This is a genomic window from Domibacillus antri (assembly GCF_001936625.1).
Lineage (GTDB): Bacteria > Bacillota > Bacilli > Bacillales > Domibacillaceae > Domibacillus > Domibacillus antri.
Map to the genome: position 1 here is coordinate 57672 of NZ_MSDU01000006.1, position 43010 is coordinate 100681.

The 43010-nt window shown below is 43.8% G+C and carries 43 protein-coding genes, 2 pseudogenes and 2 riboswitches (1 of these 47 only partly in view); of the genes and pseudogenes, 15 read left to right on the forward strand and 30 right to left on the reverse strand.

What is annotated here, in order from left to right:
- The 4 genes and pseudogenes from BTO30_RS03470 to BTO30_RS03490 all read right to left on the reverse strand — a co-directional run.
- On the reverse strand, positions 1–774 hold the 5' portion of the coding sequence (locus BTO30_RS03470) for a 5-oxoprolinase subunit C family protein (protein WP_075397326.1). The gene continues 234 nt to the left of window position 1, outside the view; the window shows 774 of its 1008 coding nt (coding positions 1–774); it begins with the start codon at positions 772–774; its stop codon lies off the left edge, out of view.
- Positions 771–1517 carry a 5-oxoprolinase subunit PxpB gene (pxpB, locus tag BTO30_RS03475; protein WP_075397327.1) on the reverse strand — a complete coding sequence of 249 codons (747 nt, stop codon included), beginning with the start codon at positions 1515–1517 and terminating at the stop codon, positions 771–773. The genes BTO30_RS03470 and pxpB overlap by 4 nt, the downstream gene beginning before the upstream one ends.
- 371 nt (positions 1518–1888) lie before the next feature.
- A pseudogene (locus tag BTO30_RS17580) lies at positions 1889–2050 on the reverse strand (MFS transporter); the annotation flags it as partial.
- Positions 2051–2227: 177 nt separating this feature from the next.
- On the reverse strand, positions 2228–2485 hold the full coding sequence (locus BTO30_RS03490) for a YciI family protein (protein WP_075397330.1): 258 nt from the start codon (positions 2483–2485) through the stop codon (positions 2228–2230).
- A gap of 420 nt (positions 2486–2905) precedes the next feature.
- Here BTO30_RS03490 and cidR point away from each other — a divergent pair, with 420 nt between their 5' ends.
- From cidR to BTO30_RS03510, 4 genes are all read left to right on the forward strand, one after another.
- On the forward strand, positions 2906–3802 hold the full coding sequence (gene cidR, locus BTO30_RS03495) for a cidABC operon transcriptional activator CidR (protein WP_075397331.1): 897 nt from the start codon (positions 2906–2908) through the stop codon (positions 3800–3802).
- Positions 3803–3953: 151 nt separating this feature from the next.
- Positions 3954–4484, forward strand: coding sequence for an acyl-CoA thioesterase (locus tag BTO30_RS03500; RefSeq protein ID WP_075397332.1), 531 nt, complete (start codon positions 3954–3956; stop codon positions 4482–4484).
- Between the two features lie 15 nt (positions 4485–4499).
- Positions 4500–4874, forward strand: a complete 375-nt coding sequence (locus tag BTO30_RS03505; protein WP_075397333.1) for a hypothetical protein — start codon at positions 4500–4502, stop codon at positions 4872–4874.
- A 231-nt stretch (positions 4875–5105) separates the two neighbouring features.
- A complete protein-coding gene (locus BTO30_RS03510) occupies positions 5106–6518 on the forward strand; it encodes an S-layer homology domain-containing protein (protein ID WP_075397334.1) in 1413 nt (470 codons plus the stop codon).
- A 95-nt stretch (positions 6519–6613) separates the two neighbouring features.
- Here BTO30_RS03510 and BTO30_RS03515 read toward each other — a convergent pair whose 3' ends face one another.
- The 15 genes from BTO30_RS03515 to BTO30_RS03585 all read right to left on the reverse strand — a co-directional run bounded on the left by BTO30_RS03515 (position 6614) and on the right by BTO30_RS03585 (position 22194).
- The gene (locus BTO30_RS03515) at positions 6614–7153 is read right to left on the reverse strand and encodes a DUF1836 domain-containing protein (RefSeq protein ID WP_075397335.1); all 540 of its coding nucleotides are present in this window, start codon (positions 7151–7153) and stop codon (positions 6614–6616) included.
- Between the two features lie 387 nt (positions 7154–7540).
- Positions 7541–7987 carry a DUF6376 family protein gene (locus BTO30_RS03520; protein WP_075397336.1) on the reverse strand — a complete coding sequence of 149 codons (447 nt, stop codon included), beginning with the start codon at positions 7985–7987 and terminating at the stop codon, positions 7541–7543.
- A gap of 123 nt (positions 7988–8110) precedes the next feature.
- On the reverse strand, positions 8111–10171 hold the full coding sequence (locus BTO30_RS03525) for a flagellar assembly protein A (RefSeq protein WP_075397337.1): 2061 nt from the start codon (positions 10169–10171) through the stop codon (positions 8111–8113).
- Positions 10149–12173: a sensor domain-containing protein gene (locus tag BTO30_RS03530; RefSeq protein WP_075397338.1), complete on the reverse strand. Its 2025-nt coding sequence runs from the start codon at positions 12171–12173 to the stop codon at positions 10149–10151. Before BTO30_RS03530 ends, BTO30_RS03525 begins: the two co-directional genes overlap by 23 nt.
- Positions 12174–12459: 286 nt before the next feature.
- Positions 12460–13047 (reverse strand): cob(I)yrinic acid a,c-diamide adenosyltransferase, encoded by a 588-nt coding sequence (locus BTO30_RS03535; RefSeq protein ID WP_075397339.1) that lies wholly within the window; start codon positions 13045–13047, stop codon positions 12460–12462.
- On the reverse strand, positions 13044–13469 hold the full coding sequence (locus BTO30_RS03540) for a bifunctional adenosylcobinamide kinase/adenosylcobinamide-phosphate guanylyltransferase (protein ID WP_075397340.1): 426 nt from the start codon (positions 13467–13469) through the stop codon (positions 13044–13046). Before BTO30_RS03540 ends, BTO30_RS03535 begins: the two co-directional genes overlap by 4 nt.
- Positions 13421–14035, reverse strand: a complete 615-nt coding sequence (locus tag BTO30_RS03545) for a histidine phosphatase family protein (RefSeq protein WP_075397341.1) — start codon at positions 14033–14035, stop codon at positions 13421–13423. Before BTO30_RS03545 ends, BTO30_RS03540 begins: the two co-directional genes overlap by 49 nt.
- Positions 13993–14769, reverse strand: a complete 777-nt coding sequence (cobS, locus tag BTO30_RS03550) for an adenosylcobinamide-GDP ribazoletransferase (protein WP_075397342.1) — start codon at positions 14767–14769, stop codon at positions 13993–13995. The genes BTO30_RS03545 and cobS overlap by 43 nt, the downstream gene beginning before the upstream one ends.
- Positions 14766–16223, reverse strand: a complete 1458-nt coding sequence (locus BTO30_RS03555; RefSeq protein ID WP_075397343.1) for a cobyric acid synthase — start codon at positions 16221–16223, stop codon at positions 14766–14768. Before BTO30_RS03555 ends, cobS begins: the two co-directional genes overlap by 4 nt.
- Positions 16211–16753 carry a bifunctional adenosylcobinamide kinase/adenosylcobinamide-phosphate guanylyltransferase gene (locus BTO30_RS03560; RefSeq protein WP_075397344.1) on the reverse strand — a complete coding sequence of 181 codons (543 nt, stop codon included), beginning with the start codon at positions 16751–16753 and terminating at the stop codon, positions 16211–16213. Before BTO30_RS03560 ends, BTO30_RS03555 begins: the two co-directional genes overlap by 13 nt.
- Positions 16747–17820 (reverse strand): threonine-phosphate decarboxylase CobD, encoded by a 1074-nt coding sequence (gene cobD, locus BTO30_RS03565; protein WP_075397345.1) that lies wholly within the window; start codon positions 17818–17820, stop codon positions 16747–16749. The genes BTO30_RS03560 and cobD overlap by 7 nt, the downstream gene beginning before the upstream one ends.
- Positions 17777–18757, reverse strand: a complete 981-nt coding sequence (gene cbiB, locus BTO30_RS03570; RefSeq protein WP_075397346.1) for an adenosylcobinamide-phosphate synthase CbiB — start codon at positions 18755–18757, stop codon at positions 17777–17779. Before cbiB ends, cobD begins: the two co-directional genes overlap by 44 nt.
- Positions 18754–20220 carry an adenosylcobinamide amidohydrolase gene (locus tag BTO30_RS03575; RefSeq protein ID WP_075397347.1) on the reverse strand — a complete coding sequence of 489 codons (1467 nt, stop codon included), beginning with the start codon at positions 20218–20220 and terminating at the stop codon, positions 18754–18756. The genes cbiB and BTO30_RS03575 overlap by 4 nt, the downstream gene beginning before the upstream one ends.
- On the reverse strand, positions 20220–21278 hold the full coding sequence (locus tag BTO30_RS03580; RefSeq protein WP_075397348.1) for a FecCD family ABC transporter permease: 1059 nt from the start codon (positions 21276–21278) through the stop codon (positions 20220–20222). The genes BTO30_RS03575 and BTO30_RS03580 overlap by 1 nt, the downstream gene beginning before the upstream one ends.
- Positions 21241–22194, reverse strand: a complete 954-nt coding sequence (locus BTO30_RS03585; RefSeq protein ID WP_075397349.1) for an ABC transporter substrate-binding protein — start codon at positions 22192–22194, stop codon at positions 21241–21243. Before BTO30_RS03585 ends, BTO30_RS03580 begins: the two co-directional genes overlap by 38 nt.
- 109 nt (positions 22195–22303) lie before the next feature.
- Positions 22304–22489: riboswitch (cobalamin riboswitch) on the reverse strand.
- A gap of 139 nt (positions 22490–22628) precedes the next feature.
- On the opposite strand from BTO30_RS03585, the gene BTO30_RS17180 reads away from it, so the two are divergent.
- On the forward strand, positions 22629–22805 hold the full coding sequence (locus BTO30_RS17180; RefSeq protein WP_158023560.1) for a hypothetical protein: 177 nt from the start codon (positions 22629–22631) through the stop codon (positions 22803–22805).
- Positions 22806–22837: 32 nt separating this feature from the next.
- Here BTO30_RS17180 and rraA read toward each other — a convergent pair whose 3' ends face one another.
- On the reverse strand, positions 22838–23314 hold the full coding sequence (gene rraA / locus BTO30_RS03590) for a ribonuclease E activity regulator RraA (RefSeq protein ID WP_075397350.1): 477 nt from the start codon (positions 23312–23314) through the stop codon (positions 22838–22840).
- 116 nt (positions 23315–23430) lie between these two features.
- Between rraA and BTO30_RS03595 the strand changes: the two genes are divergently transcribed.
- Complete coding sequence (locus tag BTO30_RS03595; protein WP_075397351.1) at positions 23431–23763, forward strand: YflT domain-containing protein; 333 nt, start codon at positions 23431–23433, stop codon at positions 23761–23763.
- Here BTO30_RS03595 and pabC read toward each other — a convergent pair.
- The 4 genes from pabC to BTO30_RS03615 form a co-directional block, all read right to left on the reverse strand.
- On the reverse strand, positions 23735–24571 hold the full coding sequence (gene pabC / locus BTO30_RS03600) for an aminodeoxychorismate lyase (protein WP_075397352.1): 837 nt from the start codon (positions 24569–24571) through the stop codon (positions 23735–23737). The genes BTO30_RS03595 and pabC overlap by 29 nt on opposite strands.
- Positions 24556–25146, reverse strand: coding sequence for an aminodeoxychorismate/anthranilate synthase component II (gene pabA / locus BTO30_RS03605; RefSeq protein WP_075397353.1), 591 nt, complete (start codon positions 25144–25146; stop codon positions 24556–24558). Before pabA ends, pabC begins: the two co-directional genes overlap by 16 nt.
- The gene (pabB, locus tag BTO30_RS03610) at positions 25143–26513 is read right to left on the reverse strand and encodes an aminodeoxychorismate synthase, component I (protein ID WP_425429441.1); all 1371 of its coding nucleotides are present in this window, start codon (positions 26511–26513) and stop codon (positions 25143–25145) included. Before pabB ends, pabA begins: the two co-directional genes overlap by 4 nt.
- A 63-nt stretch (positions 26514–26576) precedes the next feature.
- Positions 26577–27092, reverse strand: coding sequence for a class I SAM-dependent methyltransferase (locus tag BTO30_RS03615; protein WP_075397354.1), 516 nt, complete (start codon positions 27090–27092; stop codon positions 26577–26579).
- A gap of 71 nt (positions 27093–27163) precedes the next feature.
- Positions 27164–27265, reverse strand: a riboswitch (SAM riboswitch).
- 99 nt (positions 27266–27364) lie between these two features.
- On the opposite strand from BTO30_RS03615, the gene BTO30_RS03620 reads away from it, so the two are divergent.
- Positions 27365–28141, forward strand: a complete 777-nt coding sequence (locus BTO30_RS03620; protein WP_075397355.1) for a carbon-nitrogen family hydrolase — start codon at positions 27365–27367, stop codon at positions 28139–28141.
- A gap of 145 nt (positions 28142–28286) precedes the next feature.
- On the opposite strand, the gene metA is transcribed toward BTO30_RS03620, so the two are convergent.
- From metA to BTO30_RS03635, 3 genes and pseudogenes are all read right to left on the reverse strand, one after another.
- Positions 28287–29195, reverse strand: coding sequence for a homoserine O-acetyltransferase MetA (gene metA, locus BTO30_RS03625; RefSeq protein WP_075397356.1), 909 nt, complete (start codon positions 29193–29195; stop codon positions 28287–28289).
- Between the two features lie 143 nt (positions 29196–29338).
- A pseudogene (locus BTO30_RS17585) lies at positions 29339–29579 on the reverse strand (DNA topoisomerase III); the annotation flags it as partial.
- A gap of 135 nt (positions 29580–29714) precedes the next feature.
- Complete coding sequence (locus BTO30_RS03635) at positions 29715–30359, reverse strand: NAD(P)H-binding protein (RefSeq protein WP_075397358.1); 645 nt, start codon at positions 30357–30359, stop codon at positions 29715–29717.
- Positions 30360–30507: 148 nt separating this feature from the next.
- Between BTO30_RS03635 and BTO30_RS03640 the strand changes: the two genes are divergently transcribed.
- The 6 genes from BTO30_RS03640 (at position 30508) to BTO30_RS03665 (ending at position 37552) form a co-directional block, all read left to right on the forward strand.
- Positions 30508–31086 (forward strand): TetR/AcrR family transcriptional regulator, encoded by a 579-nt coding sequence (locus BTO30_RS03640; protein WP_075397359.1) that lies wholly within the window; start codon positions 30508–30510, stop codon positions 31084–31086.
- On the forward strand, positions 31083–31622 hold the full coding sequence (locus BTO30_RS03645) for a TetR/AcrR family transcriptional regulator (protein ID WP_075397360.1): 540 nt from the start codon (positions 31083–31085) through the stop codon (positions 31620–31622). Before BTO30_RS03640 ends, BTO30_RS03645 begins: the two co-directional genes overlap by 4 nt.
- A 113-nt stretch (positions 31623–31735) precedes the next feature.
- On the forward strand, positions 31736–34318 hold the full coding sequence (locus tag BTO30_RS03650) for an efflux RND transporter permease subunit (RefSeq protein ID WP_075397361.1): 2583 nt from the start codon (positions 31736–31738) through the stop codon (positions 34316–34318).
- Positions 34319–34517: 199 nt separating this feature from the next.
- On the forward strand, positions 34518–36707 hold the full coding sequence (locus BTO30_RS03655; protein WP_075397362.1) for a DNA topoisomerase III: 2190 nt from the start codon (positions 34518–34520) through the stop codon (positions 36705–36707).
- A gap of 65 nt (positions 36708–36772) precedes the next feature.
- Positions 36773–36943, forward strand: a complete 171-nt coding sequence (locus tag BTO30_RS16980) for a GDYXXLXY domain-containing protein (protein WP_143331901.1) — start codon at positions 36773–36775, stop codon at positions 36941–36943.
- A gap of 159 nt (positions 36944–37102) precedes the next feature.
- Positions 37103–37552, forward strand: a complete 450-nt coding sequence (locus BTO30_RS03665) for a C40 family peptidase (protein ID WP_075397363.1) — start codon at positions 37103–37105, stop codon at positions 37550–37552.
- 130 nt (positions 37553–37682) lie between these two features.
- On the opposite strand, the gene BTO30_RS03670 is transcribed toward BTO30_RS03665, so the two are convergent.
- Both BTO30_RS03670 and BTO30_RS03675 read right to left on the reverse strand, forming a co-directional pair.
- On the reverse strand, positions 37683–39008 hold the full coding sequence (locus tag BTO30_RS03670; RefSeq protein WP_075397371.1) for a hemolysin family protein: 1326 nt from the start codon (positions 39006–39008) through the stop codon (positions 37683–37685).
- 117 nt (positions 39009–39125) lie between these two features.
- Positions 39126–40157 (reverse strand): STAS domain-containing protein, encoded by a 1032-nt coding sequence (locus BTO30_RS03675; protein WP_075397364.1) that lies wholly within the window; start codon positions 40155–40157, stop codon positions 39126–39128.
- A gap of 132 nt (positions 40158–40289) precedes the next feature.
- Between BTO30_RS03675 and BTO30_RS03680 the strand changes: the two genes are divergently transcribed.
- A complete protein-coding gene (locus tag BTO30_RS03680; RefSeq protein ID WP_075397365.1) occupies positions 40290–41846 on the forward strand; it encodes an ABC-F family ATP-binding cassette domain-containing protein in 1557 nt (518 codons plus the stop codon).
- A 17-nt stretch (positions 41847–41863) separates the two neighbouring features.
- On the forward strand, positions 41864–42538 hold the full coding sequence (locus BTO30_RS03685) for a Dph6-related ATP pyrophosphatase (protein WP_075397366.1): 675 nt from the start codon (positions 41864–41866) through the stop codon (positions 42536–42538).
- 141 nt (positions 42539–42679) lie between these two features.
- Here the strand turns inward: BTO30_RS03685 and BTO30_RS17455 are convergent.
- Positions 42680–43010 (reverse strand): hypothetical protein (locus BTO30_RS17455; protein ID WP_211272815.1); only part of this gene is annotated, 331 nt, incomplete at its 5' end.

Below are 43010 nucleotides of genomic sequence, written 5' to 3' on the forward strand. Positions count from 1 at the left end.
CACTTGAATTGTCCCTTCCGCTACAGCTTCTGACAGAAGTTCAAACGACTGTTCCAGCTGCAGCTTCGGACCCGACAGCCGGTAGCCCATCCGGTCCGACTGATGTGTAATTTGAAACGATTGATCAAAAAAAGAGGCTTTGCTTGAAGAAGAAAATCGCTCGAACTCCGCTCCTTTTATCACACGAACAATCCGCTCGCCCGCATTCAAAAGATGGCCCGCCGGAACGTACCAGTCAACGGATTGAAAGGACCGTTCCCCCAATTCCTTTTTTAAATAATGAAACAAACGGGACGCTTCCCTCGTTTTATGTTGAATTGGCAGCACGTCTCCCGCCTGCAGGGCACGACCATCAAATCCGCCGATACCGCCCCGCAAATACGTGCTTTTGCTGTTCATTACTTCCGGTATCTCAAAACCGCCGGCTGCTGCCACATAAGCGCGGCAGCCTGATTGACAGGCGGTAAACTGTAGAATACTTCCTTTTTTAATAAAGACCGGTCTCCATAAAGGAACAGACGCTCCTTCGATCACCGGACCTAAATTTCCGCCGGTAATCGCAATCAATGAATCTTCCTCAAACTGTAAGGATGTTCCCATCATCGTCACTTCAATCGCGGCTTCTCCTTCTTGATTGCCGACTAATAAGTTAGCCATTCTCAATGAGAAAGAATCCATCGCACCGCTGACAATGACACCATATTTTTGATATCCGTATCTGCCCAAATCTTGAATGCTTGCAAGCAATCCAGGACGAATGACTTTTATACTCATCGCGTCGTCTCCTGATAATGTTCATATTCTTCTACTGTGATCGGTACAAATTTCACCACATCACCGGAAGCAAGAAGACTCGGGGGATTATGTTTTGGATGGAAAAGTGCTGCAGGGGTACGGCCGATCAATTGCCAGCCGCCAGGCGTTGAAATCGGGTACACACCGGTTTGGTTGCCTGCGATACCGACGCTGCCGACCGGTATCGATACACGTGGAGAAGAGCGGCGCGGCGCGGCAATTTTTTCTGAAAGCCCGCCCAAATAAGGAAAGCCCGGCGCAAATCCAATCATGTATACAAGATACTCTCCGCTTGAATGAATCTCGATCACTTCCTCGACTGACAGATTGTTCTCTTCCGCCACAAACGGCAAATCAGGTCCGTATTCCCCGCCGTAGCAAACAGGTATTTCCACGATGCGCGGTTTTTCTTCCTTTTCTTCAACGAGCTGCTTCATGATTTCTTCCATCATAAAACGCACAAGTTGAAAAGGAGATGAATTGTTTTCTGTATCATATGTGCGCTTTACAATGAGCGGATTGTAAAAAACCGTCACACTGGCAAATGCGGGTACACATTCTATAAACCCGGTGAAAGAATGCTTTTCACTCAATATGGTTAATGCTCTCACTTTTTTATGTACAGCCGTATTAATCTCCGTGCCCAATTGAATCACGAGCGCGGAGTCTCCGAGCGGTTTCATTTCAATCTTTTCTTTGTCCAATCCTATCCGTTGATTCATTCTTTCTCACCACCTAAAGTTCCGAATTTCGAAACCGTTATTCTTCATATCGGAATATAGAGTTATTGTAATTATCTGAAAAATAAAATGCAAGAAAAATTTCAATGGAAACAAAAAGAGCTGCCCTAAGTTGTTCACTTAATAGGCAGCCTTTTATACATTATGAATATGGTTAACTTTACAGCGCTTGACGCTTCGTTTATATACCTTTCTTTGTATTTACCACTTTCCCATAACGGTAATAAACAAATATTGCCGATACACACCCGATCACGGCAAGAAAAGCATCAAATATAAAGATAATGGCTATATTTCCACTTTCTTACAACAACCCAGTGACAAGCGGCATCACAATGGACGCAAGACCCGCAGCCGTTGCCGATTGCGGAAATAATATAACTGATCCCCGCTTTATCTGTCTCCCACTGCTCTGAGAGAGCCGCCATATTCGATGACAGCATAATATTCACCATACCGAGTAAAAAATAGTTCACATAAAGACCGGAAGCTGATTTTATGTATGGATTTCGAATAACAATGACCTCCTTTTTTCAAATATTTTTCCATTATAACAAAAAAGTCCTGCCCATTGTAAATGGACAGGTTCGTTTTCTGCAAATAAATTCACACCTGGTGTATGCCGGTTAAGTTCTTCAAGCAAACGCTCTTTTTCTTTTAAATTCCCACACTTAGAGGACAGCTCCACTTTATTAATTCTTTTTCCACTCTTTCAGTTCAAGACGACGCACGCTGTGAGTGACAATTGGATCGTTTTCCGCAAGTTCAAGCGCTTCTTCATAAGAGTCAGCGATATATATGACAAGTCCGCCTGAATCATCGCCAAACGGTCCTCTCGCAAATACTTTCCCCTTCTCTTCAAGCTTCTCCAAATACTCCACGTGCAGTGGACGTACTTCATTGTTTTTCTCAAGATCAATCATATGTAACAGTGCTGCGTAATAAGCCATCCTTCTTCCTCCCTTTCCTATCTGAATACTCTGTCAGTATAACAGAAAAATGGACAATCAAGCTAACAGGTTCGTTATCAATCTCTTGAACGAATGCACCCATTAGTTTAAAAATCGGATATGATATTTATTTTTCATTTAATTGTTATTTTAGACATACTTGCGGCCACATGATTCGTTGAATAACATCATTTTAACTCCCTCTACATTAACACAAAACTCCATTCTCAATTGCTTAAAATGGAAATAAAAATCCGCCTTTGCTTCGAGAACTTTTTTTTAAGGGCATACTCAGGTTGAACAGTATGACGAACCGGATGAAATGGTGAAAATAATGTACTCATTCTGACAGACCCCTTTCTTTTTTCAACCAAAGTCACTTTGCAGATAGTATAATGAACTCAAAAAAGGTGTACATGAATGGACATAAAACATTTGCAGTATTTTATTGAAGTGACGAACTTCAATAGTTTTTCCAGAGCAGCGGACCACTTGTTTATTACCCAGCCGACCATCAGTAAAATGATCAAAAATTTAGAGTCGGAGCTCGGTGTTGAGCTATTTGACCGTTCCCGTAAAAAGCTGGTTTTGACGGACGCCGGACGCATTTTGCTTGAGCAGGCAAAGCTGGTCGATCAGGCGTTTCATAACTTGGAAACAGAACTCGACAATTTGCTTGAATTAAAAACAGGGCACATCCGGATCGGTCTCCCGCCTATTTTTGATGCGCATTTCTTCTTAAAAATTATTGGGTTATTTCATGAAAAATATCCGGGCATCACCTTTCAGCTTGTAGAAGACGGCTCAAAGAAAATTGAAGAAGCAGTGGAGCAGAATGAGCTTGATGTAGGCGTTATTGTGCTCCCGACTCAAAATGAATTGTTCGACCATTTCTCGTTTATGGAAGAAGATTTAATGCTTATTCTTCCAAGATCTCACCCGCTTTCGGATCGAGAGGAAATTCATCTTCAAGAGCTGGCCGCCGAATCGTTTATTTTATTTAATAAAGATTTTGCCTTAAATGACCGGATTATTTCTTCATGCAACAAAGCGGGCTTTCAACCGCATGTCATTTCTGAAAGCTCGCAGTGGTCATTTATTGAGGAAATGGTGGCTTCCAAACTCGGCATCTCGCTCTTACCTGAAAGCATCTGCCGTCACCTGAATGATCACGTCTGTGCCGTTAAAGTCAGCAATCCTTCCGTGAATTGGAATCTGGCGATTATATGGCGCAAAAATCAATACCTTTCTTATGCGGCCAAAGAATGGCTTCATTTTACAAAAAAACAGTTTACAATTCCAGACGATTCGCTTTAAATGGCATCGTCTTTTTATATGCGTATTATTCATATTTGGAAGCATTTACATAGATGAAAGCTATGCATTGAATGAAAAAGAACCATTTTACTTCCTTTTCAATCGGGCGTACACTAACAGCGTGATTCCAATATGGAAGGAAGTAAAAGCAATGAATGCTGCAAGAACGGCCATTAAAACGAGAGAAAGCCGCATTGTGCATACGGATCAAGTATTGTCATGCGATTTAAATAATTATCAAACCTTATTCGGCGGCGTGCTGATGAAAAAAATCGACAGTGTCGCCAGCCTTTCCGCACGTCGTCATGCCCGTGTGAAAGAATGCGTCACCGCTTCAACGGATTCGATCGATTTTCTTGATGCCATCCGGGAAAGTGATTCCCTTTGTCTTGAATCATTTGTGACGTACACAGGCCGCACATCAATGGAAATTTTCTGCAAAGTAATCGCCGAAGATATCATTACCGGCAAACGCCGCATCGCCGCAACGGCATTTTTGACATTTGTCGCACTTGATGAAAACAAAAAGCCCGTTGAAGTGCCTGGTGTCATTCCGGAAACAGAAGAAGAACAGTTTCTATACGACACGGCAAAGGACCGTGCGGAAATGCGGAAATTAAGAAGAGCCAAAAGTAAGGAACTTGCTGAATATCTTACATTGAAAAAACCGTGGGATCGATAAAAGGAGGAAAAGAGTATGATAGCCTCATTATGCAGTCTTGATGAGTTGCAAAAAGCAAAACGGGCACTGGACCAGCTAGAACATTCCTATCCATCCCTTTTTGAAAAAATGGTACATGTGATCAACTTAACCCGTGCTCTGCAAGTAAAATATCAGTATATGGGCTGCTTAATCATGGATGAAGACCCATCTGACTGCCTGCCGAATTTGCCGCATGGTTCAGTCCTTCATTTATATAAGAAAGAAGTACAGACATTGAAAAACGATATGGATGTAATTGCGCTGAAGCAAACATTCGCTTCCTTCAAAGAAGCTGGTTACGCCAAAATCAGCCTGCTGGCAATCGGCAGAACGCCAGAATCATTGATCGGCCCTTCCAGTGTAAAATAATAGAAAAAAGCTAAACCGCGTCCGGTTTAGCTTTTTTTACGGTTAATTTATTCCAGTATATATTGTTTTTTCACTGTCAATACAGCATATATTATTCCGATTCAACAGCACATACAAGGAATAATATGGTAAATAACTGATAATTCTGCAAACAGTACTAATTACTCATATTTTATTTATTTCTTTCATATTACAATAGCAGTAATACGACAAATTTTTTGGAGGTTCTGTATGAAAAAGAAGAGAAAAAAAGTAAGTGCTGCCGCTTTATCATCTTTACTGGCATTCAGCCTGGTAACACCTGTTTTAGCAAATGATCTGGATGATCGAGAGGCCCAAACAGTGACATTTAACGACACTACCTATATGGAATGGGTTGCTGAAAGTATTGGCCGTATGAAAATAAAAGGGGTTTTTCAAGGATATGAGAACGGACAGTTTAAACCGAATGAGCCAGTATCGCGCATGCAGTCCATCATTACGGCAGTCCGCTTATTAGGGCTTGAAGAAGAAGCGAAAAACGCATCGCTCAATGTTAAACTGCCATTTAAAGATGCAGATCAGTTTAACAGCCGGATGAAAGGATATATCATTGTAGCGCTTGATCAAGGGTTAATTGACTCGTCCGCGCAAAATTTGTCGCCTAATAAGCCAGCAGAGCGTGTATGGATTTCCAGCTTACTGGTACGGACGCTCGGTCTGCAAAATGAGGCTGCTCTTGCCAATACGGAAACGCTTGATTTTAAAGATGCGAAACAAATCCCTGCGTCACTCATCGGTGATGTGTATGTGGCCAGTAAATACGATATATTCTCTGGTAACGGAGCCGGTTTATTTTCGCCAAATACACCTATTACACGCGCGCAAATGGCAGCAGTATTAGACCGTACTTACGGCCAGCTTCTTGAAGAAAAAGGAGCAGCTACTGTTAAAGGAATCGTAACGGATGTTTCCACAAGTGACGGAACCATTACGGTGAAAACATTTAACGGCGAATCGGTAACATTCAGCGTCCCTGATAATGTTCTTGTACAATACCACAATCGTTTTATGGCGCCGGATCAAGTGTTAGCTGGTGACAACATAGAGCTTCAGGTTGAAAATAACGTCGTCGTGGAAGCGGCTATTTTTCCAGAATCTGTTCAAACAGAAGCCACTAATGGGATACAAAAAATTGAAATTGAGCTGGAACTGAAAGATGGCTCAGAGATTGAGATCGAATTCGAAAGTAAACGCGGGAATGTAAAAGCTGAAGTGAAAACGGACGGCGAAAAGTATAAAGGCGATGAAGCCATCACTCAAATTGAACAGTATTTAGCAGAATGGAATTTAACACCGGATATGACAGAGGAAGAAATCAAAACGATTATTTTATCTTCATTTGCCGATGCAGAACTGGATGAGATCAACATCGAACTCAAGTTCTCAAACGGAACAAAGCTGGAATGGGAACAAGATGGCGATGATGACGATCATGACGATGAAGGTCGTGACGATGATGATGACGACCGCCACCATGGAGGCCGCGACGATGATGAGAATCGTAATGATCGCACTGATGCTCCTTCCAATGACAACAACAATGGAAACCTTGAGAATCGTCCTGATGCTCCTTCCAATAACAACAGCAATCCTATCCGATAAATAAAGGAAATATAAGTATACACAAATGAGGGCTGTCCCGCAATCCAAAAAACCGGCTTGCGGACACCCTCTATTTTCTTAAAATTGAATATGGTTCATGTTGTTGTAAGCTGATCGACCAGTTTTTCAGCCGTTTTCCGGTACATGTTGCTCATATGAACAAGGGAAAGAATGTGCAAAACTTGTTCCAATTCTTTTGTATCCGCTTTAATTTCAGTTAATCGGCTTGTTACATCCTCTTTGAAATGGGCAACATTACTTTGGGCGATATCGAGGTATTGTCTGTAAAAGGAATCGATATCGATTTCGTTAATATTTTCATTAATCCCGTTGAGTGTCGTCTTAATATCGTTGATCGAAAGCGTCCCTTTCAACTGATAAATGAGGCTGATTAATAATAAATGCTCTTTTGAATATTTTTTTTGCTTAATCGGAAACAGCAGTTTTCCTTTTGCATAATTATTGATCATTGTTTTTGTCAACACTTTTTCCTCTTCGTTTCGAGTCGAACTGTTAAATGTATGTTCAAATAATTGAATGACCTGGTCCATATACAGATCAATATTTGGTATATCATCAGGTGTGAGCTGGTTTTCAAAATGAAGCTTGTTTAGTAGTTCAGTTAGTTTTTCCATATTTACACCTTCATTCTCGTTTACTTAAACTGTCTTTATTATAGATGAATATCAAAATTGTGTAAAACATAACCACATATTGATACCAAGAAGTCATTTTATGTGGTATTTAAAACAACATGTCACAATTTTATGTTTTAAATGAACATGAGCAGCATGGATTTCATGAAATTTTTCACATTTTTATGGTGCTTGTCAGCACAGCCCGCCTGGCACGAAAAAAAACACCGAATTGCCGGTGTCTTTTTACGTTACTTTGTTCATTAAAAGCTTTCCATTTTCACTTCTATTATTACTTGAATACTAAAACGATAAGGAAATCTGTATTCGCGAAAATCTTCGAATTAAACGGATCATTTTATCCTTTTAGCAGCTCTCATCCATTACTTATTGACCCAGCTGTTCAATATTCATACGAAGATCCTGCAGTTCTTGAATCGTTTTGAGTAACTCGGTGTTTTCAAATAATGCAGCGGGGTCAACAGCACCATTTTCCAGTTTCTCCAATATGTCCGTAATCCCCTCTTCAAGCTGACCGCTGTAATCAAGCAGCTGGCCGTGTATGTCTTCTGCTATAGCTGGTACTTCCATCTCCCGAATGTCATTAATCTCCTGCTGCATGTTCTCAAGCTGCGATTGAATATCTCGGGCAATGTCCGGATTGGATGCTGTCTCTTCTAACAGCGCTGGAACATCGCTTGCAAATTGCTGTGTTTCATTTAAAAAATCCGTCATCTCCGTCGCATATGTTAACGTATTATTCGCTTCATCCAGCAAACTGCACCCGCCAAGAATACTAGCTGATAGCCCGATTGCGGCGGCCCATTTCATCATAAATCGTTCCCTCCACTCATTTATATACATGTTATTGTACGTTTAAAGACAGCAAATGGATTCATTTTTTGAAAATCCGTTTGTTTATGAACGACGTCAAAAAAACCTGCTGGTCTGCAGGTTTTAATAAAGAGAGATAGTGCCATCCGAATTTAGACGGGCGTTAATATTATAGGCTGCAACGGCAAAGGTGTGCACGCGGCGGCCAATCTGGATCGTTGTGTCTTCAAAAACCGTATTCATTTTAATCACCCCGTCTTCCGGAACTTGAATACGCGTTTTTGAACCTGCTTCCGAGCCGACTTCATCAATCGTCACATTGCGTCCTGCTGTTATTTCCCCGCCCCGGCATACACCACGTATAAGTACATCGTTTCCTGTCCGTACTTGACAATGGTAAATACCTTGACCACTGACGACTAAATCACCGCTTGAATAAAGCGAACTGTTAATGGCATATGGAACCGTCAGACGACAGCCCGGCGCAGCCGGAATTCTGTACAACTCATATAATTCCCGCAGCTCTTCCGTTAAATCTTCGAGAGCGGCCACTTCATTTACCTGTTCTTTTGAAAGTGAAATAAATGTGCTGCGCAGCCGTTCTGCACAGTCGATCCATTCCTTTTCAAGCATTTTACTGTTATCATTCACTTTTGTGATAAACCGGCTTAAGATGCCGCTGAAATCCGTGTATTTCCGTTCCAGCAGCAGCCGGATCAAATAATGGAGCTGTCCCATTTGAAGCGCATTTTCATTTTCATGACGCACCATCATTAACTGTTTAATGGCGAGCATCATATGATCGAGATAATATAAAATCTCTTTTACTTTCACAACGAGCTCATCAATGATAATATTCGAGTTTCCTGCGCTGATCTGCGATGAAAAAACATTGTTCTCCACCGTTACCGACTGTCCCGCTTCAATCTTTGCTTTGGACACTGTTCCTTTTATAAACACTTTCCCGCCGGATTCGATTGTCATTGACTCCTGAACGCTGCCCTGCACACGGACATCACCGTAAAAATGAATGTTTCCTGACTCAAGGTCGACATCTTTTGCATGAACAAGTTCCTCCATGACATCCGCTTTTAATAGCATGCCCCGCCATTCAAGCTGCGGACGCCCGCCTTTCAGCGCGATGATTTTCTGATTTGTCAGGATGACATTCTTTCCGGTGCGCACCGTCACATCTTTCACCGGCTTCGGCAAAACCGGATTCCCAAGCAGATTTTCACCAGCCACACCCGGCACGGATGGAATCACTTCCGCAATGATTTCTCCTTCTTCCACATGCATAAACATATTTTTTTCACGATAGTCGACTTTCTCCGCTTCATTCCATGTCATATCATCGGGCTCTTGAACGAGCACATGAACATCCCCATTTAATCCTTCTTTCGGGTACGTTCCTTTCGCAATAATATAATCAGTCGAACCTGGATTTTGACACACATCCTTAATCACGTGCTTAAGAACACCATGGACAACTTGAAGCTCCTGCAGCCGGGCAAGCACTTTTTTCTCTTCAAGATCGTTTGACTCGATCACTTCTTCTTCCGCTTCAATCCGTAACGAGGCGGCCGGCTCTATATCTTTCAAATAGCGTTTCACTCGTTTACCTGGTACATAAGAAAGAACAGCCAGCATATCCTGTTCAATCAGCTGCACGTTCATCATTGACGCCACTACTTCATCTGTTATATGCACGGCAATATCGTCAAGTGAGGTTACAGCTGTCCGCTCTTGAATTTGCCGCCCGTTCACAACCACCCGTACATTATCTGCCGGTTCAATAATCGGATACCGCTGCCCCTCCGCTTTTACAAATACACGTCCATTTTGGATCTGCACCCACGATCCTTCTTTTTCAATCAGGACCGGTTCGTCACCGCCCTGAAACCCGTGTTCTACATGAAGATCATATGGATGTTCATCATCTCCTTTCAGCGAATCAATCATCTGTTCCAAATCAAATTCCTGTCTTTTGTCCGTTACCGGCACAGCAGCCGCTTTTTTCACTACGACGACTTCGGCAGGCCGTTTGCGGAGTCCAAATAAGCTTTTCGATGGCGAAGAAAGAACTGTTACCGTAACTTGATCCATTGTCGCATCAAGAAGAGATAAAGCGGTTTTTACTGCATCCTCGATCGTGTCCCCTTTAATTTGAATCGATGGTTCCAACGTTTTCACCCCTTACGTATTTTCTTTCAAATACATCCATTGGAAGCGGCCGATCCACAAAATAACCCTGAATGTTGAAACAGCCATTTTCCTTTAAGAAATCAGCCTGCCGCTTTGTTTCAACGCCTTCAGCTACCACTTCATAACCTAGGTTTTCTGAAAGCTGAATGATGGATTTTAATACCGCTTCCGCCTGTTCATCCTGTTCAACTTGATCAATGAAATATTTATCTATTTTCACTTTACCCACTGGAAAATGAATTAAATAGGAAAGAGTTGAGTAACCCGTTCCAAAGTCATCAACAGAAATCAAAATGCCTTTTTCACGGCAGCGAAGCAGGTTTTTGAAGGCAGTGCTTGATGTTGTCAGTTCTGTTTCTTCCGTAATCTCCAGTTCAATATACGACGCCGGAATACCAAATCGTTCAAGCAAATCAAAAAAATCAGTAAAAAAACTTTCACTTGATAATAGAAACGGGGTCACATTGAATGACACGCGCGGTTTAAAATCAAACTGCTCAATCCACTTTTTCATTTCCAAGAAAATCTCACAAAACATATAGCTGGTCAGTTTCAAAATATATCCATTTTCTTCAGCAATTTGAATAAATTCAGGCGGCGGAATAAATCCTAACTTCGGATGATTCCACCGCGACAGCACTTCCACACCAATAAGCACCTGTTCTTCTATATCCATTTGCGGCTGCAGGACGAAATAAAGACCTTTTTCTTTTAAATCACCCGCTAAATCCTGCTCAATGGTTAACCTTCTTTCCAGCTGTGTATACATTTCCTTCGCAAAATACACATACTGATTACCGTGCTGTCGTTTCGCTTCATACATAGCTGTATCCGCCATACTCATGAGGTCATTGAGCCGATCACCGTTTTCAGGATATAGACTGATGCCAATGCTGGCACTGATCGTAAAAGAGGTCAAATCATCAATGATAATTGGCCGTGCGAAAGACGATAAAACGCGGTCTGAAAACTGCTCAATTTCCTCTTTAGAGACAACACCCTTTTTTAAAATAAGAAATTCGTCACCGCCGAGCCGTCCAATGAAATGTTCCGGTCCGATTTTTTCTTGAAGACGCTTTCCGACTTTTTTCAACAATTCATCGCCTTTTTCATGGCCGTACATATCATTTATATGTTTAAATCCATTTAAATCAATAAATAACAGGGCAAATGGCTGCGGCTGATCAATTTCTGCTTGAATCGTTTTTGAAATGCTGCGGCGGTTCGGCAAGCCCGTTAAATAATCATGGTACGCATAAAAATGCAGGTTCTGCTCAGCTTCTTTCCGCTCATTAATATTGCGGAAATAGACGGAAATCCCCCCGTTATTTCGCGGATAGGCAACGACTTCAAACCACGTTTTCAAGGATTCATGATATTCTTCAAATCGGGTCGTCACACGCTCTTTCATTGTCTTTTGATAATTGGTATAAAATGCTTCATGAACAGCATCCGGATATTCAATCCAAATATTTTTTCCCAGCAGTTCTTTACTCGATTTATTCAATATAAGAGATGCTTCATTATTTAAATAGACAAATTCCCCTTTCTCATTTAACGAAAAAAACGCATCTGTCATACTTTCAAGTACATTTCTTAAAGAGTGTTTAGAAACCACTTCCACTGTTATATTTCTATGAATGACAATCGCGCCATCTGTTCCATCTTCAAAGGAAAAAGGTTTGATGACCATTTGAAACCAGCGCTCTTCATCCGGTGAATGACACGGATAAGCTAAATGCGCTTCTTCTTTTTCATCGCATAAGACACGAAGAATCATGTTATAGACGTCCGTACGGCCGGATTCCCGTAAGACCGTCAAATAGTTTAAGCCAACAGACGAAAACTCTCCGCCATTTTCTTTCCCAAACACTTCCCATGATTCATTCACCGCGATAATCGTGCCATCATTATTCAAAATCGCGACATGATCCGATAATAAATTTAACACATGCTGTAAATCTTGATTAACAGGAAGCACTTTTCCAACACCACCTTTTACGCCATTTTCCTTCAAATTCCGACATTTACACTACCACTATAGTACTATCATATTTAAAAAAAGAAAATACCCCCAATCACCACAGATTGGAGGTATTCTTCCCTTTATTCCGATATATCTTTTCTTTAAATAGTTTGAAAGACAGTAGACATTTCATCATTTTTGCAATTGCATCTATGCCCCTCCTGTCTGCAGCTCCGGCAAATTGTACATGCTGCAGACGTCCGATATGTCTTTCAGGTTAACCAGCTTTTCTTTTTCACACTTATTCTTTCTCTTCTTTCCGTTTTCCGCCGCGGAACACTTTCGCACTGCGGACATATTCCACATCTTTGACACCTTCGCGGAAATTGATGACACGTGCAATCGCAAAGAAATAATCAGACAAACGGTTCAAATACTTGAGTGTCACCGGATGAATATCGTCTTCCCGGCGCATTAAGGCGACGACAAGCCGCTCCGCCCGGCGTGTCACTGTTCGCGCCAAATGAATCGCCGCAGACCCTTTTGAGCCGCCCGGTAAAATAAACCGCTCCAGTTCTGGAGCTTCTTGAATGTATACATCAATTTTTTTTTCCATTTCTTCTATCGATTCCTGCTGCAGTTTAAAAGCACGCTTCCCATTCACGGTCGCAAGATCCCCGCCGCAGTCAAACAGCTCGTGCTGAATCGTTTCCAGATCCGCTAAAATATCTTTAAATTTCTCAGGATCCAGCTCTGTCACCGCCAGGCCGACAACCGAATTCAGTTCATCGACAGTCCCGTAAGCTTCTACACGCAAATCATCTTTTCCGACGCGTCCGCCGATAATGCTCGTGTCGCCTTTATCCCCTGTTCTTGTATACAGTCTCATTCCAATTCCTCCTTTATGGTGTCGGCAATCCCGTACCAGATTGTGTCCACACGGTGTGATGCCGCCGCTATATTCTGGAAACACCAGCCCGCCGCATCACGCCACATCCGGTCAAACGAATTCATCGGCACGATCCCTTTCATCATATCCGTTCCGATTAGCACGATGGTTCTGTCTTCTTTTGCCCAATGTTCCAGCTCTTTTTTAAACAATGCGCGCGCTTCAAACGCCGACCCGCTTTTTTCAAGAAGGATTCTGACATAGCGCTCAATGCCTTCCAAAACAACGATCTCTCCCATCAGTGCAGGGACCTGTTTCTCTTCATAAAAAGAATGCCATTGATGCAGTGTTTCATCCAAGTTATAAAATTTTTTCACCCATTGTTTCTTTCCGTTGAAGGCACCGCCTGTAATGAAATGCATCTTTCCCCACTCCTCATCGCAGCAACACTGCCCGTTAACTCATAGCCGTGTCCGTTATCCGATGTCCAGTCAGCAAACGATTTTTCTTTCGGCGCAAATTTGGACAGCAAATGACGAATCACACCGCCATGCGTCACGATCGCAGTCCGGCGGATACTCTTTTTCGACATTTCGGATAACACGGACTGAAACGCACCTTCTACCCGCGCCGCAAAGGAGGCATATGAATCCCCGCCCGGCACTTGAATAGTATAGTCATTCAGCCAATGACGATAAGCTGACATGTGCTCCAGTTCCGCGTGTGTTTTCCCTTCCCAATCCCCAAAATAAAACTCCCGTAAACCTTTTATTTGGAATGGGGTTTGACTCCAAAAAGCGTTTGCAGTTTGTACGCACCTTTTCAAATCACTTGATACGATCCAGTCGTATTCGGGCACTGGCATGCCCCGCAGTGCCTTTAGCCCTTCTTCTGTTACTTCCACATCGGAATAGCCGCAAAACTGCTTGTTTATATTGGCGCTCGTCACCCCATGGCGAAAGAGACCGACAACCACACGATCATCCATAAGCTTAATTCCGCTCCTTCCTGCGAGGCACCAAACAAGTCACCCGTTGCACCCCCGAATTCTTTTTCCATGCCCCTTTTAACGAGAACAAAATACACACATGAAAAGCTGAGCATGACCCAAAATAACGGCTGCGCCATGTAAAAAATAGAAAGCAGACCAAGAAAAGCAGCATATACATACGGCAGCGATCGTGAATGGCCTTTCTGAAAAAAATAGGCCAGCCCTTCTTCTTTCGCCGGTGGAACGTATTGTAAAAACAAGCCTGTCATCGTTTGTGCAAGAAATGGAATAACAAAAACGATCAGCGCATAATGGCTTCCGGCTTTAACCGTTTCATAAATAAATAAAAATTTTGCCGACAATAAAAGCACGAGTGCCAGCACACCGAATGCCCCGGCGCGCGGATCGCTTAAAATCGCCAGCCGTTTTTCGCGGTCCCGGTAAGAAAAATGGGCATCGGCCCAGTCCATCCAGCCGTCAAGATGAAGGCCTCCGGTCAGCACGATGGGCAGCAGCCAAACAATAAAAGCGGCGGCAAGCGGCGAAAACGGACTCCACTCGATCAGACACCAAAATACGCCCGCATAGATGATTCCTTTCGCCAGACCAAGCAAGGGAAACAAGTGAAGAACAGCCCTTAGCTCGGCTTTGTCCATCGGCAGCGTTTTATGAAGCGGAAGCACGGTAAAAAATTGAATGATAATGCCTGCTGCATATAGATAGGCTTTCATGATCGATTCTCCAAAATGTCTTCAAACACATCCCAGTCAAGATACCGGGCAAGATGCTGTGCAAGGGCATCATACGTGCTGTCGCGGTTTAAATCAACCACCGCCCGTTCCGGCAGTCCTTTCGCGCGTCGAATCCCGTTCAGCCACTCTGCCCTGAACTTATCGTTATAAAATAAATGATGCAAATACGTGCCGCACACTTTTCGATCCGCTGACATGTAGCCGTCTTTATGATCGGCGCATACCATAAAAGGTTCGCCTTCCACGTTCGTTTCACCGAAATGAATTTCATATCCAGAAAGACGAATCCCCCGTGCCGTTCCTTCTGTCCGAATGACCGTTTTTGTCTTTTGAAACACCGTATCAGCCGGAATAATCCCCATTCCATCTGCCTTCGAACCCGCCTTGCCTGTATCACGGCCATCCGAATCAAAAAGTGTACGGCCCATCAATTGAAATCCGCCGCACAGTCCAACGATAAAGCCGCCTCCTTTTGCAAAAGAAACGATTCTTTTATCAAGACGTGTTTCCTTTAAAAAAGCAAGATCAGCAAAAGAGCTTTTCGTCCCGGGAATGATGACGGCGTCCGGCGATCCGAATGCCTCGGCTGATTGTACCCAGCGTACGTTTACATCTTCTTCAAAAGAAAAAGGCTCGATATCACTGCCGTTTGAGATATATGGAAGACGGATCACCGCAATATCAATCGCTGCACTGTCACGTCGTATATCGCGAATCGATAAAGAATCTTCCCCTTCCAATGCATGTCCGGGCAAAAACGGCAGCACCGCAAGAACCGGAATGCCTGTATAGTCCTCCAGCCATTTCTTTCCGTCTTCAAAATAACGCGGATCACCGTGAAACCGGTTAACAATCATCCCTTTTACCCGCTTGCGCTCATGCTCTTCCAGCAGCGCAAGTGTGCCGACAATCGAGGCAAACAAGCCGCCGCGTTTAATATCAGCCGTTAAAATAACGGGTACATCCGCCAGTTCAGCCGCTTTCATGTTGACGACTTCCCGCTTTTTTAAATTCATTTCAACCGGGCTGCCTGCTCCTTCAATAATAAGTGTATCGCCGAGTCCGCTCACTTCCTTCAATCCTTGCTTAATCGCGGAAATCGCCCTGTCATAATAGTCGGAACGGTACGCCATGCCCGACATCACTTCAAGCCGCTCCCCGAACAGGACAATTTCCGATGAGCCGTTTCCTGCCGGCTTCAGCAAAAGCGGGTTCATGCACGGCTTTGCTTCAAGACCAGCCGCTTCCGCCTGCAGCCCCTGCGCCCGGCCGATCTCTTTCCCGTCTGCTGTCACATACGAATTATTTGAGACATTTTGCGGCTTAAATGGCACCGGGCGATATCCTTTTTGATAGAGCAGCCGGCAAAGAGCGGTCGCTATAAAACTTTTCCCGGCATCTGACGACGTTCCTTGTATCATCACTCCACGCACGTAACCACTCCTTTCTTTATAACGGGAATACCATGCTCAACAAGGATGGCCGCATCACTTTCTTTCACAATCTTTTGATGAATAAATCCGAGCGTCTTCATATAATCCGCTGTCAATTCCGTCGATGGCGTTTCAAATGACAGTTCATTTGAAACAGCGATCACGGTGCCCGCTCTTTTCGCAAGGTCGAGTATACCGTCCACAATCCGGCTGCCCGCTTCAAACGCCGGTTTATCTTCCCGAAAATATTCACCCGCTAAAAGTGTCGTCACACAGTCAATAAGCACCGTGTCATTCGGGTGGACATTGATATGTGCAATATCAACAGACTGCTCTACCGTTGTCCACGAATGTCCCGAGTTTTCCCGGCGCGCCCGGTGATAAAAAATACGTTCATCCATTTCCGCATCCGTTCTGGAACCGCACGCAGCATATACAAGCCGCCCTTCCAAATGAGCAAAACGAGCCGCCAATTGTTCAGCCACGCCGCTTTTCCCGCTCCGGACACCGCCGGAAATAAAGATTAACATTTATTTCTCCATTCTGTGAGCGCATTCAGCAGCTCGTTATTGTCCTTTTCTTTTTTTACCGCTGTCCGCAGCCACATGCCGTCGAGCCCCCGGAAGTTTTCCGTATGGCGAAGGACAATCCCCCGCTCCATTAAGTAATGAAGAAGCGGTTTTTGATCGGCAAGTAACGGCTCTTTCATCAAGTAAAAATTAACAGATGACGGCATAACAGCAAAACCGAGCTGCTCCAATTTGTCTTTCATTCTTATTCGTTCGCTGTCAATCAAGGCTCTCGTTTTCCCGGCATGAACTTCATCTCTGGCAATTGCTTCGGCCGCTTGCAGGGCAATCGCGTTTACATTCCAGTGCGGCTGGTAGTTTTTTAATTTACTGATAATGCCGGGAGACGAAATAACATAACCGATCCGGAGTCCTGCTACTGCATACATCTTTGTCATCGAATGCATGACGGCAAGGTGAGGAAATGCGTTGACATATTTCACAAGTGAATTGTCACCGGCGAAGTCATAAAATGCTTCATCGATGACGATCATGGCATTTGAATCGCCCGTCTTTTCAAGAAGTGACACAATATCTTTTTCCTGAAAAGACTGACCTGTCGGGTTATTCGGTGTGCATAAAAAGACAACGCCGGCATCCTTTGCTTTTTCAGCCAGTTCATCGAGAGGCAGATGCCAGTTATTTGGTGGAACCGAAACAAATTCGACCGGGCAATGGTAAGCCCGGCAAGCCTCTTCATATTCGGAAAATGCCGGTGCCACAATGACGGCTTTTTGACCGGCGGCGTATCTTGCGATGAAATGAATGATTTCCGCAGCACCGTTTCCGAGTAAAATCCGGTCATACGGAATATCGAATTTTTCACCGATTGCCGCTACGGCTTTTTGGCCGGTCGGGTCCGGATAGTCTTCAATTGTATGTAAAAATCCGGCCCATCTTTCTTTCAGCCAATCAGGCGGACCGAGCGGATTGGTGTTCACACTGAAATCCAGCACCTTTTCCGGTTCATCAACACCTGACGCTTTATATAAATGGGATGGATTCGCTCCGTGCGATGGCAAATTCATAAACAAACACTCCTATCAGGAACAAGAGCACAAATAAATACGTGGCCCGCTCCATTAATCTAGCGGCTTCAAGAATATGGTCTGCCCGCCGCTCTTTAATAGGATCTCCCATCCGGGCGCGGTCCGACACAATTCCTTTATATGTATTCAATCCGCCGAGTTCAATTTGTAATAAACCGGCAACCGCCGCTTCACACCAGCCGCTGTTTGGCGATGGATGTTTTTTCGCATCGCGTAAGAGGATTTTCCAGGCATAGCGGCGAATATCCGGCGGTTCTTCCGCTGCAGCAATCAGTAAAAGAGCGGTCAGACGGGCGGGAATATAGTTGACGATATCATCCAATTTCGCTGAGGCTTTCCCGAAAAATTCATATTTGTCATTCCGGTAGCCGACCATGGAATCACACGTATTGACAGCGCGGTACAGAAGGGCAGCCGGCCCCCCGCCGATCATCGCCCAAAAAAGCGGGGCAATCACACCATCAGAAGTGTTTTCAGCGACTGTTTCAACAGCCCCTCTTGTAATTTCAGCTTCATCCAGGTGGTCTGTATCCCGTCCGACAATCCATGACAGCTTGCGGCGTGCTTCCGCCATGTCGTCCTCCATAAGCGGATGATAAACGTCCATTCCCGCTTCCTTTAAACTCCGCGGTGCGATAGATGCCCAAATAAAGATAGATTCGATAATGACGGCAACAGCAGGATGAACAAGCGATGCGATCTGCAAAACGCCCATTGAAGCGGCTGCTGTGACAACGAGAACGACGATGAGCATAGCGGTTCCTTTTTCAAAACGGTGTGTGCCTTTGTTCCATTTTCGGTCGAGCAAAGCAATCAATAAGCCAAACCATTTAACCGGGTGCGGCCAATTTCGAGGGTCACCGATGAGCCGGTCCAGTATAAGCGCCGCACATATCGCGAGCGCATGTGTCATCATGACATGGCCTTTCTGCGGGCTGTTTTCTTTAATGATTCAGCCACGCTTTCATAGACAGCCCGGCCGATGGCGATGCCAAGCGGTGTGATGGAGCCGGCGAATTGTTGATAGGCGCCTCTTTGCGTGGCGGCGATTAAAATGCTGTCCGTGGATGTGCCGGTGGCGATCGTACCTGTTTGCAGATCGGTCACACCAGCGTCAGCAAGTGCTTTCACTTTTGCTTCGGTTGCGGTCATTAACCCTTGGACAAAGGCTTCTTCCGAGAGCTTCCCGTTCGCAAATACCCAAATGTTAATGGTTCCGGGTTTATGAAGCTCTTTCCAGCTCACACGCGGACGTGTCACATCTACCGCGTTCCCGACACCTGCTGTCGCGACCGCAAAAACGGAAACATCATCCTGCACTTCCCGTCTGAATGCGGCGTCTTCCATTTTTACTGCCGTCATCATACCGACCGTTTCGTTTAAATCAAAGCCGCGTTCGCGAAAATAATGGGCTGCTTCTTCTTCAAAATTGTCCATGTTGTAATTTTTATCAACGTGCCGGTTCACAAACGCACTGCGCCAGCCCCACCCTGCCCCGATCACACCGGATGACAAGGTCTTCAGCTGAACTGGAGGCCGGATGGCGAGATAGTCACCGTGCCATTCAATCATCTCTTCACCAACTTCAACAGATGTTTCTATAGATGAAGCCGGAAGCAGACTCATCTGCGGTTTTGGCACTTCCGGATGCGGCTGTTTCTGCACGTCTGTTTTATATACGTCTCGAATATGCTCTTCTTTCATAATGTCCCCCGACGTGCCGATTGTGTGCACGGCTCCTTTTTCCATTAATAAAAGCCGGTCGCAATACAATGAAGCAAGGTTTAAGTCATGAAAAATAGATATCACCGTCAGATCATCCGCTGTCATTTGCTTTAACAAATCAAGGAAATCTTTTTGAAACGACAAATCGAGATGGTTCGTCGGTTCGTCGAGAAGTAAAATTTCCGGTTCCTGGGCGAGTGCCTGGGCGAGAAACACACGCTGCTGTTCGCCGCCTGATAAAGCGGACAGCGGTTTATCCGCGAACGTTTCAGTTCCTGTTTTTTTCATTGCATCTCGTACCGCTTCCTCGTCATACTCAGACCACGATTTGAAAAAGCCGGTTTGATGTGCATAGCGGCCAAGTGAAACCGTTTCTTTCACACTGTACGCAAACTGGCTCGATGTCATCTGCGGAAGCACCGCCACGACTCGGGCCAGTTCTTTCGGTGAATACGCTTGAATCGGCTTATTTTTCACCAGAATGGCCCCTGATGCCGGCATATTTAATCCACTAAGCATATTCATGAGCGTTGTTTTTCCGCTTCCGTTCGGGCCGAGAATCCCAAAGAGTTCCCCTTTTTGAACAGAAAAGGATACGCCGCGGATAATAAGCCCGCTTCCGTATCCTCCTGAAAGCTGTTCTACTTCAATCATCACGCAACGCCCCCTTTTCGCTTTTTATTAATCAAAATGGCCGCAAACACCGGCGCACCGATCAATGAAGTGATGACGCCAATCGGCAGCTCCGTCGGTGAAATCACCGTCCGCGCTGCAAGATCGGCTATTATTAAAAACCCGGCGCCTGACATCATCGATAACGGCAATAAGTGACGGTGGTCCGGTCCGATGAGAAGGCGGACGAAATGCGGAATGACCAGCCCGACAAACCCGATCGTACCGGATACGGCAACGGCTGCCCCTGTTAATACAGACCCCGCAATCAATACCATCATTTTTTTCCGCTGTACATTTACGCCGAGGTGACGTGCTTTTTCTTCACCGAACGACATCGCGTTCAGCTCGGGAGCCATATACATTAATAAAAGCGCACCGACGATAAAAAACGGGGCGATTAATTGAATGTACGGCCAGCCCCGCATTGAAACACTGCCAAGCAGCCAGCTGATTATTTGGCGCAGCTCTTCACCGGTGAGCGCAATCATTAATGAAATGACCGAACCAAGGAATGAGCTGAAAATAATCCCAGTTAAAATAATCGTTTCCACTTTCATCGACCGCTCAATTGTCTGCGCAAACAGCAAGACAAAAAATATTGTCATAATGGCCGTGGAAATGCTGATTACAGGCAATGTAAATCCACCTAAAAAAGGAATGGAAATATTAAAAAACAGCACCATGACAGCACCGGCGGAAGCACCCGATGACACACCAAGCGTATACGGGTCCGCCAGCGGATTACGGAGCAGTCCTTGAAAGGCTGCTCCTGCAATCGCCAGTGACGCACCGATCAAACCAGCCAGTACAACACGCGGAAACCGGATTTTCCAGACGATATTATCAAGTGACGGGTCAACATCACCGAGTTCCGTTCCAAACAAATGGTGCGCTAAAATAACCGCGATATCACGAAACGGTACATGGATCGTACCAACCGCTGTTCCGATAAAAACAGCTGACATCAAAAACAGAACAGCTAATAAATAGGCAGGCTGTTTATTGAGCAAAAACGTCCGGGTAGACCGCTTCCGCAATGGATTCAGCTCCTTCTACAATACGGGGACCTGTACGGCTCGTTATATCAGCATTGACTTCAAATACTTCTTTATTCTTAATAGCGTTCACATTTTCCCAGCCTTCACGCGCAAGGACACCTTCAATTGGATTATCGACATAAAAACCGTAGTTGATCAAAATGGTATCAGGGTTTGCCTGAATCACCGCTTCTTCTGTCACCTGCGGCCATCCTTCTTGATCGCCCATCGTATTTTCAACGTTGATCAGTTCGAAGATTTCATTCAAAAATGTGCCATTTCCCGCTGTGTAGAGGGTTGGGTCCACTTCAAAGAAAACACTTTTCACATTCTCCTCTTGAATGGCAGATGCTTTTTCTTTAAGCTCGGCTAATCCGGCTTTTATTTCATCAATTTCTTTTTCCGCATTTTCCTGTGTGCCTGTAGCTTTACCGATCAATTCAATTGATTCATACATCTCATCGATGCTTTGCGCGTTGTTGACAACCAAAACATCAATGTCCGCATCACGCAGCTGCTGTAGACCTGCTTCTGCTCCTTCAGCGCTTGACGCATGTGCCAGCACAAGATCCGGGTTAAGACTGATAATTTTTTCGACGTTAAACTCCATGCCGCCGACTTTTTCTTTTTCTTTCACTTCTGCAGGATACGTATCGTTATCGGATACGCCGACAATTTCATTGCCGAGCCCGAGTTCAAACGCGATTTCGGTATTGCTTGGAATAAGTGAAACAATCCGTTCAGGCGCCGCTTCAATTTCCACTTCTTTATCATCTGCACCTGTTACGGTTACAGGAAATGCGGCCGTTTCTTCTGTTGCCGTTTCCGTATTTTCTTTTGGCGCGTCTGCTTCCTCCGCTCCGCAGCCTGCTAAAATGGCCATTGTCAGTCCTAAAGCCAGCCATGATTTCTTCATTTGTATTTCCTCCTTCTGTTTCGGAAAAATAAAAAAACACCTCTACTCGGGTAGAGGCGCGTGAAAGACAGTCTGATCCGTCTGCCACACCACCTATCCGCGCAGGTTGTACGGTGCTTCGATCCGGGCAGGTCTCCTGGCTCATGTTCTTCACAACAGGCGCCTTCCCATGCATTTGCACAGTGGCAGCGTGCCTGCTGCTCCCATTTACAGTGGCGGGACCGCGCTGGATTTTCACCAGCTTCCCTTTTAAGAAACCGCTGCTTGCGGCTTCACCCGGACTCATTCTTATGTATGTTTTCCGTCACGTTTCATTATACATGAAAAGAACGAGCAAAGGACTATTTTCGGAAAATTCAGTTTTACAATGGAAGAAAATCAATTGTTTATTATATACTGGAAGTGGAACATACTATAGTAAGGAGGCGGTTATAGTGGGTCCATTAACGGTTCTTATTCTTTTTGTTATTATTGTTGTTGTCGGCTTCTTTCTCGTCTATTTTCTTCGCGGTTCATTAGATTCAAGTGAATCACACCGCATCGATCAATTCCCGGATGGTCACGACAGCTTTTTAAACAACCATGACGCGTCACATGATAAAAAATTATAATACAAAAAGCACGCGGCGCCGCGTGCTTTTTACTATATTATTTTCTTTTCTGAAATCACAACGCCGTCTTCATCGGCATAAACATAGTGGCCGGGTATAAACTCCGCTTCGCCGAATGTTACCGGGATATTTGTTTCGCCCTCGCCTTTTTTAATGCTTTTAAATGGATTGCTGCCAAGCGCCAGCACGCCAATGTTTTGCGTACCGAGTTCTGCTGTATCCCGCACACAGCCATTCACAATGATGCCGGCCAGCTTACGCTTTTCCGCAATTGCTCCCAGCAGATCCCCGACGAGTGCACAGTTTTTCGATCCGCCGCCATCAACGACAAGGACATGCCCTTCCGGAATCGTTTGAAGTGATTCCTTGACTAATACATTGTCCTCGAACACTTTCACCGTTGAAATCGGCCCTGAAAATTGTTTCTTTCCCCCATAAGATTTCAATTCCAGCCGGCATAACGTCAATTCACTTGCGTGATCATCACATAAATCCGCTGTTTTTACCATTAAACACCCCCCCCTTTCGGTTATTACTTCGACAAACAAAAGCAAATTCCTGTCAGGTTTTCAAAATCGCAGACAAGGGAAAAGAACAAAAAACGAGTTTTGCAGGGGGAAATTAAATGAAATTTGTCATTGGTTTATTTGAGAGTGAGATTGATGTCATTCGAAAAATAGAAGATTTGAAAGCAGCGGGTTACGATCCAAAGCTTATGACCGCGCTGACAAAAGATGCGGATGTATATTTAACCATTCAAAACCGGACGGAAGCAAGCGTTGAAACAACAGGTCCATCGATAAAAGAAAAAGTAAAATCGATGTTTTCCCGCGAAAAGCCAGTGAAAGATACCTTAATGGACTTTGGGTTAAGTGAAGCAGATGCCGAAAAATATCATGAAGCACTCGCAAAAGAAAAAGTGCTGCTCGTCATAGACGAACAGCCTCCCGGTACTTGATAAATAACTCATTCACTGCCGCTCCCGCTGTGCCTGGCAGCGGCGTGTTGCCAAGTGCGGACAGCGGCACGATTTCTTGTATGGAGTTCGTGACAAATACTTCGTCCGCCGATTCCACTTCTTCCGGCACATACAATCCTTCTTCGACGTCCATACTTAATGTGCGAACAAGTTTCATCACAAACTGGCGTGTCACACCATCTAAAATGCCCGTTTCCAGCGCCGGCGTATACAGCGTGTTGTTTTTCGTCCAAAAAATGTTGGACACGACTCCTTCTGCTACATATCCCGATTCTGTCAAAAACAATCCTTCCATTCCAACATCATCGCCCGTTTCACGTTTGCCAAACACATTGTTTAAATAATGATGTGATTTTAAGCGGGTGCTCCCTTCCGGACTGTTGCGCCGTGTATGAAGCCATATCCCTCGTTTTGTCGTAAGTGGCCCGGCCGGACCCAGCCCTTTTTGAAACGCAATGATGTTCGGTTTTGTATAGGGCTTTGTCTGCAGGCCGATTTCTCCTTCTCCTGCCGATACATTCAGACGAATGTACGCATTTTCCCATCCATTTGCTTCTTGTAAAAGAGCGATGATCCGCTCCGCTTCTTCGCGTGTCAATTCAAACGCAATGTTCAGTTCACGAAGACTGTTATTCAAACGGCTTACATGTTCATCGAGCAAAAATGGCTTACCGTCATACGTACGGAATGTTTCAAACACACCGATTCCGTATAAAAATCCATGATCAAATGGGGAAATGCAGACCTCTTCATTGCGGATGACGGCGCCGTTTACGTATGTGTACATGGCTTGCCTCCATAAGTGGAAATAAAGTTTTGCAGCATTTCTTTTCCACATTCGGTCATGATGGATTCCGGATGAAACTGGACAGATTCTATCGCGAGTTCTTTGTGACGAATCGCCATAATTTCTCCTTCTTCCGTCCATGCTGACACTTCAAAACAGTCCGGCAGTGTTTCTTTTTTAACAATAAGAGAATGGTAGCGCGTCGCCCGGAATGGGTTCGGAACCTCTTTAAAAATGGTTTTTCCGTCATGAAAAACCGGTGACGTTTTGCCGTGCATCAGCCGTTCAGCACGGATCACATCGCCGCCAAACGCCTGTGCAATCGACTGCTGGCCGAGACATACACCAAATAACGGAATTTTCCCGGCAAAGGCAGTGACAGCTTCTAAGCTGATTCCTGCTTCATCCGGTGTACACGGACCGGGTGAAATCATCACAAAACCCGGTTCCATGGCCGCAATCTCATCGACCGTCACCTCATCGTTTCGGCGCACAACAAGCTCATGCCCAAGTTCACCGAGATATTGCACGAGGTTATATGTGAATGAATCATAGTTATCGATCATGAAAATCATCGTTGTTCCTCCGCCAGTTCCATCGCTTTTAACGTGGCCGCTGCTTTTTTGAGCGACTCTTTATATTCATATTCCGGCTTTGAATCGATCACAATACCGGCTCCTGCCTGCACGTAACCATAGCCATTTGCCGCAAGCATCGTCCGGATGACAATGTTCAGCTCCATATCTCCGTTGTAGCCGATCCAGCCGATTGAACCGGTATAAATACCGCGCCGCACCGGTTCAAGCTCTTCAATGATTTCCATCGTTCTCACCTTTGGCGCACCAGTAATCGTGCCGCCTGGGAATACCGCATCAATCACATCGGCGTTCGTTTTGCCATCCGCGAGCTCGCCGCGCACGTTTGAGACGATATGCATCACATGCGAGTATTTTTCAATCACCATAAATTCGTTTACTTCAACAGAACCGTAACGCGAAACGCGCCCGAGATCGTTTCTTTCCAAATCCACGAGCATGACATGTTCGGCACGCTCTTTCTCATTATGAATGAGTTCCGACGCCAAGCGTTCGTCTTCCGCATCATCTTTTCCGCGTGAGCGCGTACCCGCGATCGGGCGTGTCGATAATTCTTTGCCGTCTTTTTTCACAAGCAATTCCGGTGAGCCGGAGACAATTTGAAAATCAGGCGTTTGAATGTAGGCCATATACGGTGACGGATTCAATTCACGAAGCTTCGCATAAACAGCGATCGGCGGCACGTCAAGCACTTTTGAGCGGCGCACCGATAAATTCACTTGAAATACGTCTCCTGCCGCGATGTATTCACGCACCCGTTCAACAGCCGTTTTAAACTGCTCTTCCGGAAACGAAACGTCCGTCTTATTGCTGACTGAACCTGATGGCCAAGCTTCCTGCTCTGCCAAATGAAGCCACTTCTCAAAAAATTCATCGAGTCCATCTTCATTTTCTCCGATTTTCATCACATACAATTCGTTTGTTGCATGATCAAACGCCGCCCATTCATCAAACAATAAAAACTGCACATCGGGAAGGTCAATATCTTTTTTCGCCGTTTCAGGAAGAAGTTCAATGAACCGGACGTAATCGTAGCTGATCCAGCCGATTGCGCCGCCCTGAAAGTCCGGCAGATCGTCCTGTTGCGGCATCTTTCGCTCATTCAAAAGCTGGACAAGCTGATGAAGCGGGTTCCCTTTGAGAAGCAGCTCTTGTCCTTTTTCCTGCAAAAGAAGCCCGTCCGGTGTTGAAACCGCAATCGCAGATGGATGGATGCCGGCAAAGCTGTAACGGCCGCCTCGTCCGCTTTCAAGCAGCGCGTGATGCGTTTCATTTTTGGTGAGAACTGTATATTGGGTGAAAAATTGATCTTTATCGTAACTTGTTTTTCGGTAAAAAATGTTCACGTGATGCCACCTTTCGATCATTGTTGCTTTTATCATAATACGGCGCCACGTGTTTGAAAATGGTTATTTCACGGCAATAAACCGGTTAACCGTTACGGGAAATTTTGACGATACCAGTTCAGTCCAGCCATTTAATACAGCCTCCTGCGCTGTCTCTGCGGTTAATTGTTGAAATAAAATGATTGAAAATCCTGCTGATTTTAGCCGTTCCCAATAGCCGGTCAATGTTTCAGCATATGGATAATCCGATGCGGATGGGAGGGAACTGGATTCCGCAAAGTCAACGATGAACCGTCCTCCAGTTTTCAACGCACTGTAGGCTTTTGCCGTCCACTGCGCCCCTTCTGCATATTGATGAATGGAAAGCGGCGCTGCTGCCGTATCAAAATTTTTTTCTTTCACCTGAATAAATGTGACTGCCGGCAGGACATGCGCACCGGCATCAGAGCACCGCGCAGTTAACGTGGCAGAGCCGCCGATGACCATGATCCGCTCTCCTGGCTGTGGTTGAATGGTGTTGTATAAATTGCCTGATGTAATTTTCAATTCTTTTTCCTGTTGTGATTCTGCGACTGCCATGGCGAGCCCTCCTTTTAAAATTAAAAATCCCTCTTCCTGAGAATATGGAAGAGGGATTCGTGTCTTTTATCCTCTTATCTCTCAGCCGAAACTGCAAGAATTAGCACCGTGCCTGAATTAGGTCGGTTGCCGGGTATCATCGGGCTTGTCCCTCCACCTGCTCTTGATAAGATGTATGAAATTGTCCGTTTATCGTTAAAAAGGATTATGGCACGTTTCATTTTCTGTGTCAACCATGATACAATTTTTGAAAAAGAATCGGAGGATAAAAAATGAAAATAGCATGTTTACAGATGGACATCGCGTTTGGCGATCCGAAGTCGAACTATGGACGCGCCGAGTCTCTCTTGAAAGAAGCACATGAAGCAGGCATTGAACTGGCCGTATTGCCTGAACTGTGGACAACCGGCTACGATTTAACCCGATTAGACGAAATAGCTGATGCAGACGCGGCTCAGGCAAAAGCATTTTTGTCCTATGCAGCGAAAAAATACGGTATGCATATTATCGGGGGCTCGGTCGCCAACGATACTGGCAGCGGTGTGAAAAACACGATGATTATTGTGAATAAACAAGGTGACGTTGTGCACGAGTACAGTAAAGTGCATCTGTTCCGCCTAATGAACGAGGAAAAATTTTTAGCTGCCGGTGACGCAGATGGATTATTTGAACTGAACGGGGAGAAAATGGCCGGCTTTATTTGTTATGACATCCGGTTCCCGGAATGGTTCCGCAAGCAAGTATTGAACGGAGCGCGCGTCCTGTTTGTGCCGGCAGAGTGGCCCCTCGCCCGTGTCGATCACTGGCGGACGTTACTGACTGCGCGCGCAATTGAAAACCAGGCTTATGTGATCGCGTGCAACCGGTCCGGCTCCGATCCGGCCAACAAATTTGCCGGTCACTCGATGATCATCGGTCCGTGGGGAGAAATTTTGGCTGAAGCCGGCGAAGAGGAAGAATTGCTTGTTGGAGAGATTGACTTTGACGCCATTGACGAGATCCGAAAACGCATCCCGGTATTTGAAGATCGGCTCGAACAATTTTATTAATGACGAATAAACTGATGATGACGAGGGAAGGAGCCGTCTCAGAGATACATCAAGTCAACTCCTACTGATTTCTGTACAACGCCGATCTTTATTCATCAAAAAAACCCGTCCATCAGCTATGGACAGGTTTTTTTGCCTTACTCTTTCATTTCCACTCGTAAGGAGTCTCCTGGTAGACGTAATAGTTCAGCCAGTTGGAGTAGAGAAGATGAGCGTGTGACCGCCATTTGTTTGGCGGGCTTTTAGACGGGTCGTCATGAGGAAAATAGTTTTCCGGCATGTCGATCTCCACTCCTTTTGCAATGTCGCGCTCATATTCTTCTGCAAGCGTTGTCGCGTCGTATTCAAGATGGCCTGTGATCATAATGTTCCGTGCATCTTTTGACATCATGAGAAGCGGACCTGCATCCGGTGACGATGCGAGCAGGATCAAGTCATCGTGAGCTTCAATTGCTTCCTGGCTCACGTCCGTGTACCGTGATACAGGTGAGAAAAATTCATCATCAAAGCCGCGCAGCAGCTTCACTGTCGGATCGGTAATTGTGTGCTTAAACACACCTGAACATTTTTTAGGCAGTTCAAATTTGCCGATGCCGTAGTGATGATAAAGGGCCGCCTGTGCTCCCCAGCAAATATGCAGTGTTGAGGTCACGTGTGTTTTTGCCCAGTTCATGATCTCCTGCAATTCCGCCCAATAATTGACGTCTTCAAACTCCATCAGTTCAATCGGCGCGCCGGTGATGATCAGCCCATCGTAACGGCGGCTTTTCGCTTCTTCAAGCGTTATATAAAATTGCTCAAGATGGGATTTGCTTACATTTTTAGACTCATATGTCGCTGTATATAAAAACGAAACATTCACTTGCAGCGGCGTGTTACCGAGCAGGCGCAATAAATGCGCTTCCGTTTTTTCTTTTTCCGGCATTAAGTTCAAAATAAGAATATTGAGCGGGCGGATATCCTGCATCCGGGCACGATCCGCGTCCATAACGAAAATATTCTCTTTCTCCAGAACTTCACGTGCCGGCATTTGATGCGGTATATTAATCGGCATTTTCTGTACCCCCCTGATTTGAATTTTCAATTAATTATTATAGGCATTTTTTCTATGAAAATACAACCATTCCGTTTTATTATTTTACGATAATGAAAAAACCGCTTCTTTACTTGAAAGAAACGGCTTTTCCTCTTACAATTTTAAATTTTCAACGCATCGGCAAGCGTCGTATTAATCGGTTCATCGTTATTTTGTTTTTTCAAATATTGATTTACATCCCGTTTATTGGCGGCGTCTTTTCCGCTCTTCTGCTTCCGCTTTTCAAACGCGGACAGCTTTTCACGATGTCCGCACTTGCAAACAAACGGCCCTCTCCTTTTCCGCGCATTTCCATTTTTCATGACAGCTCGGGCAGCGGGCAAGCTGTTTCCGGCAGCCGCATTAACGGTCTTAAAAAAACATTTGTCTGCTCTTTTCCGCTTCGGCAGCTGGCTGTTCATATTCATACGGCGGCATAAGCACGGCTAAAACCCAATCCTTGTAAAATCCAAATCAGTATATCCATTTTCATTCCTCCTATTTATTAAATACAATCGGCATTTTAACAATCCATTCGTCTTTACTTGCAGCATCTAACATACATTTTGCGGCATTTAAACGTGAAACACCCATTTTTCCTTTTGCATCACCAAGTGTAATTGCATACCCTTGTCCATCTGTTTTCACATTTGGGTTAATAATGCGTACAACGGTCCAATCAAGCGACGATTTTTTAATCAGCTCCTCAATGGCTTTCATTTCAGCGTAGCCGGTTGGATATAACACTTTGGCCATCTTACTCGGCAGCGTTGTAACGAGCTGTTTCACATCTTCTTTTGCACCAATTGTTGGTGTTGCGAGTGTAATGAAACGCTTACGTCCCGTTTGCTCCATCGCTGTCATTATGGCTTTATGTGCTTCTGCAATCGGTAAACCCGTTACCTGTCGCTTCATCGACAATGCAGGTCCTAATGCACTCATGACAACATCACTCTCTTGGATAGCTTTTTTTAATTGATTTACATTAGTTAATGAGCCAACAATAATGTTTAAATTCTCATGTGACATTCTTAATGTGTTTTGTCTTCGTACATAAGCCGTTACATCGTGTCCGGCCGTCAATGCTAACGTAACGAGATGTTGACCGATAGCGCCATTCGCACCAAAAATAGTTAATTTCATTTTTTATTCCCTCCAACAATCCTTGTTTATCCGACACTTATTGTATAGTTAATGTACAATGCAAAGAAAATAAGCACAACCAACAAAAAATTCGAAATATCGTTTATCCGACATATCGCAAAAAGTGTTAAAAAAATAGGAGGCTGTCATGGAAAAAACAATCGATCCACGTGTTATTCGAACAAGAAAACTCATTATGGATGCGTTTATTGATTTATCTACAAAAAAGGAATTTAAAGAAATCACGATTAAAGATATTACACAAGCTGCAACCGTCAATCGTGCTACGTTTTATTATCATTTCGAGGATAAATACGATTTACTTAAAAAAGTGCTAAGCGAAGACGTCATGTGTAAAGTCATCAGTGAAGTGAGTATGCATGAAATGTTAAATGAAGAAACAGTTCAGTCGATTTTCAAATCGCTTATTCAGTTCCAATCCGCAATCGCGAATCAGTGCCGACGTAGTTATGAAGCGTTTATGCCAACAATTGAAACGATTTTAAAACAAGAATTGCAGAATATTTTTACAGAATGGCTGATAAAGCAGTGGTCAGAACATGCAGTGGAAGAACTGCGTGTCGGAGCCATTATGATGAGCTGGGCATTATACGGAGCTGCGATGCATTATTTGCAGACCAATGATATGTCACAAGAAGACTATATTCAAAAAATGATGCCGTTTATTTCAAATGGCTTGAAATTTAGGCAGGAATGGATGAAATGAGCAATCATACAAAACAGCGTACGACACAATTTATTATGAAAGCTTTATTGGATTTGCTTGCTGAGAAACCATTTTCTGCGATTACAGTGAATGATATTTGTGATAAATCGATGATTCATCGGAGTACGTTTTATCGATACTATGATGATAAGTATGACCTGTTTAATCAAGTCATTTCCATCATCGGCCATACACTTTATGAACGTGCACTGAGCCGTCAGACGAATCGCACCTTATTTGAGGAGCTGATTGAATATGTCGATGAAAATCGTGCTCTCTTTTTGAACGTCACGGTTAATAATGAAAACGCCGATCTTTATAATGAACTCATAAAAATGAGCAGTCAGATTTTATTTGAAAATGCCCAAACGATGGACGATGCCCTTTCAAGAAAAATTCATCAATCGCCTTACCCCAAAATCCTATGTGATTTTTACAGCAGCGGCCTAATTGAAGTGTTAAAACAATGGATTAACAAAAACTATGATTATTCAAAAGAAAAATTAGTCGAAATTTTGAACGAATTGCTTTCTTAATAGAACACTTTGGAATATCTGTCTCATTTTGAAACAAGCGAATGATTTTGATTGTTTTCTCCCCTCCTTTTCCTTGCTATATTAAGTTTTGCGAAAAGGAGGCAGCATAGAGAATGAACAAAATTTTTACAAAAATTGGCGATTTTATCGTGAAAAATTCAAAACTTAATATTATTGCAATAGTAATCATGACCCTCATTTTAGGCTTTGGTGTCACGAAACTTGAAATGAAAATGGGCAATGATGTATTCGTAAGCAGCGAATCAGATGTTTTCAAAGATACTGCAACGTATCAAGAAAACTTTGGCGGAGATGGTATTTACCTGTTACTCGGCGGGGATCAGGATGAACTCATCTCCCAAGAAACAGCAAAAGAAATTATCCGTTTTACGGAAGAAGCTGTCAAAATCAAAGACATTACAGGGACAACAAACTTTGTTGGCTTGATGAATGAAATGTTATCAAGTGAAAATCCCTCTATGTCAATGGGTGGCGATGATAACAAAGCGTTAGAAGAAGCTTTAATGAATGAAATTAACGATGAAGCAATGACAGCCATTGAACAGTCTATGACAGACAGTTTAACGGATGTGCAGCTGCAACAAATCCAAACCTTCACGCAAGAGCAGCTAACAAATGAGCAGTTGCAGCAATTCGGAACAAAAATGGCTGAACTTGGTGCAACGGCAACAGCTGACGACCAAGCTGCTATTATGCAAGAGCTTTTAACAGAAGAACAAAATAATGCAATCACAGAGTACACAGAGAGCATCTTAACAGCAGAACAAACAGATGCGCTGCAAAAACAAGTGCTGCAAGCTCTGCCAGCAGTAGAAGACATGAGCACGGAAACATTGCAGCAAATTGTCTTCTCAGATAACGGCAATGTCCCAGCTCAACTTGAGCAGTTAATTCCTGCAAACGGCGAGCACGTACTCATCATGTTAAATACATCAAATGATACGGAGATGGCGACATATGTACGTATTAATGAAGAACTAAATGAATTAATTGAAGATAGCCATTTTGCCGATAGTATTACAATCCAAGCTGGTGGTGTTCCTGTTGTACAAGGTGACGTGCAAGGTGAAGTGATGACTACAATGGCGATCATGTTATCGCTTGCTGTCGTATTAATGATTGTTGTACTATTCCTCGTCTTCCCTGTACGCCGGCGCATTATTTCACTTGGCTTTGTACTTATTGGCCTTGTCTGGACATTCGGTTTTATGGGCTGGGCAGGTATACCGATTACACTGGCAACAATGGCTACACTGCCAATTATTATTGGACTTGGAACAGACTTTGGTGTTCAATTCCACAACCGTTATGAAGAAGAGTTTAGAAATAGCAAGTATAACGCTGCACTCGCAACCAAAAATGCGGTACGACATATTGGTCCTGGTGTCGGGATTGCTGTATTTATTATGGCACTCAGCTTCTTAACAATGTTCTTATCAAAAGCACCAATGATGCAGCAATTTGGTCTGACGCTGGCCATCGGCGTTATATTTTGCTACGTTGTTGAGCTTGTGTTAATGTTCTCTGCCTTTAACTTACTTGACCAGCGTAAAAAAGCAGTAAAAATCAAGGCAAATGAAGATACATGGTTAACTCGTTTCTTAGGCGGATATGCTGAAGTTGTTGGTAAGTTTGCATTACCCATTTTATCTGCAGCCATCATCTTATCTGCCATTGGATTCTCAGTTGAACACACGATTCCAACTGAAACAAACTTAATGAAAATGATTCCTCAGGATATGGAATCTCTTGAAAACACAAATTACTTGCAAGAAGTAGCTGGTTCTACAACGTTCATTACGTATTTAGTAGAAGCTGAGGATGTAACAGATCCAGCCGTTATAAAATGGATGCAGGATTTTAGTGAAAAAATGGATGAAAAATACGAAGATATTGAAGGAACAACCACTCTTTCTTCTTTATTAGTTCAGTTAAATGGTTCAGTACCGGCTGATGAAGCAGTATTAAAAGCAGATATCGAAAACTTACCTGCTTCAATCATGCAAACAGTCATTAGTGAAAACCACCAGTATGCAACGATTCAGTTCCAAGTAAATCCTGAGCTTTCCTCAGCAGATCAACTGGACTTAATGAATGAAATCACAGACCAAATTGATGCAGATAAAGGAATTGATGTAAGTCCTGCAGGTGCACAGGTTATGATGTTATTTGGTATTGATAATATTGGTGCTAACAGCAAATTAATGATTGTCGTTGGACTTGCCATTATTTTCATCGGTCTGTTCTTAGTCTATCGTCGTGTAAAACATGCCGTTTATCCGCTTGTTCCTATTGTATTAGTCCTTGGATTCTCTCCACTTGCTTTAAAACTGTTAGACATGTCCTTTAACCCTTTAACAACGGCACTTAGCTGCTTAGTTCTTGGTATTGGAACAGAGTTTACGATCTTAATTATGGAACGCTTCCGTGAAGAAGAAGCGAAAGGTTTAGAGGCGAAAGAAGCAATCAAAGTATCACTTTCTAAAGTTGGACAGGCCATTACAGCTTCTGGTTTAACCGTAGTAGTCGGCTTTTCAACATTAATCTTTGTAAGCTTCCCGATTTTACGTGATTTCGGTATTACAACAGTTATCGATACATTACTGTCACTCATTTGTGCTCTAACCATTTTACCGGCACTGATCGTTTTATTCCGTAAACGTCAAAAAGCTTAATCATTTTTTAGGCAGCACCTTATGAGGTGCTTTTTTACGTGGCTTCAAACAAGTAAAAACCCATCTCGATAAAATCCATTTATTTATAAGTAAATTCTCGAACCCCACCTCACAGAACTACTCTTTAACTCTTAGCAACTGAATATCCTTGTGACCTGTGCTATATTTAAGTTTATGGATATTAGAAAGGGTGTTATGTATGGCAAAGAGCTTAGTGCTAGCTGAAAAGCCTTCTGTAGCACGCGATATTGCGCGTGTATTGAATTGTAACAAAAAAGGAAATGGATCCCTTGAAGGAGATAAATACGTCGTTACATGGGCTTTAGGACATCTTGTAACGTTAGCTGATCCCGAAAGCTATGATGTGAAATATAAAACGTGGAACTTAGAAGATTTACCAATGCTGCCAGAGCATCTAAAACTAACAGTCATTAAACAATCGAGCAAGCAGTTTAATGCTGTGAAAAGTTTGCTTACCCGTTCAGATATAAATGAAATCGTAGTGGCTACCGACGCTGGGCGGGAAGGCGAATTAGTAGCCCGTTGGATTATAGAGAAAGCAAAGGTGAAAAAGCCAATCAAACGCCTTTGGATCTCATCTGTCACTGACAAAGCGATTAAAGATGGATTTGCAAACTTAAAACCGGGTAAAAACTACGACAACCTTTATCAATCAGCAGTTGCTCGTTCAGAAGCTGACTGGTATATCGGTTTAAACGCTACTCGTGCTTTAACAACTCGATTCAATGCTCAACTTAACTGTGGTCGTGTTCAAACACCAACAGTGGCGATAATTGCGCAGCGAGAAGATGAAATTAAAAACTTCAAACCACAAACATATTATGGTATTGAAGCGCAAACAGAAAATAATCTGAAACTAACTTGGCAAGATGCTAAAGGCAATTCCCGCAGTTTCGATAAAGAAAAAACAGATTCAATTGTTAAAAAGCTGGATCGCAAAGATGCGATTGTCACTGAAATCGAGAAAAAGCCGAAGAAATCATTCTCCCCGGGCCTTTACGATTTAACAGAGTTACAACGTGATGCCAACAAAATTTTTGGTTACTCGGCAAAAGAAACGTTAAATATTATGCAAAAACTGTATGAGCAGCACAAAGTATTAACGTATCCTCGTACAGATTCACGTTATATCTCTTCAGACATCGTAGGAACGCTTCCAGAGCGTCTGAAAGCTTGTGGAGCAGGAGAATATCGTTCTTTAACTAATAAGATCTTAAACAAGCCGATAAAAGCTTCTAAAGCATTTGTTGATGACAGTAAAGTATCAGATCATCACGCTATTATTCCAACAGAAGATTACGTAAATTTTTCAGCTTTTACGGATAAAGAGCGCAAAATTTATGATTTAGTCGTTAAACGGTTCTTAGCTGTATTATTCCCAGCATTTGAATACGAGCAACTAACGCTTCGTGCAAAAATTGGCCAGGAGAATTTTGTTGCTAGAGGGAAAACTATTTTATCAAGCGGCTGGAAAGAAGTGTACGAAAATCGCTTTGATGATGACGATGCAGAAGATGATCTGAAAGAACAAATTTTGCCTCACATCGAACAAGGTAATAAATTAGACATAAAATTAATTGTACAAACATCAGGCCAAACAAAGCCCCCTGCACGCTTTAATGAGGCGACATTACTTTCGGCAATGGAAAACCCTACAAAGTACATGGACACGCAAAATAAACAGCTTGCAGCCACTTTAAAATCAACTGGCGGCTTGGGTACTGTGGCAACTCGCGCTGACATTATTGACAAGTTATTCAACTCCTTCTTAATTGAAAAACGCGGTAAAGATATTCACATTACGTCAAAAGGCCGCCAGCTGCTTGATCTAGTACCGGGAGAATTAAAATCCCCTACGTTAACTGCTGAATGGGAGCAAAAGCTTGAAGCTATTGCAAATGGCAAACTGAAAAAAGAAGTATTTATTTCGGATATGAAAAACTATACTAGGAAAATCGTTGCTGAAATTAAAGCGAGCGACAAAAAATACAAGCATGACAATATTTCAACAAAATCTTGTCCAGACTGTGGAAAGCCAATGCTTGAAGTGAACGGCAAAAAAGGAAAAATGCTTGTCTGTCAAGATCGTGAATGTGGTCATCGCAAAAATGTTGCACGTATCACAAACGCTCGCTGCCCTCAATGTAAGAAAAAACTAGAACTTCGCGGTGAAGGCGAAGGCCAAATTTTCACATGCAAGTGCGGATATCGTGAAAAGTTATCTTCTTTCAATGAACGTCGTAAAAAAGAATCAAATGGCAAAGTTGATAAACGGACCGTACAAAAGTACTTAAAACAGCAAAATAAACAAGAAGAACCTTTAAACAATGCACTTGCAGAGGCACTGAAAGGATTAAAATTTGATTAATTAAAATTACCCCCTTTGGATTAATGACATTCAAGGGGGGATAACTGTGTTTACGAACATTAAAGATGATGAAAAATAAAAATTGGTTTAAAGGAAAAGCGTGTGCCGGAACGCTGACATTGGGTATTGAACATTTCTTTATTCCTGAAAACACAGGCGCTCAATGGGAAAAAAAAACACACGATATTGTCAGGATGGCTGAAAATGGCGATGCGATTTTAGAAACATTAAAGTAAAAAAACGACCGTCCGGAAACTGCCGGGCAGTTTTTGTAACAAAACTGTAATACGAATAAAATTGAATTGTAACTTAATAAGTCGAATTTTCTGATATATTTACGTCAGTGAATAAATACAAACCGTTTTAGAAGCGGCTTGCCTGACGGAGGGACTATGTTGAAAAAGTGGCTGTTCGTTATTCTTAGTTCTTGTTTAATGATATTCGGCGTCATTGCACCGGCGCAGCAAACTGAAGCAGCTTATTCAGCTGATGCAACGATTACAGAAGCGAAAAAGCATATCGGCACTCCATATAAATTCGGTGGTACAACACCATCCGGCTTTGACTGCTCAGGATTTATTCAATACGCACATAAAAAAACCGGCTACACTTTGCCGCGTACAGCTGCTGACATGTACAAAAAAGGAACAGCTGTCGCAAAAGCGGACATGGCACCCGGCGATTTAATGTTCTTCACTACATACAAAAAAGGTGCCTCTCACGTCGGCATCTATCTTGGTAACAATCAATTTATTCACGCTTCCTCTTCAAAAGGCGTGACAATTGATAAAACATCGAATTCTTACTGGAGCAAACGCTACATCGGCTCTAAAACACTTGATTAAATATTCTCAACCCCCGCAGACGCTCATTCGTCTGCGGGGGTTTTCATCTTGTCTTTATTTTAAGGCAGGGAGTCATTTAGATCTTTCTGTTAAATAAACAAGGGCTGCGTTAATCGCAGCCCTTGTTTATTTATTCAGTAGCGGGTCCTTCTTCCCGTTTTGCTTTTGCCTTTTTTGCTTCGATGGCGTGAATGTGATGGCCGTCGGCGTCTCGTATAATGAATTCGTATCCGTCCTGCACGATGGAGTCACCCAATTTCACGTCAATATTTTCAGTCAATGCCCAGCCGCCGAGTGTATCTACTTCTTCATCGGACAAACCCGTACCGAGTAAATCGTTCACTTCTGAAATTAAGACACGGGCATTAAATAAGTAATGCTTTTCACCAAGTTTTTCAATTTCCGGCTTTTCATCCGTATCAAATTCATCACGAATGTCGCCAACAATCTCCTCCAATATATCTTCAACCGTGACAAGACCTGAGGTACCGCCATATTCATCCATTAAAATGGCCATATGGATACGCTCTTTCTGCATTTTCATTAACAAGTCATGAATGGGAATCGTTTCAATCACCCGAATAACCGGTTTTACAAATTCCTCTAGAGGGCGGTTCCGGTCACTGTCGCTCTCTAAGTAAAAGGATAACAGCTCCTTCATATTGACCATGCCGAGAATGTTATCCTTATCCCCATCGTCAACCGGATAGCGTGTATATTTTTCAATTTGAATAATCGATTTAATTTCATCCCATGTCAAATCTTTCGACAACGTGATCATATCTGTGCGCGGCACCATAATTTCTTTGGCGACACGCTCGTCAAATTCAAAAATCCGATCAACGTATTTGTATTCCGATTGATTAATTTCACCGCTTTTCAAGCTTTCCGACAAAATAATGCGCAGTTCTTCTTCCGAGTGGGCCATCTCATGCTCGGACGCTGGCTTCAAACCAAACAGGCCTACCAAAAGCCGTGCAGACCCATTTAAAATTTTAATAAATGGATACATGATTTTATAGAAAAGAATAATGAATGGCGCAAACGTGAGCGTCACTGCTTCCGCTTTTTGGATGGCAACCGTTTTGGGTGCAAGCTCTCCGACCACAACGTGCAGGAATGTCACCAATGAAAAGGCGATGGCAAATGAGAGAATGCTTGAAAGCGACGGAGCAAGTTCAAGCCGTTCAAACAGTGGATGCAAAATCTTCTCGACAGTCGGTTCTCCGAGCCATCCAAGACCGAGCGCTGTCACAGTAATACCGAGCTGACAGGCGGATAAATATTCATCCAGGTTCGTAACCACTTTTTTCGCCGCTTCAGCCCGTTTATTTCCCTCTTCGATCAGCTGGTTTATACGAGACATGCGTACTTTTACGATGGCAAATTCCGTCGCCACAAAAAAGCCGGTCAATACGATAAGCAGCGCAAACAACAATAAGTTGACTACAATCAAATTATGGAAAAAACAGTCTGCCCGTTTTTTCCTCTCACCTCCCAAGGCTAAAAATAACTTTTTACTCCATACCCTTCTTTTCTGCTTCCTTAACAACTATTTTCCAACTTTTTAAAATTATTCGTCTCCAGCTTTCGTAATATGCATGCCATCCAGTGCAATCGCATAATGAACAGCATGTTTTAACGTCGCGAAGCATTTTAAATCCTTTAAATAGATCCCCTTCGACGCCATTTCCATCCCCAGCTCCGGTGAAATGCCAGCGACAATGGGGACAGCCCCGATTAATTGAATGGACTGTGTCACTTTTTCCAGTGTACTTAAAATGAGCGTGTTCATCGCTTTAATGCCTGTCACATCTAAAATGAGCATATTCGCTTTATGATCAACAATCGCCTGGAGCGTCTTTTCAATTAAGTCGTCTGAACGCTCTTGATCAAAGCGTCCCATCAGCGGCGTAACAAGAATGCCGTCAAGAACGGGAATGACGGGTGATGACAGCTCACGAATGATTTTTTTCAGCTCCATCGTCCGATTTTCCACCATTGCTTCAAGCTGCGTAATGGTCTGCTGTTCCTGCGATTGAATATGTTCACGCACATTTTCAGACGGTGTCACCTGAGAGGGATACAGTTCAATTTCCTTATATGTGCCTGTATCCTCAGCTTTATAGTCCGTTACTTTATACCAAATCTTTTCCTCCAATAAGCCGCTGAGAAGCCCCGCCCAGTGGCCGCCAAGAAATGTACCCGGCTCTTCTTTTCCTTGCTCCTGGGCCACTTTGCTTTCCCAGTCATTGCGAATCGTAAGCACAGCACGCTTTTCAATTAAACAAAGCTGCTTATATTGTAACGCTCCCCACCCTGCGGCAGCGTATATATCCGGCAATGAAGCAAGTACATCCTCTACTTTTTTTCCGCCCGCTTTGTAAAAACCGCTGACAATTTTTCCGGTCCGGTAACCGGCTGTTTCCATCACGATGCGGGCCGAATCCATGCCTGTTACTTCTTCAATTGTATCGATAAATGTTTTAAGGGCCGTCTTTGTCCAAAATAGAACGACATCCGCTCCTTCAAACTGAAACAGCCCCTCTTCTCTGTTCCAATATAGACTGGCGTCCCCTATTTTCACATTGCTCTCCTGTTCCATTTCAAAATCCCTCCTGAATTTCCTCATATATGTATTTTACAACGCCCATGAACTGTTCACCAGTTTTCCCCCTATTATTTAGTGAAAATGATATAATCATCTTAAAAATGAACGAGAGGATTTTTTATACGTATGAGTATTTTATCAGTCAGCCGCCTGAGCCACGGCTTCGGCGACCGCGCTATTTTTAACGACGTATCGTTTCGCCTTTTGAAAGGTGAACATATCGGACTTGTCGGCGCAAACGGAGAAGGAAAATCAACATTTATGAACATTATTACCGGTGAATTACAGCCGGATGAAGGGAAAGTGGAATGGTCAAGAAATGTCCGTGTCGGCTACCTTGATCAGCACGCTGTTTTAAAGCAGGGCATGACGATCCGCGATGTGCTGCGGACAGCGTTTCAATATTTATTTGATATTGAAACAAAAATGAATGAACTTTTTGGTCAAATGGCGGATGTCACGCCGGAAGAATTGGAAAAACTGCTTGAAGAAACCGGCACGATGCAGGATTTATTGACGAACAATGATTTTTACATTATTGACGGCAAAATTGAAGAAACGGCGCGGGGTCTTGGTCTTGATGATATCGGCCTTGAACGTGATGTCCACGATTTGAGCGGCGGACAGCGTACGAAAGTTTTGCTTGCAAAGCTTCTTCTTGAAAAACCGGATATTTTATTATTGGATGAGCCGACAAACTATTTGGACGAACAGCACATCGAATGGCTGAAACGCTATTTACAGGAATATGAAAATGCTTTTGTCTTGATTTCACATGATATTCCATTTTTAAACAGCGTTGTGAATTTAATTTATCATATGGAGAATCAGGAATTAAACCGCTATGCCGGAACATACGATGACTTCCTAAAAGTACACGAGATGAAAAAGCAGCAGCTGGAAGCAGCGTATAAAAAGCAGCAGCAGGAAATTGCTGGCTTAAAAGACTTTGTTGCCCGCAATAAAGCGCGTGTTTCCACACGGAATATGGCGATGTCGCGTCAGAAAAAGCTCGATAAAATGGACGTTATTGAGCTTGCAGCGGAACGGCCGAAACCGGAATTTCACTTTAAAGAAGGCCGCACACCAAGCAAATTGATTTTTGAAGCGTACGATCTTGTGATCGGATACGACGAGCCGCTTTCCCGTCCGCTTAATCTGCGCATGGAACGCGGCCAAAAAATTGCTTTAACAGGTGCAAACGGCATCGGGAAAACAACACTGCTGAAAAGTCTTCTCGGTGAAATCCCTCCTGTTTCAGGCAAAGTAGAACGCGGTGAAAACTTGTTAATCGGGTACTTCCAGCAGGAGATGAAAACGGACGCCGGCAATACATGTATCGAAGAAATGTGGACAGAATTTCCTTCATTCACTCAGTATGAAATTCGCGCGGCACTCGCAAAATGTGGACTGACTACAAAACATATTGAAAGTAAAGTGGCGGTGCTCAGCGGCGGTGAAAAAGCGAAAGTGCGCCTTTGCAAATTGATTAACCAGGAATCTAACATTCTGGTACTTGATGAACCGACCAATCACCTTGACGTGGATGCAAAAGACGAATTGAAGCGGGCGATTAAAGCATATAAAGGCAGCGTCCTCCTTATTTCGCATGAGCCGGAATTTTATCAGGACGTTGTAACGGACATCTGGAACGGCGAATCATGGACGACTAAAGTCTTTTAATGAGAGGCGATTGAGAAATGAAAAAGCGTTATGCATTGTCATGGAGCGGCGGCAAAGACTGCACGATGGCGCTTCATTTGTTAAAAGCGCAAGGGATAGATATCGTCTGTCTTGTCACAACGGCGCCGATTGAAACAGGGAAAACGTTCGGACACGATGAAAAAATGGACCTGATTGAAGCGCAAAGCAAATCGCTTGGCATTCCTGTTCACTTTATCCGGTGCCGGTATGATCATTATACGGATGATTTTATTCTTGATCTCAAAAAGCTGAAAGAAGAATTTTCGCTTGATGGGATTGCCTATGGCGATATTTATCTGGACAGTCATTTTGAATGGGGAGAGCGTACGGCAGCTGCAGCTGGGATCGACGCATTGTTCCCGCTAAAGGGCCGTCAATCCGAAAGTGCCGCTATGCTGGAGCGGTTTATTAAAACCGGCTATAAAGCCCTAATTATCCGCGTCCGGCGCGGCGTAATGGATAAGGCGTTTCTCGGCCGAAAACTGGATGAATCATTTGCCAGAGATGTGATGGAAACAGATTGCTGTCCGATGGGCGAAAACGGTGAGTTTCATACGTTTGTGTATGACGGCCCCCTTTTTCATACGCCGATTGAAGTGAAATCGGGCGGTGTGATTGAATCTGCGGCATCCTTCCGGCTCGATATTTCTCTCAGTATGCCGGTTCATTAAGTTTTTCAATATGCAAAAGCCCGCTCATCTATTGAGCGGGCTCCAGATTGTAGACAAATAACAATTTTTTACCGTAATATCCTTTTGCTTCTTTTCATACGAGCTGTTTTGACGGGATCTGACAAAGCGGCAGGCAGTTCCCTATTTCTTCGCAGCAGCAATGGTGAAAAATACGCAGACATGTCCCTCGCGATTGTTCAATAAATACTGTATATAAAGTCTCGCTCTCACTTGCTGCTTTTCTAAAACGCCTTGGGGAAGCCGTCCGGACGAAGACTCCTGCGGGATGCACAGTGAATCGGGAGATCCCGCAGGCGCAGCCGAGGAAGCTCCCCACTGTCCGCGGAAAGCGAAATCCGGACGGCTTCCCCCTATCGGCTCCGGATAAAAAGCGGGGCCTTCACAAAAGACGCCTGTTGATTTGCTGTCGTTAAAAAACGGCGGACTTTGTCTACAGTCACAACCGGCACAT

Bases quoted from the DNA above. Each gene is read 5' to 3' on its own strand.
- BTO30_RS03595 (WP_075397351.1), top strand. From the start codon at position 23,431: ATGAAATTTGTCATTGGTTTATTTGAGAGTGAGATTGATGTCATTCGA.
- BTO30_RS03675 (WP_075397364.1), bottom strand. From the start codon at position 40,157: ATGGAACAGGAGAGCAATGTGAAAATAGGGGACGCCAGTCTATATTGG.
- BTO30_RS03505 (WP_075397333.1), top strand. From the start codon at position 4,500: ATGATAGCCTCATTATGCAGTCTTGATGAGTTGCAAAAAGCAAAACGG.
- BTO30_RS03510 (WP_075397334.1), top strand. From the start codon at position 5,106: ATGAAAAAGAAGAGAAAAAAAGTAAGTGCTGCCGCTTTATCATCTTTA.
- BTO30_RS03575 (WP_075397347.1), bottom strand. From the start codon at position 20,220: ATGATTGAAGTAGAACAGCTTTCAGGAGGATACGGAAGCGGGCTTATT.
- pxpB (WP_075397327.1), bottom strand. From the start codon at position 1,517: ATGAATCAACGGATAGGATTGGACAAAGAAAAGATTGAAATGAAACCG.
- BTO30_RS03680 (WP_075397365.1), top strand. From the start codon at position 40,290: ATGAGTATTTTATCAGTCAGCCGCCTGAGCCACGGCTTCGGCGACCGC.
- BTO30_RS03655 (WP_075397362.1), top strand. From the start codon at position 34,518: ATGGCAAAGAGCTTAGTGCTAGCTGAAAAGCCTTCTGTAGCACGCGAT.
- BTO30_RS03685 (WP_075397366.1), top strand. From the start codon at position 41,864: ATGAAAAAGCGTTATGCATTGTCATGGAGCGGCGGCAAAGACTGCACG.
- BTO30_RS03640 (WP_075397359.1), top strand. From the start codon at position 30,508: ATGGAAAAAACAATCGATCCACGTGTTATTCGAACAAGAAAACTCATT.
- rraA (WP_075397350.1), bottom strand. From the start codon at position 23,314: ATGGTAAAAACAGCGGATTTATGTGATGATCACGCAAGTGAATTGACG.
- pabA (WP_075397353.1), bottom strand. From the start codon at position 25,146: ATGATTTTCATGATCGATAACTATGATTCATTCACATATAACCTCGTG.
- BTO30_RS03520 (WP_075397336.1), bottom strand. From the start codon at position 7,987: ATGATGAAATGGGCCGCCGCAATCGGGCTATCAGCTAGTATTCTTGGC.
- cidR (WP_075397331.1), top strand. From the start codon at position 2,906: ATGGACATAAAACATTTGCAGTATTTTATTGAAGTGACGAACTTCAAT.
- BTO30_RS03500 (WP_075397332.1), top strand. From the start codon at position 3,954: ATGAATGCTGCAAGAACGGCCATTAAAACGAGAGAAAGCCGCATTGTG.
- cobS (WP_075397342.1), bottom strand. From the start codon at position 14,769: ATGAAAGCCTATCTATATGCAGCAGGCATTATCATTCAATTTTTTACC.
- cbiB (WP_075397346.1), bottom strand. From the start codon at position 18,757: ATGATGACACATGCGCTCGCGATATGTGCGGCGCTTATACTGGACCGG.
- metA (WP_075397356.1), bottom strand. From the start codon at position 29,195: ATGCCGATTAATATACCGCATCAAATGCCGGCACGTGAAGTTCTGGAG.
- BTO30_RS03635 (WP_075397358.1), bottom strand. From the start codon at position 30,359: ATGAAATTAACTATTTTTGGTGCGAATGGCGCTATCGGTCAACATCTC.
- pabC (WP_075397352.1), bottom strand. From the start codon at position 24,571: ATGTACACATACGTAAACGGCGCCGTCATCCGCAATGAAGAGGTCTGC.
- BTO30_RS03560 (WP_075397344.1), bottom strand. From the start codon at position 16,753: ATGTTAATCTTTATTTCCGGCGGTGTCCGGAGCGGGAAAAGCGGCGTG.
- BTO30_RS16980 (WP_143331901.1), top strand. From the start codon at position 36,773: ATGATGAAAAATAAAAATTGGTTTAAAGGAAAAGCGTGTGCCGGAACG.
- BTO30_RS03645 (WP_075397360.1), top strand. From the start codon at position 31,083: ATGAGCAATCATACAAAACAGCGTACGACACAATTTATTATGAAAGCT.
- BTO30_RS03490 (WP_075397330.1), bottom strand. From the start codon at position 2,485: ATGGCTTATTACGCAGCACTGTTACATATGATTGATCTTGAGAAAAAC.
- BTO30_RS03650 (WP_075397361.1), top strand. From the start codon at position 31,736: ATGAACAAAATTTTTACAAAAATTGGCGATTTTATCGTGAAAAATTCA.
- BTO30_RS03545 (WP_075397341.1), bottom strand. From the start codon at position 14,035: ATGGATGATCGTGTGGTTGTCGGTCTCTTTCGCCATGGGGTGACGAGC.
- BTO30_RS03620 (WP_075397355.1), top strand. From the start codon at position 27,365: ATGAAAATAGCATGTTTACAGATGGACATCGCGTTTGGCGATCCGAAG.
- BTO30_RS03535 (WP_075397339.1), bottom strand. From the start codon at position 13,047: ATGAGACTGTATACAAGAACAGGGGATAAAGGCGACACGAGCATTATC.
- BTO30_RS03585 (WP_075397349.1), bottom strand. From the start codon at position 22,194: ATGAAGAAATCATGGCTGGCTTTAGGACTGACAATGGCCATTTTAGCA.
- BTO30_RS03615 (WP_075397354.1), bottom strand. From the start codon at position 27,092: ATGGCAGTCGCAGAATCACAACAGGAAAAAGAATTGAAAATTACATCA.
- cobD (WP_075397345.1), bottom strand. From the start codon at position 17,820: ATGAATTTGCCATCGCACGGAGCGAATCCATCCCATTTATATAAAGCG.
- BTO30_RS03515 (WP_075397335.1), bottom strand. From the start codon at position 7,153: ATGGAAAAACTAACTGAACTACTAAACAAGCTTCATTTTGAAAACCAG.
- BTO30_RS03540 (WP_075397340.1), bottom strand. From the start codon at position 13,469: ATGCATTTCATTACAGGCGGTGCCTTCAACGGAAAGAAACAATGGGTG.